The sequence below is a fragment of the Phenylobacterium sp. genome (genome assembly GCF_036563385.1).
Classification (GTDB): Bacteria; Pseudomonadota; Alphaproteobacteria; order Caulobacterales; family Caulobacteraceae; genus Phenylobacterium.
In genome coordinates, this window is record NZ_DATCML010000008.1 from 165,491 (window position 1) to 222,446 (window position 56,956).

Annotated in this window: 49 protein-coding genes (2 of these 49 cut by a window edge); 24 read left to right on the top strand and 25 right to left on the bottom strand. The window is 71.6% G+C overall.

What is annotated here, in order from left to right; all coding sequences use genetic code 11:
- The 4 genes from VIL67_RS07530 to VIL67_RS07545 all read left to right on the top strand — a co-directional run.
- Positions 1-477, top strand: the 3' portion of a protein-coding gene (locus VIL67_RS07530; RefSeq protein ID WP_332048256.1) for a GntR family transcriptional regulator. 156 nt of this gene lie to the left of the window's left edge; only the last 477 of its 633 coding nucleotides appear in the window; its start codon lies beyond the left edge, outside the window; the stop codon is at positions 475-477.
- A 66-nt stretch (positions 478-543) separates the two neighbouring features.
- Positions 544-669: a hypothetical protein gene (locus VIL67_RS07535; RefSeq protein ID WP_332048257.1), complete on the top strand. Its 126-nt coding sequence runs from the start codon at positions 544-546 to the stop codon at positions 667-669.
- 49 nt (positions 670-718) lie between these two features.
- Positions 719-1,417 carry a lasso peptide biosynthesis B2 protein gene (locus VIL67_RS07540; RefSeq protein WP_332048258.1) on the top strand — a complete coding sequence of 233 codons (699 nt, stop codon included), beginning with the start codon at positions 719-721 and terminating at the stop codon, positions 1,415-1,417.
- The gene (locus VIL67_RS07545; protein ID WP_332048259.1) at positions 1,414-3,192 is read left to right on the top strand and encodes an asparagine synthase C-terminal domain-containing protein; all 1,779 of its coding nucleotides are present in this window, start codon (positions 1,414-1,416) and stop codon (positions 3,190-3,192) included. Before VIL67_RS07540 ends, VIL67_RS07545 begins: the two co-directional genes overlap by 4 nt.
- On the opposite strand, the gene VIL67_RS07550 is transcribed toward VIL67_RS07545, so the two are convergent.
- The 4 genes from VIL67_RS07550 to VIL67_RS07565 form a co-directional block, all read right to left on the bottom strand.
- Positions 3,110-5,596, bottom strand: a complete 2,487-nt coding sequence (locus tag VIL67_RS07550) for an alpha/beta hydrolase family protein (RefSeq protein WP_332048260.1) — start codon at positions 5,594-5,596, stop codon at positions 3,110-3,112. The genes VIL67_RS07545 and VIL67_RS07550 overlap by 83 nt on opposite strands.
- Before the next feature lie 4 nt (positions 5,597-5,600).
- A complete protein-coding gene (locus VIL67_RS07555; RefSeq protein ID WP_332048261.1) occupies positions 5,601-8,681 on the bottom strand; it encodes a TonB-dependent receptor in 3,081 nt (1,026 codons plus the stop codon).
- 128 nt (positions 8,682-8,809) lie between these two features.
- A complete protein-coding gene (locus tag VIL67_RS07560; protein WP_332048262.1) occupies positions 8,810-9,784 on the bottom strand; it encodes a FecR family protein in 975 nt (324 codons plus the stop codon).
- Between the two features lie 15 nt (positions 9,785-9,799).
- Positions 9,800-10,306, bottom strand: coding sequence for an RNA polymerase sigma factor (locus tag VIL67_RS07565; RefSeq protein WP_332048263.1), 507 nt, complete (start codon positions 10,304-10,306; stop codon positions 9,800-9,802).
- A 1,029-nt stretch (positions 10,307-11,335) separates the two neighbouring features.
- Between VIL67_RS07565 and VIL67_RS07570 the strand changes: the two genes are divergently transcribed.
- Complete coding sequence (locus VIL67_RS07570; protein WP_332048264.1) at positions 11,336-11,647, top strand: DUF736 domain-containing protein; 312 nt, start codon at positions 11,336-11,338, stop codon at positions 11,645-11,647.
- A 551-nt stretch (positions 11,648-12,198) separates the two neighbouring features.
- On the top strand, positions 12,199-13,131 hold the full coding sequence (locus VIL67_RS07575) for a HEPN domain-containing protein (RefSeq protein ID WP_332048265.1): 933 nt from the start codon (positions 12,199-12,201) through the stop codon (positions 13,129-13,131).
- Between the two features lie 510 nt (positions 13,132-13,641).
- Here the strand turns inward: VIL67_RS07575 and VIL67_RS07580 are convergent.
- The 4 genes from VIL67_RS07580 to VIL67_RS07595 form a co-directional block, all read right to left on the bottom strand.
- Positions 13,642-13,968 (bottom strand): MarR family winged helix-turn-helix transcriptional regulator, encoded by a 327-nt coding sequence (locus tag VIL67_RS07580; protein ID WP_332048266.1) that lies wholly within the window; start codon positions 13,966-13,968, stop codon positions 13,642-13,644.
- 237 nt (positions 13,969-14,205) lie between these two features.
- Positions 14,206-14,640: a chemotaxis protein CheW gene (locus tag VIL67_RS07585; protein WP_332048267.1), complete on the bottom strand. Its 435-nt coding sequence runs from the start codon at positions 14,638-14,640 to the stop codon at positions 14,206-14,208.
- Entirely contained in the window at positions 14,640-16,541 is a 1,902-nt protein-coding gene (locus tag VIL67_RS07590) for a methyl-accepting chemotaxis protein (RefSeq protein ID WP_414696191.1), read from the bottom strand. The genes VIL67_RS07585 and VIL67_RS07590 overlap by 1 nt, the downstream gene beginning before the upstream one ends.
- 626 nt (positions 16,542-17,167) lie before the next feature.
- On the bottom strand, positions 17,168-17,449 hold the full coding sequence (locus VIL67_RS07595) for a hypothetical protein (protein ID WP_332048269.1): 282 nt from the start codon (positions 17,447-17,449) through the stop codon (positions 17,168-17,170).
- A gap of 338 nt (positions 17,450-17,787) precedes the next feature.
- On the opposite strand from VIL67_RS07595, the gene VIL67_RS07600 reads away from it, so the two are divergent.
- The 3 genes from VIL67_RS07600 (at position 17,788) to VIL67_RS07610 (ending at position 22,605) form a co-directional block, all read left to right on the top strand.
- Entirely contained in the window at positions 17,788-18,147 is a 360-nt protein-coding gene (locus tag VIL67_RS07600; protein ID WP_332048270.1) for a hypothetical protein, read from the top strand.
- 3,139 nt (positions 18,148-21,286) lie between these two features.
- The gene (locus VIL67_RS07605) at positions 21,287-21,604 is read left to right on the top strand and encodes a plasmid mobilization relaxosome protein MobC (protein ID WP_332048271.1); all 318 of its coding nucleotides are present in this window, start codon (positions 21,287-21,289) and stop codon (positions 21,602-21,604) included.
- Positions 21,601-22,605, top strand: coding sequence for a relaxase/mobilization nuclease domain-containing protein (locus tag VIL67_RS07610; RefSeq protein WP_332048272.1), 1,005 nt, complete (start codon positions 21,601-21,603; stop codon positions 22,603-22,605). Before VIL67_RS07605 ends, VIL67_RS07610 begins: the two co-directional genes overlap by 4 nt.
- A 281-nt stretch (positions 22,606-22,886) precedes the next feature.
- Here the strand turns inward: VIL67_RS07610 and VIL67_RS07615 are convergent, their stop codons facing one another.
- The 13 genes from VIL67_RS07615 to VIL67_RS07675 form a co-directional block, all read right to left on the bottom strand.
- A complete protein-coding gene (locus tag VIL67_RS07615) occupies positions 22,887-23,471 on the bottom strand; it encodes an LPD7 domain-containing protein (RefSeq protein WP_332048273.1) in 585 nt (194 codons plus the stop codon).
- On the bottom strand, positions 23,461-25,302 hold the full coding sequence (locus tag VIL67_RS07620) for a type IV secretory system conjugative DNA transfer family protein (protein WP_332048274.1): 1,842 nt from the start codon (positions 25,300-25,302) through the stop codon (positions 23,461-23,463). The genes VIL67_RS07615 and VIL67_RS07620 overlap by 11 nt, the downstream gene beginning before the upstream one ends.
- Entirely contained in the window at positions 25,268-26,269 is a 1,002-nt protein-coding gene (virB11, locus tag VIL67_RS07625) for a P-type DNA transfer ATPase VirB11 (protein ID WP_332048275.1), read from the bottom strand. The genes VIL67_RS07620 and virB11 overlap by 35 nt, the downstream gene beginning before the upstream one ends.
- Positions 26,266-27,363 carry a TrbI/VirB10 family protein gene (locus VIL67_RS07630; RefSeq protein WP_332048276.1) on the bottom strand — a complete coding sequence of 366 codons (1,098 nt, stop codon included), beginning with the start codon at positions 27,361-27,363 and terminating at the stop codon, positions 26,266-26,268. Before VIL67_RS07630 ends, virB11 begins: the two co-directional genes overlap by 4 nt.
- Positions 27,360-28,205, bottom strand: a complete 846-nt coding sequence (locus VIL67_RS07635; RefSeq protein ID WP_332048277.1) for a TrbG/VirB9 family P-type conjugative transfer protein — start codon at positions 28,203-28,205, stop codon at positions 27,360-27,362. Before VIL67_RS07635 ends, VIL67_RS07630 begins: the two co-directional genes overlap by 4 nt.
- Positions 28,202-28,876: a VirB8 family type IV secretion system protein gene (locus tag VIL67_RS07640; protein WP_332048278.1), complete on the bottom strand. Its 675-nt coding sequence runs from the start codon at positions 28,874-28,876 to the stop codon at positions 28,202-28,204. The genes VIL67_RS07635 and VIL67_RS07640 overlap by 4 nt, the downstream gene beginning before the upstream one ends.
- A complete protein-coding gene (locus VIL67_RS07645) occupies positions 28,873-29,067 on the bottom strand; it encodes a hypothetical protein (RefSeq protein WP_332048279.1) in 195 nt (64 codons plus the stop codon). The genes VIL67_RS07640 and VIL67_RS07645 overlap by 4 nt, the downstream gene beginning before the upstream one ends.
- On the bottom strand, positions 29,064-29,999 hold the full coding sequence (locus VIL67_RS07650; RefSeq protein ID WP_332048280.1) for a TrbL/VirB6 family protein: 936 nt from the start codon (positions 29,997-29,999) through the stop codon (positions 29,064-29,066). The genes VIL67_RS07645 and VIL67_RS07650 overlap by 4 nt, the downstream gene beginning before the upstream one ends.
- A gap of 196 nt (positions 30,000-30,195) precedes the next feature.
- A complete protein-coding gene (locus tag VIL67_RS07655) occupies positions 30,196-30,900 on the bottom strand; it encodes a type IV secretion system protein (protein ID WP_332048281.1) in 705 nt (234 codons plus the stop codon).
- Positions 30,897-33,278, bottom strand: coding sequence for a VirB4 family type IV secretion/conjugal transfer ATPase (locus VIL67_RS07660; protein ID WP_332048282.1), 2,382 nt, complete (start codon positions 33,276-33,278; stop codon positions 30,897-30,899). Before VIL67_RS07660 ends, VIL67_RS07655 begins: the two co-directional genes overlap by 4 nt.
- Positions 33,271-33,591 carry a VirB3 family type IV secretion system protein gene (locus VIL67_RS07665; RefSeq protein ID WP_332048283.1) on the bottom strand — a complete coding sequence of 107 codons (321 nt, stop codon included), beginning with the start codon at positions 33,589-33,591 and terminating at the stop codon, positions 33,271-33,273. Before VIL67_RS07665 ends, VIL67_RS07660 begins: the two co-directional genes overlap by 8 nt.
- Positions 33,592-33,593: 2 nt before the next feature.
- Positions 33,594-33,887 (bottom strand): TrbC/VirB2 family protein, encoded by a 294-nt coding sequence (locus tag VIL67_RS07670; protein ID WP_332048284.1) that lies wholly within the window; start codon positions 33,885-33,887, stop codon positions 33,594-33,596.
- A complete protein-coding gene (locus VIL67_RS07675; protein ID WP_332048285.1) occupies positions 33,884-34,492 on the bottom strand; it encodes a lytic transglycosylase domain-containing protein in 609 nt (202 codons plus the stop codon). Before VIL67_RS07675 ends, VIL67_RS07670 begins: the two co-directional genes overlap by 4 nt.
- 291 nt (positions 34,493-34,783) lie before the next feature.
- Between VIL67_RS07675 and VIL67_RS07680 the strand changes: the two genes are divergently transcribed.
- Entirely contained in the window at positions 34,784-35,074 is a 291-nt protein-coding gene (locus tag VIL67_RS07680; RefSeq protein ID WP_332048286.1) for a response regulator transcription factor, read from the top strand.
- Here the strand turns inward: VIL67_RS07680 and VIL67_RS07685 are convergent.
- Positions 35,071-35,718, bottom strand: a complete 648-nt coding sequence (locus tag VIL67_RS07685) for a helix-turn-helix domain-containing protein (protein WP_332048287.1) — start codon at positions 35,716-35,718, stop codon at positions 35,071-35,073. The two genes, VIL67_RS07680 and VIL67_RS07685, sit on opposite strands and share 4 nt — an antisense overlap.
- 499 nt (positions 35,719-36,217) lie before the next feature.
- On the opposite strand from VIL67_RS07685, the gene mobA reads away from it, so the two are divergent.
- The 10 genes from mobA (at position 36,218) to VIL67_RS07735 (ending at position 49,723) form a co-directional block, all read left to right on the top strand.
- On the top strand, positions 36,218-36,766 hold the full coding sequence (mobA, locus tag VIL67_RS07690; RefSeq protein WP_332048288.1) for a molybdenum cofactor guanylyltransferase: 549 nt from the start codon (positions 36,218-36,220) through the stop codon (positions 36,764-36,766).
- 99 nt (positions 36,767-36,865) lie between these two features.
- Complete coding sequence (locus tag VIL67_RS07695) at positions 36,866-37,444, top strand: ANTAR domain-containing response regulator (RefSeq protein WP_332048289.1); 579 nt, start codon at positions 36,866-36,868, stop codon at positions 37,442-37,444.
- Positions 37,441-38,412, top strand: coding sequence for an ABC transporter substrate-binding protein (locus VIL67_RS07700; RefSeq protein WP_332048290.1), 972 nt, complete (start codon positions 37,441-37,443; stop codon positions 38,410-38,412). The genes VIL67_RS07695 and VIL67_RS07700 overlap by 4 nt, the downstream gene beginning before the upstream one ends.
- Before the next feature lie 257 nt (positions 38,413-38,669).
- Complete coding sequence (locus VIL67_RS07705) at positions 38,670-39,893, top strand: nitrate/nitrite transporter (protein ID WP_332048291.1); 1,224 nt, start codon at positions 38,670-38,672, stop codon at positions 39,891-39,893.
- Between the two features lie 23 nt (positions 39,894-39,916).
- Positions 39,917-42,364 (top strand): nitrite reductase large subunit NirB, encoded by a 2,448-nt coding sequence (gene nirB, locus VIL67_RS07710; protein ID WP_332048292.1) that lies wholly within the window; start codon positions 39,917-39,919, stop codon positions 42,362-42,364.
- The gene (gene nirD / locus VIL67_RS07715; protein WP_332048293.1) at positions 42,361-42,702 is read left to right on the top strand and encodes a nitrite reductase small subunit NirD; all 342 of its coding nucleotides are present in this window, start codon (positions 42,361-42,363) and stop codon (positions 42,700-42,702) included. The genes nirB and nirD overlap by 4 nt, the downstream gene beginning before the upstream one ends.
- Complete coding sequence (locus VIL67_RS07720; RefSeq protein ID WP_332048294.1) at positions 42,699-45,359, top strand: nitrate reductase; 2,661 nt, start codon at positions 42,699-42,701, stop codon at positions 45,357-45,359. Before nirD ends, VIL67_RS07720 begins: the two co-directional genes overlap by 4 nt.
- On the top strand, positions 45,349-46,119 hold the full coding sequence (gene cobA, locus VIL67_RS07725) for a uroporphyrinogen-III C-methyltransferase (protein WP_332048295.1): 771 nt from the start codon (positions 45,349-45,351) through the stop codon (positions 46,117-46,119). Before VIL67_RS07720 ends, cobA begins: the two co-directional genes overlap by 11 nt.
- Entirely contained in the window at positions 46,116-46,574 is a 459-nt protein-coding gene (locus VIL67_RS07730) for a nitrate reductase associated protein (protein WP_332048296.1), read from the top strand. The genes cobA and VIL67_RS07730 overlap by 4 nt, the downstream gene beginning before the upstream one ends.
- 536 nt (positions 46,575-47,110) lie before the next feature.
- The gene (locus VIL67_RS07735) at positions 47,111-49,723 is read left to right on the top strand and encodes a glycosyltransferase (RefSeq protein WP_332048362.1); all 2,613 of its coding nucleotides are present in this window, start codon (positions 47,111-47,113) and stop codon (positions 49,721-49,723) included.
- Here the strand turns inward: VIL67_RS07735 and VIL67_RS07740 are convergent.
- Positions 49,720-51,033 (bottom strand): glycosyltransferase family 4 protein, encoded by a 1,314-nt coding sequence (locus tag VIL67_RS07740; protein ID WP_332048297.1) that lies wholly within the window; start codon positions 51,031-51,033, stop codon positions 49,720-49,722. The genes VIL67_RS07735 and VIL67_RS07740 overlap by 4 nt on opposite strands.
- 168 nt (positions 51,034-51,201) lie before the next feature.
- On the opposite strand from VIL67_RS07740, the gene VIL67_RS07745 reads away from it, so the two are divergent.
- From VIL67_RS07745 to VIL67_RS07755, 3 genes are all read left to right on the top strand, one after another.
- Positions 51,202-52,929 carry a type I secretion system permease/ATPase gene (locus VIL67_RS07745; RefSeq protein WP_332048298.1) on the top strand — a complete coding sequence of 576 codons (1,728 nt, stop codon included), beginning with the start codon at positions 51,202-51,204 and terminating at the stop codon, positions 52,927-52,929.
- Complete coding sequence (locus tag VIL67_RS07750) at positions 52,926-54,302, top strand: HlyD family type I secretion periplasmic adaptor subunit (RefSeq protein ID WP_332048299.1); 1,377 nt, start codon at positions 52,926-52,928, stop codon at positions 54,300-54,302. The genes VIL67_RS07745 and VIL67_RS07750 overlap by 4 nt, the downstream gene beginning before the upstream one ends.
- Positions 54,303-54,376: 74 nt before the next feature.
- Complete coding sequence (locus VIL67_RS07755; RefSeq protein ID WP_332048300.1) at positions 54,377-54,781, top strand: helix-turn-helix domain-containing protein; 405 nt, start codon at positions 54,377-54,379, stop codon at positions 54,779-54,781.
- A gap of 21 nt (positions 54,782-54,802) precedes the next feature.
- Here the strand turns inward: VIL67_RS07755 and VIL67_RS07760 are convergent, their stop codons facing one another.
- The gene (locus tag VIL67_RS07760) at positions 54,803-55,000 is read right to left on the bottom strand and encodes a hypothetical protein (RefSeq protein WP_332048301.1); all 198 of its coding nucleotides are present in this window, start codon (positions 54,998-55,000) and stop codon (positions 54,803-54,805) included.
- A 63-nt stretch (positions 55,001-55,063) separates the two neighbouring features.
- Positions 55,064-55,291: a hypothetical protein gene (locus VIL67_RS07765; RefSeq protein WP_332048302.1), complete on the bottom strand. Its 228-nt coding sequence runs from the start codon at positions 55,289-55,291 to the stop codon at positions 55,064-55,066.
- A gap of 166 nt (positions 55,292-55,457) precedes the next feature.
- Here VIL67_RS07765 and VIL67_RS07770 point away from each other — a divergent pair, with 166 nt between their 5' ends.
- A protein-coding gene (locus VIL67_RS07770) for a hypothetical protein (protein ID WP_332048303.1) crosses the window boundary here: on the top strand, positions 55,458-56,956 show its 5' portion. The gene runs 673 nt beyond the window's last position; only the first 1,499 of its 2,172 coding nucleotides appear in the window; its start codon is at positions 55,458-55,460; the stop codon falls past the right edge of the window.

The window sequence follows — 56,956 nt, forward strand, 5'->3', positions numbered from 1 at the left end:
CGGCTCTCGGGCGAAGGGCTGCTGGAGGAGCGCCGCGGACAGGGCTTCTTCGTGCCGGTGGTCGCCGCCGAGGACGTCGCCGACCTCTACCGCCTGAGCCTTGTCCACCTGCTCATCGCGCTCGGACCGGGCCCGGACGGGCGCACCCGCGCCGCCGACGAGCCCGACGTGGGGGGCGCGACGCCCGTGACCCTCGTGGAAGCCCTGTTCATGGGCTGGGTCCGCGACGCCGGCAGCCGCAGCCTCGTGCGCGCCCATGGCCTGGTGCAGGTCCAGCTGGGGCCGCTGCGGCGGGCCGAGGCCGGGCTGCTGGACGGGCTCGAGGAGGAGGCGCTCGATCTGGCCCGGGCCCGCGCCGGCCCGGAGCGGCTGCGGGCGGTGCGGCGCTTCCATGCCCGCCGCATCGCGCTTGCCTCGGGTCTCGCCGAGGCCCGTCTGGCGCGGGCGCGAGAGGGCGCTGGAATATGGTTTGAATAGAGACGGCGCGGGTCGCCTCATCGACGGGTCGCGATTGGCGACGTCCCTCGCAGAGGAGTGCCCAAGATGACCACCCAGTACAACCTGCGGAGCTTCCGGCTCCTGAGCGTCGGCGGGGCCAAGGCCCTGACCAACGAGCACAGCAACGGCGTGGAGATCGAAGAGGACGGCTCGCGCTTCCCGCCGCTCTGACACCGACCGGAGGGGCGGCGCCGGCCCTGGCCGGCGCCGCCTTTGCGCCGTGCGCCTGCTGCTCCCATCCCATGTCCATCTCGCCGTCCTCGGGGACGACGTCGTGTTCCTCGACGTGGCGGCCGACGCCTATGCCTGTGTCCCCGGCGGCGCAGACCTGCTGCGCCCGGCCCCCGACCGCCGCTGGCTCGCGCCGGTCCACCCGTCTGTGGGCGAAGCGCTCATCGCCGCGGGCCTGGCCGCGGACGCGTCCGGGGACGGCCCGGCCGCCGGGGCGACGCGGGCCCTCGGCCCGCGCGGCCTGCCAGCCCCGCGCCGCGACATCCCGCCGAAGCCCAGCCGCGACCTGGCGAGCGGCGAAGATCGGCCCACCCTGCGGGAACGGGTCCGGCTGCTGCTGGCCTTCGGCGACTACCTCCGCTTCTACCGGGGCCGGACCTTCGCCGAGGTGCTTTCCTGGGCCGCGCCGCGCCCGTCGGCAGGCGGCGTTCCCGACCCGCGGGAGGCGCAGCGGCTCGCGCGCCTGTTCGAGCGCTGCGCCATCTGGCTGCCGTTGCCGGGGAAGTGCCTGGCGCGCAGCTTCGTGCTGCTGCGCTTCCTCCAGAGGTCGGGGAGCGGCGCCGTCTGGGTGTTCGGCGTGCGGACCTGGCCGTTCAGCGCCCACTGCTGGCTCCAGTCCGGGGAGGTGGCGCTCGACGATTTCGCCGAGCGGCTGGTTCCATATGAACCCATCCTGGCGCTCGCATGACCTCGCGGCCCTACCTGGTGCTCACATGGCGGGCGGGCGCGGCGAACGACACCGCCGCCGTAGCGGCGGGCTGGCTGCGCGAGGCCGGCTGGACCCTGGCCGTGGCGCGCCGGGGGCTCTCGGCCTGGGTCCGTCCCGAGCGGCCGGCGCCCGTCACCGAGAGGTCGGATCACGCCCTGGTCATCGGGCGGTGGATCCCGCGCGCGGCCTCGTCGACCCACGACGCTGCTCCGGCGACGGCGGAAGCCCGGGCGCGGCGGCTCTGCCGCGACGGCTTCGGCGGCTACGTGGCCCTGCTGGAGGATCCGGCCGGAGGCCCCTGGTGCGCCTTCCGGGACCCCTCGGGCGCCGTCGAGGCCCTTGCCTGGACCTGGGCCGACCTGGCGGTCCTGGCCTCCGGGCTGGAGCTCGCGCCGGCCGCCCTGCGTCCGGCGCGCCTGGCCTTGGACTGGAGGGTGATCGCCGACTTCGTCCGCCGCCCGGTCGCCATGGGCTCGGCGGTGGCTCTGGACGGCCTGCAGGGCCTCGCGCCCGGCGAACTCCGCCGGGTCGGGGCGGCCGCCGAGGCTGGCGTTCAGCTCTGGACGCCGCTCCATTGGGTCGCTCATCCGGACGAGGACCCCGATCCCGAGCTGCGCCTGCGCGAGACGGTGCAGTCCGCCGTGGCGGGCCTGCTCGCCCCCTATGGCCGGGTGGTCGTCGAGCTCTCCGGCGGCTTCGACTCATCGGTGGTGGCGGCCGCCCTCGTGCGGGCCGGCCTGGCCGACCGGGTCGCGGCGGCCCTGCACTATGTGGGCGACCGGCGGGAAGCCGACGAGCGGCCGTGGGCCCAGGCGATCGCCGCGCACCTCGGCCTGCCGCTGCAGCCGGTGACGCGTCCTGCGGACGCGGCGATCGATCCGGCGGAGTTCGCGCCGGTGGTGCGCGAGGCCCGGCCCCCCTATGCGGCCCTGGACACGGCGCGCGACGTGGACAGCGCGGAGCGGCTGCAGGCGCTTGGGGCTGAGGCCATCGTCACCGGCAAGGGCGGCGACTCCAACTTCTTCCAGATGCCCACGCCGGCGGTGCTGGCCGACCGGCTGCGGGCCAAAGGCCTGGCCGCCTTCGCCGACCCCGCCGGGCCCGCCATGGCGCGCTGGCTCCGCCGCTCCCTGTGGTCCGTCTCGCGCGAGGCCCTCAGGCCCGGGCCGGTCTGGTCCGGCGAGGGACCGGGGCGGTTCGGCGGAGCCGCGCTCGGTGAGATCCCCGCGGCGCCGGCCCACCCGTGGCTCGCGGGCCTGGAGGCGGCGCCTCCGGGCAAGCGGGTGCAGGTGGCCGCCCTCGTCGGCACGCAACTGTCCGTGGGGGCGAGCCGACGCAGCCGTGTGGCGGATGTCGTCCAGCCGCTGCTTGCCCAGCCGGTGATGGAGCTCTGCCTGTCGCTCCCGAGCTGGCGGCTGCTGGACGGCGGTCGGGACCGGGCGCTGGCGCGCCGCGCCTTCGCCGGCTGGCTGCCCGAGGCGGTGGCCTGGCGACGCTCCAAGGGGATGCTCACCTCCATCTACGCGCGGCGGCTGGCCGCCGGCCTGGGCCCGGTACGCGCCTACCTGCTTGATGGCGTGCTCGTGGGGGCGGGCCTGCTCGACCGGGCCGCCATCGAGGCGGCGCTCTGCGAGGAGGCGCTGATGCGCTCCACCGAGGCGTTTGACCTCGTCACCGCCTGCGCCCTGGAGGCGTGGGTCCGGCGCTGGCAGACCCTGGTCCCCGATCGCCCGCCGCGTCCGCGGCCGGCGTGACGGCGGCCCGCAGGTGCAGGTCGAGGAAGGCCAGGCCGCGTCCGTAGAGGTCGCGCAGGTTCCCGGGGCTCGCCAAGGCATGGCCCTCGCCCCAGTAGGTGACGAGGATGGCGTCCTTCCCCTGCCGGTAGAGGGCCGAGAACATCTCCTCGGCCTGGGCGAGGTGCGAACCATCGAGTTCGCCGGCCACCAGCATGACGGGAGTGCGGATCCGGCCGACCTGGAAGAGCGGGCTGTTCGCCTGGTAGCGCTCCGCCGCCGCCCACGGCGGGGCGCGCATGTCGGCCTGCAGGGACTCCGTCCAGCCCGCGCTCCAGGGCGTGGAGAGGCCTTCGTCCGGACGCAGGCGCCGCCAGGGCGTGAACTGGCCATAGGCGCTCGCCAGGTGTGTGCGTGCGGCGGTGGCGACGACCGCCGAGAAGCGTTCGCTCTGACTGGCCGCCATCAGGCTTCCCCAGGCGCCGAAGCTGTGGCCCCAGAGCGCCGGCCGGGCGGGATCGAAGCGGCCGGCGAGCTCCGGCCTGGCGGCCGCGGCGTCGACGATGTCGAGGAGGCGGGCGCCCAGGCGCTCGGCCGGACCCGCCGGACCCTGCACGGCGGGCAGGCTCGGAACCAGGACCGCGTAGCCGCGCCCGAGAAGGACGGCGGTGGGGGTCATAGCGTCGCCGTCCCACGTGGCCGGCGCGGCGGGGTGCGACTGGCCGGGATAGGGGACGACCACCAGGGGTGGGGGCGCCCGGAGCGGGATCCGGGGCAGGAACAGCCAGCTGGTCAGCGGCTCGCCGTGCGGCCCTGCGTGGGGCACGGGGTGCGCGACCGGCCGGTCCACCTCCGCCAGGTGGTCGTTGAGGCGGCTGATCACCTGGTCCGCGCAGCCCGAAGTCTTGCGCCAGACGAGGTGCTGTCGGCCGCCGCCCGCCTCCAGCAGGAGGAGGGCGCCTGTCCGGCCGGCCGCCAGCGTCTCATCCGACGCCGGCGGGCCCGGCTCGGGCCCCGCGGTCGAGACCCGGGCGAGCCGGGCGCCGGCCTTGTCGCTTAGCCGCCCGAGCAGCCACCCGCCCTGGCGAACCGCCGTCGCCAGGCGGTTCGGGACGCCGTCTGCGCGCGAGGGCTCGGGGCGGAAGGGCCCGGCGATGCGGCGCGGGCGGCCGTCTCTGGCGAGCCGCCAGGCCGCGCCATCGGCAGCGATCAAGGGACCGGCCGGCGTGACCACGACCCCCGTGCGCGGCACGCTGCGGAGCGCTGCGGTGAGCGGCGTCGCCGGCCCGTCCGCCAGTCGGAACCACTCGTCGCGCGCGTCGCCCGGCCGGCGGCCCAGGACCAGGGGCTCGCGCCCCCACCAGCCCGCGAACACGCGCTCGGGACGCCCATCGACGAGGGGGCGCACGTCAGTCGCGAGGGCCTTGAGCGCCCCGGCGGCCGGGGCGACCACCGCCAGCCGGCCCAGGCTCCAGGCCTCGCCCGGGCCGCGCACATAGACCAGCAGGCGGTCGTCCGCGGACCAACTCAGCAGGGTCCCGATCAGGTCGCACCGGGAGCAGGGGGCGACCAGCCGGCCGGAGGCGAGGTGGAGAAGGCGAAGCCGCTTCTCCCGCGTGGCGATCCCATAGGGCCCCTGCGGCGGCCGAGCCGCGGAGAGCGGGATCTCGGGGCCAGCCTCGAGCACCGCCAGCCAACGCCCGGAGGGCGAGAGCTCCAGGTCCGTGAACTCGCCGCGGGCGAGTTCGCGGACCTCGCCGGTCCGCGCCGAGATGCGGACCAGGGACTTCGGGGGCGCGGCGGGCCGCAGCCCCTGGAAGCGTCCGCTGCCGAGCGCCGTCACCGCCGCCTCGCCGCGGGCGGTGGCGGCCCAGAGGGACGGCAGGCGCCTCTGCGACGCCTGCGGCGCGAACAGCTCGTAAGGGGTCTCCGCGGTGGCGATGGCGATCAGCTCGTCTTCGCTGAGCCAAGCGACCGTCGTCCCGAGCGTGGGCGCTTCGGCGGAGACCCCCAGCCAGCGGACCTCGCCCGAACCCACCACGGTGACGCCCAGCTCCAGCCCTGCGCCTGAGATCCGCCAGACCGCGAGCCGGCGGCCTTGCGGCGAGAGGGGGCCGACCCGGTATCCGAACTCGGGCTCGTGCCGGAACAGCGGCCGCGGGGCGCCCGGTGCGGTGAGGTCGACCGCCAGCAGCGTCGTGCGCAGGTCGGGGTTGAAGGGACCGAGGTCGAAGCGCTGGCCTCCCGCCGCCGCGCCGCGGCGGGCGAAGACCAGCCAGTGCTCATCGGGGGTGAGCACAGCCTCTCCCAGCGCCTCCTGCCGAACCAGGTCCTCGATGTCGAAGCTGCGGGCCTGGGCGCCGCTGGCGAGGACGAGCGCCAGCATCGCCGCAAGCCAGGGCGGCCGCCGATGGCGTGTGCGCATCGGATCACCAGCGGCGGGAGAGGCGAAGCGTGACGAAACGCCGGAGCACGTCGGCGTTGGCCGGGTCGAAGGCGAAGCCCGACGGGTTGTCGTAGAAGGGCGGGGCGGCGTCGAAGAGGTTGCGCACGGACAGGCTTACGGTCACGCCCTCGAAAGGACCGCGGTCCGGCGACAGCCGGAGGCTGGCGTCCACCATGGTCTCAGGGTCGAGCCGGTCGCCGGACGGGGCGCGCAGGGCGCCGGCATGGTTGACCGCCAGCCCTGCGGCGAAGGGGCCGCGGGTCCAGTCGGCCGACAGGCGGCCGCGCAGCTTGGTCGGGTAGCCGACCTGGCCAACCACGTCGAACACGGCGGCGGTGGGGGTGAGCTGCTGCCGGTAGCGGAAGAGCCGGCTCGCCGCCGCCCGCAGGACCAGGTCGCCGCCGAGCACGTCCAGGCCTTGGCTGGCGTCCAGGTCGAGGCCGCGCACCCGCAGCCGCCCGGTGTTGACCGCCCGCAGGTCGACGATCGCCCGGTAGCTGGTGGGGGGGTTCAGTGCGGCGCTGGGCGTCGCGCCGGGCAGGCCGAGCAGGGCGTTCACCGCCGCCAGGTCGGCGGGGTTGTTGAGAGGGTCGATGCGCCGGACGAAGTTGACGAAGCGCGGGTCGGTGAGGGCGCCCGCGAAGTTCTCGTTGATCGGCCGGTTGATGCGGTCCCGGACATCGGCGTCGAACGCTGTGAGGGAGATCCGGGTCCGGGGCGACCAGCCCGGGCGGTAGTCGACGCCGGCGGTCCAGCTCTGCGCGGTCTCCGGGGTTAGGCTGGCGCTGCCGCCCTGCAGGCCCAGCGACAGCACCGTACCCCCCGGGACCGCGAAGTTGAACGGCGTCACCGAAGTCGCGGAGAGCAGCTCGCTGAGGCTCGGCGCCCGGAAGGATTGGCCGAAGGTGGCTCGCACGTTGAGGTCCGCCATGGGCGACCAGAGCACGCCCACCTTCGGATCCAGGGTGTGGCCGAAGTCGCTGTACCACTCGGCCCGGACGGCGCCGGAAAGCTCCAGCCGGGCGAGGCCCGGCCGGGGGTTCGCCTCGCCCACCAGCGGGGCGCGGGCCTCCGCGAAGGCGGCGGTGACGGTCCGGTCGCCCTCCACCGGGACGCCGTGCACGAAGGCCGTCGTCGACGTGTAGCGGCTGCCCTTGCGGGAATAGGTCTCTCGGCGCGCGTTGGCGCCCAGCGCCAGCTGAAGCGCGCCGGCGGGAAGGGCGAACAGCGAGCCGTCGGCCTGGGCGTTGGCCGAGAGCACCTGGGTCTTCACCCGCGCCACGCTGAACGCGGAGGCGAGCATGGACATCAGCCCCGGCGGGTTGGCGGCCACGCCCGTATAGGGGTTGAAATAGCCGTCGCGCGCCGGGCCGTAGGCCGTCTCCGGCCGGTCCGGGACATTGCCGAGGGCCTCGGCGAGGATCGCGGTGTTGACGTTGCCGCGGGTGCGGGTCTCCTCGAGCGACTGCGCGAAGGCCAGGTGGCTGTCGGCGGCCCAGTGGGCGGGCAGCCGGAGCCGGCCGCCGAACGAGCTGGCGAGGCTCTCGGCGCTGGAGAGGATCGTGGGGTTCGGCAGCTCGCCCCGGAAGGAATACTGGACCTGGTGGGAGGTCCGCCCGTCGGGTGAGACGAACCAGGGGTTGGCCCGACTGACCGTGAGGGTGGCGGTCTGCGGCGACATGGCGGCGCGCGCGATGCGGAATCCGTAGCGGACGTCGCCGGTGAGCTCGAGATCTGGGCCGACTTCCTGGTCGACCGCGGCGAACAGGTTCTGCCGCCGCTGTTCCGGCAGCACCTCCTGCCCCAGCTGCCGGCTCAAGCGGTTGACCGCGCCCGGCTGGAAATCCGCGGGCCTCAGCGCCGTACCCGCCTGGCCAGCCGGGATCCCGTACCAGGGGCCGGAGAGGCCCGTGGCCGGGTTCACCGCCACGATGTTGCCGGGGAATGCGGTAGTCGCGCGCCAGTCGGAGCCGCCCAGCGGACGAAGGTCAGCCGAGGCGGTGAAATCCTGGTGCTGGGCGGAGAGCGCGTCCCGCCGGTAGGCCTCGTAGGCGCCGATCACGCCCCCGCTCGCCCACCGGCGCCCGCCGACCATGCCGAACGCGTATTCGGCCGGGGCGCCGCCGTCCCCGACCCCGGCGCTGGCGCGGATCTCCCCGCCCTCCAGGTCGCGGCGCAGAAGCACGTTCACCACCCCGCCTATGGCGTCCGAGCCATAGACGGCCGAGGCCCCGTCGAGCAGCACCTCCACCCGCGAGACCGCGATGGCGGGCAGGACGGACAGGTCGGCGAAGTCGCCGCTGACGCCGGAGCCGCTGACACGGCGGCCGTTCACCAGCACGAGGGTGGCGTTGGAGCCGAGTCCGCGCAGGTTGAGGCTCGTGCCGTAGCTGATGTTGGCGCTCTGCGGATCCGCGCCGAGGGCGGCGGTGGCCTCTGTGTTGAGGCCGCCGAACGCCTGCGGCAGGTCGTTGAGCGCCTCGGCCAGGGTGACCTGGCCCGTGCGCTCCAGGGCCTCGCGGTCCAGCACCACCAGGGGTGAGGCCGGCGTGGCGCCGCCGCGCAGGTGCGTGCCGGTCACCCGGAGCTCCGAGACCTCGGCCGCCGCAGGCGGAACGGCCCCTGGCGGCGCGTTCGCCGCGGCGGCCGGCCGGGGGGGTTCAGCGCCGAAAGGGCGCGGCTCCCGGGGCTCCCGCGGCGGGGCGGGGGCGGATACGCCGACGGCGGCCGCGGCCGCGGGCCTGCGGAGCCTCAGCACCACCACCTTCGGCCCGATCCGTTCGGCCATAAGGCCGGTCTCCGCGAGGAGCGTGGCGAGCGCGGCGTCGGGCGTGTAGCGGCCGTGCAGGCCGGCCGTCGTCCGGCCGGCGACAAGTTCGGGCGGGTAGAGCAGCTGGTCGCCGGTCTGCCCGGCAAGCTGGGTGAGCGCCGTCTCCAGGGAGCCCGGCGGCAGGTCGAGGGGCCTCGGGCTCCCGGCGCTGGCAGGCTGCGCCGCCAGCAGGGCGGCGGCGGCGATCGAGGCGAAGAGCGCGGCCCGGCGGCCCGCGGCGTGTCCCGGCGTCATGAGCGTGGTCTTTCCCCCAGCGGCCCCGGCGGGCGCCGGCCGCCATGGCCGGCGGCCTTGCGCCGAGGTCCGTCTGGGAGGGAGAGACGCGGGCAAGGCGGGGACACCCTATGCAGACGGAGAATTCCTCAGCCGGCGCGCCCCGCGCCGACCGCCAGGCGGATCGGACCGCCCTCGGCGTCCTCCACGCGCAGGTCGAAGAGGGCCGACACCGCATGGACGAAGGCGTCGGTGTCGCCCACGTCGAACACCCCGCTCACCGGGCGTGCGGCCAGGCCGTCCGCGCGGAGCTCCACCTTGCGATCGGCGTAGCGGTTCACCTCCGCGACGGCCTCGGCCAGCGGGGTGCTGCGGAAGTGCAGACGGCCGGTGGTCCAGCTCGTGTCGAGCGCCGCATCGGTGACGCGCACCTGGCCGCCCCCGTTCGCGGTGACAGTGACCTCCTGGTTGGGCGCCAGCGCCCAGGTATGACCTTCGTCCACCGCCACCTTCACCGCGCCTTCCAGGAGGGTCACCTGGACGGCGTGCTCCACGCGGCGGACCCCGAAACGTGTGCCGAGCGCCCGGACCCGGGCGTCGCCTGCCTCGACGACGAAGGGGCGGGCGGCGTCGTGGGCCACGTCGAAGAAGGCCTCGCCCCGAAGCAGCACCAGCCGGCGTGTCCCGCGATCGAACGCCACGCGCGCCTGGCTGTCGGTGTTCAGGTGCAGGCGGCTCCCGTCCGCCAGGCGGACGAGCCGCTGCTCGCCGACGCCGGTGCGGTAGAGCGGGTCGCCGAGCCGGACCGAGAGCAAGGCGAGCAGCGGGATGGCCACGGCCGCCACCGCCAGGGCCCAAAGCGCCGGACGCGGCGGCGGCCAGAATCGCCTCCGTGGCCGCGTCAGCATGGCCTCCGTCGTGCGCAGGATCTCCGGGTCGCTGGCCAGCCGCTGCGACCTGGCCCAGGCCTGCTCGACGGCCTGGTAGGCGGCGTCGTTGGCCGGAACGCTGCGCCAGTCCCGGAAGTCGCGCAGGGCCTGGGTGGAGATGGAACGGTTGCCGAGCCGGGCATGCCAGGCGGCGGCCTCCCGCAGCTCCGGGGCTTCAGGTCTCGGGTCGCTCATGCCGCCGCCTCGCCTTCAGGCCCGTAGCCGCATCGCACAGATCCTCAGCGCCTTGCTCATGCGGGCTTCGACCGTCTTGACGGAGATCCCGCAATGCTGCGCGATCTCTTCATACGTCATGCCGGCGAAGCGGCTCAAGCAGAACACAACCTTGACGTGATGTGGAAGCGACAGCACCACCTGCTTCAGCAGGACCAGCTCCGTCTGCGACGCCGCCGAGGCGGCCGCCGCGAACGCGTCGTCGGCCACTAGCCGCGGCCGAACGGCGCGCCGCCGCGCGAGGTCGCGCGCGGCGTTCAGGGCGGCGACGGCCAGGAGCGCCTTGGGGTTGCGGATCTCCACGTCCGAGCGCGCCAGCCGCACGTACGTCTCCTGGGCCAGCTCCTCGGCCGCCTCGCGACCGAATCGCCGGCGCAGGAAGTCGAGCAGCCAGCCGCCGTGGCTGCGGACCAGGGCCTCGAGCTCGGGCCGCGCCGAGACGGGCGCGGGGGTTCGGGAGTCCGACGAGTCAGGTTTCGCCACTTGCCACCTCGCTTGCACGGGGGCGGGCACTCGGCCGGTCGGCCGGGTGCCGGAAACGCCGTGGTGCAAGGCGGAGCCCTCCGCCAGCGCAAGACCCGCGGCTATTGAGGCCGCGCGGGTCCGCGCGCCGCCTGACGGCGGGCGACTGAAGGCTTGCGAACGCACAGGGGTTTCCACGCCCCACCGGCGGCGACCGCCGGCGCGGCGAGCGTGGCGCCTTTGCGATTCGTAGACAAGTCAGGGTGGTGGAGGGCTGGAGCTGGCCCGCCATCCGCGCGAGGGGAGGGGTCGGGCGTTGGAACCTCTGGCGAGAGGCCCGGTGCTTGCCCGGCGGCTGCAGCCGACGCGGTCGCCCGCGTCCCCTGGCTCAAGGCCGTCGGCCTATGTCCCGGCGCCCGACGTGAGCGTTCTACCCCGCTCCCCTTCAATTGGGGAGCGGGGTCAGCTGAGCGATCGTACGTCACGTGCAGGGACCGGCGCCGGCGTTGCCCTGGGCCGGCTGCGCGTAAAGTCCCAACCTTCGAGCTGCGAGTTGAGTGGGGGGGCGCGGCTCAAGGGAGAGCAGACGGAGCTGTAGCGCGGCGGCCGGTAAAGCCGACCAGGTAAGCGGGCGGCTCGCCTTGCCCCGCGGTAGGGCTGCCTTGCCGGGTGTCCGGTCGCGCAGGGTTAGCCGGCCGGAGCTTCCCCACGGCCGCGCCGCCGCAGCGGGCGAATCTCGGTGCTGGGCGCGTCGGACCTATCTAACGGGCGCGTGCACGGGCTCGGGCTTCGGCTGTGCGGCTGCTGTCGCCTTAGCCGGCCTCACGTCGTGGGCGGAGTCACCTCGCGCGCCTGTGGTCTCCTGGTCACGAACGCGCGCCTGCGGCCTCTCGTGGCTCGATCTGGTCGGGTCCGACCGGACTGCAACGGCTTTCGCCGTGCTCCGCTCCGCTGCGCGCCTGGCGGCTGCAGTCCGGCCTCGAGGACTCCGACTCGGGGATCGCCATCGAGGCCGCAGTGGCGCGGCCCGATCTGAACAGGAGACTAGAAATGGCGACCATCGGCACCTTCACCAAGAACGTGGACGGCTCCTACGCGGGCACGATCAAGACGCTCAGCCTGAACGTGAAGCAGGCGCAGTTCCGCCCCAATGAGAAGACTGACGAGAAGGCGCCCGACTTCCGGCTCTTCGCCGGCGGCGCCGAGTTCGGGGCGGCCTGGAAGAAGACCAGCCGCGAAAACCGGGACTACCTCTCGGTGAAGCTCGACGATCCCAGCTTCCCGACGGCTATCTACGCCTCCCTGGTGGACGCCGAGGACGGCTACGCCCTGGTGTGGTCCCGCAGCCGCGCGGCGCACTGACATCTGCCGGCGGCGGCTCCTCGGAGCCGCCGCCTCACACTAACGTTCGCGATGGGCGCGGCCGCCGGTGCGGCCGCGCCCTTTGTCATGCTTGCGCGGCCGTGGAGGATGGTGGGGTCGCAACTTCGTTGAAGCGGCGTACCGCGCGTGAGCCCTGGCTCCGGCCCGCACGGTAACGCGGGGGGGGGGGGCGAGCAGCTCACGACCGTGACGCGCAAGTAGAGGGCAAACCGGTTTGAGTGTCTGCGGCAGCTTGAAGTGCTTAGGGCAGCTGCAAGTGTCTAGGGCAGGTGTTTAGGGCAGGATAGCCTTGGCGGCAGCAATGTATGACAGCGGGCGTGTCGGAGAAGCGCTGAGCGTCGGCTGTGGGGGTGGCGGACGGCGCTTGCCGGTCAAGGGTGCGCGCAGAGCGCGCCTCGCTGCGCGACGGCTTCGCCGCCCTCGACCCGCGGCGCTGTCCGCCCGCCTTTCGGCTGCCGTGACGCTCAGGGAGCGGGCTGCGCCAGGCGCGCCGGCTTGCAACGCCTGCGCGAACAGGGGAGTCTTGGGTTGTGAGGACGAGTCTGGATCATCTGCCCGAGGGCAAGCGCCGAGAGCTTCAGCGGATCGTGGAGATCCTGTTCGCCGAGTTCGAGGATGCGCTGAAGGGCCGGAACGCGCCGCATCGCAAGGCCGGGCGCATCCTCAAGATCATCCTGTTCGGCAGCTATGCGCGCGGGGACTGGGTGGACGATCCCGTCGGCGGCTACAAGTCGGACTACGACCTGCTGGTGGTGGTGAACCACGACGAGTTGGCGGACACGCTGGACTACTGGCGGGAGGCCGACGACCACCTGCTGCGGGAGTACCAGATCTCCAAGCGCCTGAGCGCGCCCGCGAACTTCATCGTGCACTCGCTGACCGACTTGAACGGGCAGCTGAAGCGCGGGCGGCCGTTCTTCGTCGACATCGTGCGGGACGGGGTGGCGCTCTATGAAGCGCCGGACCAGCCGTTCGAGCAGGCGAGGGCGCTCTCACGGGAAGAGGCGGCTGCGGAAGCTCGCGGGTACTTCCAGGAGTGGTTCGTAAGCGCAGGGCAGTTCCTAGAAACGGCCTTGGACCACATCGCAAGGGGAGAAGGGTGGTCCAAAAAGGCAGCATTCGAGCTGCACCAGGCCACCGAGCGCTACTACCATTGTCTGCTGCTCGTGCTGACACTCTACAGCCCCAAGTCCCACAAACTGAACTTCCTCCGCTCACAAGCGGAGCGTCTCGCGCCGGAGTTCATCGATGCTTGGCCTCGTGAGAGCCGGTTCCAGCAGCGTTGCTGGGAGTTGCTGCGGCGGGCGTACGTCGATGCTCGCTACTCGCTGCACTACAAGATCAGCGATGAGGAGCTGACCTGGCTGTCCGAGCGCGTTGGCGTTCTTGCTGGCCTCGTGGAGCGGGTCTGCACTCAGCAGCTCAGGCGGCTCGAAGCGCCGCCTGAGGGAGTCCGTTCCTGACTCTATAGCTGAACTTGGGAAGGTCCGCTTTCGGGCGCCGAACTCAGCTTAGCCGCACCGGGTCCGCTTCTGACCCTTAGCTGAAGTTTGGAAGATCCGTTCTCAGGCCAGATCCGCATCTTCCGGGGAGCGGAACTCCTCGCCGTCCGCGATGGGTGGGTAGCGGATGTTCAGTCCAACCTTGTCGGCCAAGGTTGTGCGCTTCGTCGTAGGTGACGTGCGCCCGGATCCAGGCTCCTCGAGGCTAAGCACCTCGGAGCGATTATCACGGCCGAAAGGACAAGTGTCGGATCCTCCGGTCAACGGGATCGACGACCTCGTAGGCCGTCGGCAACACCGATTGGCAGCGCCTCAGAGGAGGAAGTCAGCAAGGCGCTCCAAAGGCCTCTCCGGGCACAGCCCCCGGTTAGGCCTGGTGACCACTGCTTTCGCCGCTGGATTGTCCTGTGAGGACGTCGTGCGGCAGACGCGACACCGAAACAGGCAGACGCTGCCTGGCTACGGCTTGGATTAAGCGCGGGTCCGCAGGCGGCGGATCATCTCCGAGAGCAAGAGCAGGCTCGTTTGCAGGTCCTGCAGATCGAAGCCCGAGAGAAGGTCCGCCTCCAAGGCTCGAAGTATCCCTTCGCCTTCGCTCAGGAACTCCCGCGCTCCCGGTGAGGGGTAGAGAAGGTTTGGGCGCCGATCGTGCAGAGACTGGCGCCGCTCGATCAGCCCTCTTTCGGCAAGGAGGTCCAATACGCCTACCAGTGACGAACCCAGGTCCAGCTCGGCTGCGAGTTCTCGCTGGTTGATCCCGGGCCGCAGGAGGACTTCGCGAACGACCTTCAGGTCCAAAGTGCTGCAGCCGCTGCGTCTCAGCTCGGCCTCTGAGTGCTTCCGCCACTCAGCTCCGGCCGCAAGAAGCGCCTGGAGCAGCGTAGCCCGCACTGAGGCCTCGTCGAGCGGCTTCGGTGACCGTGAAGTCAACGCTGTGCTCGCTCGCTTTCGCGCCACCTTGGAGATCCACAAGACCTTCTGAGCACCGGCTTCGACCGGCTTACGGATGTCACCCGTGCTGCACGCCGCCTCAGGTTAGGCGGCGAGCGCCCCCTCCGGCAGCGCACCAGTCAAGTCTAGCAACGTAATTATACCGGCCTCAAGCGTGATCACCCCGTGCACGAAGCCTCCGCTTGTGCTGCCAAGATCCGGCGGTGGTTGGATCTGCTCAGGCTGTACCGTGATGATGTCGCACACTGCGTCTACGAGCAGGCCTACTGCCCTGCCGGATAGCTCCGCCACTACCACGACGGAAGAGCTATCGGGTTCGCGAGAAGCCAAGCCGAGCCGCCCAGAGAGGTCCAAAACCGGAAGGATCGCTCCGCGCAGGTTGATCATGCCCAGCAAATACCCCGGGGCATGTGGCAACGGTGTCGATCGCGACCAGCCCCGGATCTCACGCACGGTCATGATGTCGAGCGCGAACAGCTGCTCACCGACACGGATCGAGATGAGCTCCCGACCGTCCATCAGAACTCTTCCCAGCTTCCTGCCTCTGCTTGGGCGTCGATGTCGGGCTTTCGCAGCGCACCTCCGCCGCTGGCGCGTGTCGAGACGTTCTTGAGCGCTGTATGGGTCGTACCTCGCGCCGTGACGGCAGCTGAACGGTGTGCGGGCACCGTGGCTGCCGCGCCGTGGCCAACGTTGAACCTGCCGACGAGGCGGGACAGTTCTTCTGCTTCCTCCGAAAGGTTCCGGCTCGCGGCGGTAGACTGCTCAACCATCGCGGCGTTTTGCTGTGTCACCTGATCCATCTGGTTCACGGCAGTGTTCACTTGGTGCAGCCCCGTAGCTTGCTCCTGCGCCGAAGCGGCGATTTCGCCGACGACGCTCGTGATGTCGCCGACCTGAGCCACGATCCGGCTCAGCGCCTCGCCAGTCTGGCCCACCAGGCTCACGCCCTGGCCGACCTGCTCGGTAGAGGCCGAGATCAGGGTCTTGATCTCCTTGGCGGCGTCGGCCGAGCGCTGGGCCAGCGCGCGCACCTCCGAGGCCACTACGGCGAAGCCCTTGCCCGCGTCGCCGGCCCGGGCCGCTTCGACCCCGGCGTTCAGGGCCAGCAGGTTGGTCTGGAAGGCGATCTCGTCGATCACCCCGATGATCTGGCTGATTTGAGCTGCCGATTTCTCGATCTCACTCATTGCGCCAACAGCCTGCCTCACAATCTGGCCGGAGCGCTCCGCGTCCGATCGGGCTGTGTTGACCACATCGCGGGCGTGGTTTGCGCCCTCGGCCGTCTTGCGGACAGTGGCCGTGATCTCGTCTAGAGCCGCAGCGGTCTCCTCCAAGCTCGCGGCCTGCTGCTCCGTGCGCTTTGAGAGGTCGTCAGCAGCTCGGCTGATCTCTCCTGCCCCAGAGCGCATCGTGCGGGTATTGCTGGAGATCACCTTGATGGTTTCCTGCAATTCGCCCATCGCCCGGTTGAAGTCCGCCCGGAGCTTCTCGTAATCGGCTGCAAAGGGCTGCTCGAGCCGGAACATCAGATCGCCAGACGCAAGCTTCTCGAGGCCGGTGGCGATGCCTTCAACCACTTGATGCTGTTGCCGCGCAGCTTCCGCCTTCGCGGCCTCTTGGCGCTTGCGCTCCTCCTCGGCCGCTCTGGCCTGCTCGGCCGTCGTTCCTTCCAAGCGCAGCTTCTCAATCGCTGCGTCCTTGAACGCCTGCACTGCGCCCGCCATTTCGCCAATCTCGTCGCGCCGCTCCGCGCCGGGGATGGCAACCGTATTGTCGCCGGCTGCCAGTTTCCGCATTACATCCGTCATGTGAGCGACAGGGCGGGCGACCAGGCGCGACAGGAGCCAGGCCATGGCGGCAGCGATTCCGATAGCGAGCACCGCGCTGCCGAGCAGGAAGAGATTCGCTAGGCTGACGGCAGACTTCTGAAGCTCCATCCGCTCGTTCTGGATCTTGTTCTGCTCGGCCTCGATCTCAGCCAGGGTGGCGCGGAGCTCCCCAAGCGTCTTCTTGCCGAGCATAGCCAAAGCCTCGGCTTGGGTAGCGGGGTTACGGGCGAGCTCCAGCGGGCGCTCGGCGTTCTCGACCCGCCATTCAGCGAATTGCTTCTGGAGCTTTTCGACTCGGGCCCTCTGCTCGGGGCTGGCGGTTTTCTCCACGAAGCGCTGCATGGCGCCGTCCACGCTGGCGCGGTGCTCATTGTAGGTTTTCTCGAACGAAGGATCCCCGCCAGAGATCACGAAACCCCGCACCGCATTTTGCTGCTCAACCAAGCCTCGCAGCATTGTTTGCACGTCCATCGAGAGGTCATAGGTGCGGTCGTTCTTCTCCGCGGCCAACTCGATCGTGTGCAGCTTGGCGAAGACCATAGCATTACCGGCTGTCGAGACGATGATAACGGCCGCAAAAGCAGCCATGAGTTTTCGGGTGATCTTGGTATCTCTAAGCAAGGCTCTCTCCCGGAGTGGTCACGCGATACCAGATCCGAGATGGTTACAGAAATGCTTATGGTCCTGAGCTTGTGTCGCGCGGAGGCCTGTCTGAGGAAGGCTACTTATCCTGCTAAGACAACCTCAGCGCGCCTGCCGAGTTTATTTGCTGTCGAGCGTCGGTCTTGGTGGTCAACAGGGCTGTCGCGGCAGTTGCAACTAGTGCAATGGAGATGCGCGTGTTTGACGCACCATGTATCTGCAGCTGCTTACGAGCCCGGAGTGTCCAACCTCTGGAAGCAGGCGCTTCGCCTCAGCGTCCGCTCAGAACCGACGGAAGCCTCAAAACGGACTGCCCCCGAGCCGCCATGAGACCAGCGTTGCGTAGGGGGCTGCCAAAGACACTGGGCAGTCTGGCAGCTGACGCCTGAGAACTAGGCCTTATCAGGCGCTGGATGTCTGCTTCTGCGCTCGACCTGAATGTCTGCTCCTGGCGCACGCCAGACGCTGTTCGGACGCTCCGCTCTTACACCATCGGTCCGAGGCCTGCCGTCCTTCTTAAAGTAGTGGCGCTTGCCCACCTTGCGCCACGCGCCCCCACTTTCACCCCACGCTTAGGCTTCGCTCGCTGCCGTCTCCGCATGCTCCACGATGCGCTCGGCCATTGTCCGGGGCCGCACGCCGTCGAAGAACATTTCCACGAAGTTCGGATCCATAACCATGGCCTGGGCACGTCCGACGTGGACGAGCGGCAGCTGCCCGCGCACCAAAGGAGGGCGAAGCCGGGGGTGCATGGCGCGAGCTCGGCCGAGCTCCCGCTTGTCCCCCCAACGAAGCTCGCCCCCCGCCGCCTTGATGAGCGCCCCGAAGCCATCCCAGTCGAGGTAGAGCAGCACATTGTCGCGGAAGGCGCCGTAGGTGATCGAAGCGCATTGGGTGGCGCTTAGCCCGCGGAAGAAGATCGGCTTCGCGAGCGGAAAGTTTACGCCCGTGCTGAGGCTCGCGATAGCGTCACGATCCCCGGGCGGCGATCGTCGCGTGGCGCCTGCGAACCAGCTGGATTGCCGACCTGTTCGTCGATCCGGACACCCAGCAGCCGCGCCAGTCTGCGGCGCTGTTCGTCTCGGGTCACACCCACACGAACCGCAACAAGCTCCGCACCATCCCCTTCAAGATCAGCTGCGAGGGCTGGCTTTGCGAAGGGGGCGGGCGCTGGTCGCTGCAGGAGTTCAACGTGGGCTCGACCACCGACTTCGGCAACCTGGCCGGGGCGCTTCGCGTCAAGGGCCTCGGCACCGCCAAGCCGGAATTCGTCACGACCGATGTCCCTGCCGACGCGACGGGCTGCCAGGCCGTTTGGCAGGGGGTGGCGGACCACATGTTCCCGACGCCGGTGAAGGGCGACGCGCGCGGGTGGGCGGCGCTCGGGGTGCGGCTCAAGTCACCGCCGCCCTATCAGAAGTTCGGGCGTGTGGAGCGTGACGCCGTCGCCGCCAACCTCGATAGCTTCGCCCGTGAGCCCCGGCAGGCCGAGTGCATCGGCCTCAAGGCAGCGGCCGTCGAGAAGGGCAAGGCGGTTTCCCTTTCGCACTAGGACGCAGCCGGAGGACGGACGGATGGATCCACGCAATTTGCTGGGAGCGCTTGCGGCGGCACCATGGCTTGGCGGCAGGGCGCCAAGACCGGCCGCGCATGCTCGTCCTCGGGCACTCCGTCACCTGGGGACAGGGCCTGCTCGAACCGCAGAAGATGCACGCCCTCCTGGGGGAATGGTCTACCGCCAGGAGGGGGTGGAGCCGCATGTGCTGCACTACGCGGCGTCCGGCGCCCTCATCGGCTATCGGGACGGCGGATGGCCGCGGGGCCGCGAGGTGGCGGGGTGGAAGTCACGCGAAACGCCGAGGGACGACCCGACGGTCTATGAGCAGTGCCGGCAGGTGCTGGCCGAGCACCCGGGAGGCTGCCCCTCGCACCAGTCCCAGGCCCCCAGGAACTCCACGACGTCGTCAGCGCCTCGCCCGATGGCCACGGAGGTATGTTCCGCCGTCAGTACGTGGCGCATCGTCGGCGATGGCCATTGCTTCATGGCCGAACGTGGTCAGCGTCGTGTGCTGGTGGCCGTTCGCCCCGGTGATGCCGAGTGTGTAGGTCCGCATGGTCGCTCTTGAACCGCGCAAACCCGCCGCCGACAAGCAGACATCCGTCGTGGCATAGGCAAGCGGACTGGTCCTTGTAAGCGCTGCTGAGAACCTTCAAGCCGAGATACGATTGTGGCTGCAGAAGTTGTCTCACGCTCTCGAGATTGTGGGCTCGTTCGTTTCGTGTCACGCTTGATATAAGGTAGCTGGCCGGCACAGAACCGATCTGTAGGTGTGGAGCAGTCCGCTCGCTTGTTGGCGATCCGGCTGAACGGAGGCTCGTCCCGATGAAGCCCCAGCCATCTATCGAAGACCTCAAAGCAGTTTGGCCGGTAATCGCTAAGGACGTTTTAGGCTCGACGCTTGAGTGCCTCTCGGCTGCTCGAAGTGAGGGTGGCGGGGACGTAGACCTCTATCTCATCATGCTCGCAGTCGCGCTTAGGACTGTTGAGCATCAGGATTTTCAGAGCCTCAGTTATGAGGACCTCGCAGCGGGCCTTGGGGCTGAACTTCCCAGCCTGACGACTAACGTTAGGTCCATCGCGGACTCACTCGGGATGCCGCGTGAGACAGCCAGGCGAAAAGTGGCGACGCTGATCGAAATGGGTTGGATCGACAACGTCGGCCACTCGCTACGTGTCGCGCAGCAGCATGGTCCTCGCGCTACCGCCATGCGGGAGCTTCTGCTGAAGGCAGTTCTCAGGCAGTACCTCGCAGTTGGCAGCGCACTCGAGAAGCAAGCACATAGCTCAGGCGAGCGCTGAACGATGCGCGTGTTCACCGTCAGATCCCTCCGACTTCGGACGCGACCAACGAGAGAGATCTGATGAATGGCTTGTCCATATGCAGTGGCGACCGTGACACGCCAAGGCGCCGTCTTCAGAAAGGCCGCCGGATCAGCAAAGAGTAGCTCAGCCGGTCCGCGTCGGCTCCACACCTGCCCTCGGGTCGTGCGCGACCTGCACGCCAACCTGCCCAAGATGTCTGAGGAGCTGTGCGTGTGGAGGAAGTACTGCGGCATGAGCACGACCCCCTAAACGGCTGGAGATCGTTGCGCGCCTCACAACTCGCTAGCGGCATCCATGTTGGCAGGTTCAGCGCTCCGGCACTAGCTCACGGCCTGGGCCTGCGTCCATCACGAGAGCCCGCCTGCGCTTTGAAGCGGTCGGGGCGCGTGCGTCAAGCTGCCGCGCGTAAGGGCTGGCCGGCACTATTCGTAACGGGTAAGTCGGCTGAGAGTAGGGCCTGCGCCACGCAAAACAGCGACGAGCAGTTGTCTTAGCTCGCACGAGCCTGACGAACTGCCGCCTGAGACGTGGCTAGGCGGGGTGGACGGGGCGGCGGCTGTAGCGGCCGCTTCCAGCGCGGAAGCGAACGACCGCTATCGACCCACAGCTGACCTTCAGCAGGGCAGGTGAGCGGCGCCACGATATGCAGGCGGAACCTCAGCTTCTGAGCCGGGGCCCCAATGTCTGCTTCTGGCGCAGAGTAGACCCTCAGAAAGCAGGGCAGAGACGGGGCCTGCTAAGGCCTGGTCATCGAGCCTGTGGGCTGGCGGTCCTGGGGGCTAGGCGTTCGAAGCAGGGTGCTCAGTCAGCCACATCCAGCGCGCGAGTTTGCTCGACGCCTGGTGTGTAGCGGGTTCGACGAACGAAGATATGATCGCGCTATGCATCAGGAGATTGCGCAATTGCTTGCCATCCGAGCGAGAGCGATCGGGAGCCCAGCTGCCCTAGCCCTGGTGCATGCTTGTTTGGAGTTCTGCTTCCGGTCGGAGATCGCGAACGACGATCCGCGAAAGTCACTCACCCGGCGCGAGGTGGACCAGTTCCTCACCTTGATGGGCCGTCTAAAGTCGAACATCTAGTGCCTAGCGCACGGGGGCGGGGCGCCGCGCCGATGCCTGACTGTTGCGCCCCTGCTCAGTACTTGTGAGACAGGGAAGGTTGCCGAGATAGCGCTCCCGGCCGGCGGCCGCCCCCTGCCAAGCAACAGTGGCGAGCTGCAGCCGAGGTTTGGGGGGCGTCCGGCCCGCCTTCGCAGGCCCGGCTTCCGTCGAGATGCCGTTGGCGACGAAGCCGGCCTGTGATCAAGGCCGCCGCTACTTGGGTGAGCTCGGCGGTGATCTGGGCCAGGCTTCGGCGAGCGCTTCGAAGGCTGCTTTGTGCTCGCGCACGGCCCGCCCGCGTTGGGACGCCTGCAGCTCCGCCAGGTGACCTGCGCCCGTTCTTGAGGCGCCACCATCCCGACTGGCTAGGCGGCGCGTGTCCAGCAAGAGCCCGCCCCTGCGAAACGGGCTGGCTGTCGGCTACGCCTTCCCAGCGGCCCGGAAGATCCCCAGCGTACCGGGTGCGGCGCGGCTCGCCGCACTGGCTAGTTGGGAAGTCTGCGTTGCCGACGTTCAGCGTCCGCGTGTCGGAGAGACAGGCCGCGCATTTCGACGCGGCGGCGGCGGCGAAGGGCGGGCGCTCCGCCCGCCTTCGCCAGCTGATCGAGGCGGAGGGGTGTGGTGCTCCCGCCGCCGGGTCCTCGTCGGCCGACCCGCGGAATGGGGGGCGCTTTCTCGTGCGCCTCCGGGCGGGGGACGCCGAGGCCGTGCGCCGTGAAGCTCAGGAGATGTGCCTCAGCCCCTCCGGCTGGATCGCGGCGCTCGTCGCCCGACGGGTCGCCGGGCGGCCGCGACTTCCACCCCGCCAGGCCGCGGCGCTCCTGGGAGTGGCGGCCGAGGTCCACCGGATCGGCGTGAACGCGAACCAGATCGCACGGGCGCTGAACACCGCCGTGGCGGGGGGCCGCGGGCTCGAGCTGGAGGTGGCCGCCATCGAGGCCTTCCGGCGGGAGTTGCGGGCCGGTCTGGTCGGGCTGCACGCGGCGTTCGAGGGGAACCTGGCCTACTGGGACGCGGAGCGGTGAAGGAGTTCCGGACGGTCCGCGGCTTCGAGGAAGTCTGGCGTCCGCCCAGTGGCGCGCGACGGGTTCGTCTGGAGGCGCCAGGTCCGTCCTGGTGGGCGGGCTACGACCTGCGTGAGCGCCTGGCGCGCCTGGCGCGCGGCGCGCCGGAGGTGGTGGTGAAGGTGACCGGTCGCACCCGTGACCCGGTCCACTTGCGGTCACATCTCGAGTATCTGACCCGGAACGGGCAACTGGTGGTCCTGACACGAAACGGTGTGGAGGTGTGCGGCCGGCAGGAGGTGCGTGAGCTGGCGGAGGGCTGGTCGGCGGTGGACCTGTTGGACCCGCGGCGGCGGGCGAACTCGCCCATGAGCGTCGGCGTGGTGCTCTCCATGCCCAGGCGCACCGACCCGCTGCGCCTGACCGCGGCGGCGGCGGCCTTCGCTGAGCAGGCGTTCGAGGGCCATGACTACGTGCTCGTCCTGCACACGGACGCCGACCATCCGCACGTGCATGTAGCGGTGCGGGCGCGCGGCGACGATGGACGGCGCCTGAACCCACGCAAGGCCGACCTGGAAGCGTGGCGGCAGATGTTCGCGCAGGCGCTGCGGGATCGAGGGGTCGATGCGGAGGCGACGCCACGGCGCGCCCGCGGCGTCACCCGTAAGGCCGAACGGACGCCGCTGCGGAAGATACGCGAGCGCTTCGAGGCCGGAGCCGGGCCGCTCCCGGCGCGGCTGCGCTCGGCGCTGGTGGACGCTGCGGGAGCGATGGGCGGCGGCGCAGGCCTCGAGGCCTGGGACCGGGCGATCCAGGCGCGGCAGCAGGTGGTGCGGCGGCTCTATCTGGCGCAAGCGAGGCTGCTGCAGGCGTCCGAGGATCCCGGCGACCGACGCCTGGGGCGGGACGTGGAGCGCTTCGTCCGCGAGATGCCGGCGCCGGATAGCCGCCGCCTTGTCCTGGCCCGCGCCCTTCGGGCGGCGCAGGAACGTGCCGCCGCCCGTCAGGGGATGGAGCGCTGAACGCGCAACGCAGGAGCGTCCTGCGTCGTCTGCTCTTGCGCCGCCTCGCGGTGGTGCGGCGACAAGGGTGGGGGACGGGCCCTTGGAGCAGGCCCACGAGGCGGAACCAGGTCTCTCCGGGAGCGGAAGGATAATGGACGAGGCGGACCCGACCCCCGCTGCGGCTGCGGCCGGCGTCGCCTGGGCCGGGCCTGTGCAAGGTGCGGCGCTGCAGCGCGGGTGATCGGGAGCAGGGACTTCTCATGACGTGCGAGGACCCGTCACCGCGCATCAGCATCGCGTCACCTTGACCTTTCGTGGGGCGGACGGCGCGGCGGGCCCGGCTCGAAGGTGGCGCCGCGTTCCAGCCACCGCAGGATCCGCTCGCGGGCGGCGGACATCAGTCGGGCCGCGACGGCGGGCTCGGCGATACGCCCCCGGATGACCGTCGCGGCGGCGTCGAGGGTCGCCTGCGCTGCGGCGGGAAGCGGCGGCTCTGCGGCCGGGCGGCGGGTCCGCTCCAGCGCCTGGAGGTCACGCTCGGTGGGGCGGTAGCCCCGGACCTCGATATCCCGAGCGCGAGCGGCGAGCCAGACCTCCCGTCGGAACGGTGGCGCGCCCGTCACGCGAACGGCCGTCCAGCCGCGGTGCGCGGCGATCGCCACCACGTCCCGGACCACGTGCGGGTCGTTACGTTCGGTGGTCAGGCGACGGCCCTTGTCGCGGAAGGCGGGCGTCGGCGCGACGGCGTCGACGAAGTAGCCGAGGCTCCGGCCGGGCCCGCGCTCCACGAGGTAGCGCCGGCGGACGGCCTCCGGCGCGTCGCCGAGGCTGTGCGGCCGGGGGTAGGCCTCCGCCTCCAGCCGGTTGGTGCGTTCAGCGGGCATCTCGGGTCTCCGCGGGGGCGCGGGCGGCCGCATCGATGAACCGCGCCACCCAGGCCTCGACCTCCGCCACAGGCGCCTCGTCAGGGGGCGGGGCGAGGTCCGCGGCGCCCGCAGGCGCCAGGGCGGCGAGGGCGAGCGGGTCGATGGCCAGGTCTTCCGGCTCGTCGCTTGGCCGCGGGTCAGGGGCGGCGATGGGGGCCACGATCGGCGGCGGGACCACACGGCGGGCGAAGGTCGGGTCGCGGTAGTAGGCGATCTTCCGGCCAAGCACGGGCGGGGCGCCGGCTTTGAGCACGATGAGCCGGTCCGACGGAAGACGCATCAGCTCCTGGGGGAGCATCAGGGCGCGGCGCTGGTCGGTCTCGCTGAGGGTGCGCCGCCCGGCGGCGAGCCCCGCCGGGCGCGTGCGGGCGGCGCTGCGGACGGTGGCGTAGCCGAGCCGTTCGGAAAGTTCGGCCGCCAGCCGGAGCCCCTTGGGCGCGAAGACCACCTCGACCGCGCAGTTGGCGAGGATCTCCTCGGCCAGGTCCGCGCCGTATTCGCCCCGCAGCTGCGCCGGGCTCTGCAGCACCGGAAGCATCCGCAGCCCATAGCCGGCCACGTAAGCGAAGCCTTTGGCCAGCACGCTGGCGTGGCCGAGACGGGCGAACTCGTCGAGCAGGACGAGCACCTCCAGCTGGGGGCGGTCCCTGGAGGGGCGTTCGCGGCAGAGGCCGTCCACCAGTTGCTGCAGCAGCAGGTTATAGAGCGGCGCCACCCGCGAAAGGTTTTCCGGCGAGGTGGCGAGATAAATCGAGGTCGGCCGGTCGCGCAGGGTGCGCAGGTCGAAGTCGCTCGCCGCCGTGGCTGCGCAGACCCTGGGGTTGAGCCACAGGTTCAGGCGTGACGTGAGCGTCTGGCGGATGGACGCGAAGGTGTTCTCGGACGCACTGCAGAAGTCGGTGAGGGCCCGGACCGCGCCGGCGGAGAGCGGCCGGCCCTCCGCCTTGCGGGCGGCGGCCAGGCGCGGGAACCGCGTCCGGGGATCGCCGCGCACGAGCTCGGCGTAGAGCGTGCCGAGGTCGAACGGGAGCTCCGGGGTCTCGGCGAGGTAGGCGCCGACGCCGACAAAGCCGGTGCGGGCGGACTCCGCCCAGAAGGGATCGGCGGCCGCCGGGGCGGGGAACAGCATGGCGGCGATCCGCTGCAGTTCGTCGACGACAGCGACGGGGTCCGAGCGCTCGATGTGGCCGAGCGGGTTGAAGCGCGCGGTGCGGCCCTCGGGGTCGAGCGGGTCGAAGAGGAAGACGGCCTGGCCCCGCGCCGCGCGGAAGCCGGCGGTGGCGTCCCAGTTCTCCCGCTTGATGTCCAGCACCACCACCGAGTCCGGCCAGGTGAGCAGGTTGGGGATCACCACCCCCACGCCCTTGCCGGTGCGGGTGGGGGCGTAGAGCGCCACGTGCTCCGGCCCGCCGAACACCAGGAGGCGGCCGCCCTGGCGCCCGAGCACGATGCCGCGCCGGGCGCGCAGTCTGGCCTTGCGAATGTCGGCCTCGCCGGCCCAGCGTGCGGCGCCGTGCAGCGGCCGGCGCGCCGCCTCTGCGGCTAGCGCCGTGGCGGCGACCAGGACGAGGCTCGAGGCAGCGGCGCCCCGAGCCAGCCACAGCCGGACCTCGGGATGGTCCCGCCAGGTCCAGAGCCAGGCCGCCGCCGCGGCCGGGGCCTGGCTGGCGGGCGCGAGGCGCTCGAGACCGGCAAGGGCGACGGCGAGTCCCAGCGCGGCCCAGACGGCGAGCGCTGCGGCGGCAAGCGCCGCCCTAGCCTGCGGCGTGGCGGGCGGGGAGGGGCTCATGCCAGATCTCGCTGACCTGGAACCGGCCGTCGGCGCGGCGCATCTGCACGACGATGTCCACCAGGGCGTGGAGCAGGCCGCGGATGTCGTCGCGGGCGAGATCGCGGCCGGCTTCACTCTCCTTGACCATCAGGGTGAGCTGCTCGAAGGCCAGCCGGGCGCTGTCGGCATGGACGGTGGTGATCGAGCCTGGGTGGCCGGTATTGACGGTGCGCAGGTAGTGGAAGGCCGTTGCGTCGCGCAGCTCCTGCAGCAGGATCCGGTCGGGCCGCATGCGCAGCGCGCTCTCCAGCAGGTCCCGCGGCGCGACCCGCGCCTGGCCCTGGCCGTCCTTGGCGTAGAGCAGGCGAACGGCGTTGCGGTGGGGCAGGGCGAGCTCGCGGGTGTCTTCGATGGTGATCACGCGCTCCGTCTCGGGGATGTGGCGGACCAGGGCCTTGGCGAGCGTGGTCTTGCCCGAGCCGGTCGCTCCGGAGACCAGGATGTTGCGGCGCGCCCGAACCGCGGCCGCGAGGAAGCCTGGCCAGTCGCCCGCATCGCGCAGCGCCACGAGCTCAGCCTCATGCGGCCGCAGGTGCGGGGCGCCCCGGGCGACCTGGCGGAACAGCCCCTGCGCTGCGAGTTCGTCGAGGCTGAGGGTCGCCGCGGAAGGCCTGCGGAAGGTGAGCGAGACGGTTTCGGCCGCCGGCGGCAGCACCACCTGACACCGCTCTCCGCCGGGCAGTGTCGTCGAGCAGATCGGCCGTTCGGCGGAGACGTCCTGGCGGGTGGCGGCGGCCGCCGCCACGGCCAGGGGGCGGAGCCAGTCCTCGGTGAGCTGTGGCGCCTCGCGCCAGTCCCAGACGCCGTAGCGCTCCACCCCCACCTCGCCGGGACGGTTCACCACCACCTCGGTGACGCCTTCGGCCGCCAGGTGCGGCCGCAGCGGGGCGAGGTAGTGCTCTAGGACGGCCGTGCCCGCGTTCACGGTTCGCGCGCCTCGAGGCCGTACACGCCAGAGAAGTCCAGGTCCTGGGCCGCCAGGATGGTGATCTCGGCCCCCTGCGCCTTGCGCAGGGTCGGACGCAGTCCCGCCGAGCCTTCCACCGCCATGGCCGCCGCCTGCGACGGGAGCCGGATGCTGGCGGCCTCGTCCGATCGGGGGATGGCTGCAGCCGCGGCCTCGTCCACCACCGAGAGCAGCAGGGCCGCGCCGAACCGCTCCCGGAAGCGGGTGTCCACCTCGCCCCCGAGACCGGCCCGGCCCAACGCGTCCGCGCCCGGGGAGGCCAGGTCGACGGCCACCCCGTCAGGCGTCACCGCCCTCGTCCAGAGCACGAAGACGCGGCGGTCGCCCTGGCGCATTCCCGCCCGGTATTCGCCCAGCACCCGCGTGCCCCGGTCCAGAAGCACGACGGCGCCATTGTCGGACCAGATGTCCGCGGCGACCTGGCAGGTGACGTGCCCCGCCGTGGACGTGTCGATGGCGGTCTGAAGGATGCACGGAATGGCCGAGCCGGCGAGGATCAGGAAGCTGCGGTCGCTTAGGCGGCGGGCCGCCGCCCCGCCGATGCGGGAGCCCTGGCGCAGCGCCTCCAGCTCGCTCGGCGCGGTCGGCCGCTCTGGCGCAACCATCGGGCGCGGGGCGAGCGGCCCGTCGGGACGCCTTTGCGCCACGTAGGCCAGAAGGGGCGGGGGCGGGGGCGGGGGCGGTGGGGTGGGCGTGATCGCCATCGCGGGTAGAGGCGCGAAGGCGGGGGCGGGGGCGGGGATGGGGGCGGGGATGCGGGTCCGAGGCGTGGCGGGGTTCCCGTCCTGCTCCGGGGCAGGCTCGGGCGCCGGTGCAGGCAGGGGCGCGGCGGACTCGAACGCCACCACCTGCCGGGCCGGGGTGTCCGGCGCGGGGAGGTCCGCCGGCCGGTCGGCGCGCCAGGCCGTGGCGGCCAGCGCCACGCAGCCGAAGCCGAGCCCGGCCACCGCCATCAGCCGCCCACGACGGCCGGAGAGCCGGCCAGCGACCGGCGAAAGGGCCCGGTCCAGCGGCAGGTCGGCGTCATCGTCGCCGGAGGGCGGGCCGCTCACGGCGTCCGGTCCTTGGCGGTGCGCGCCACGTCCGGCGAGGCTGTGCGGGTGGGGCGCGTCGCAGCCTCGTCCTGCGGTGGGGCGGCGTTGACGATGCAGACCACCTCGCGGCCTAGGCGCAGCCGCAGGCGACGCGCGGTCTCGTGCACCACCAGGAACTCGCCGCGCACGTCGGAGCGGGCGAGGCGCTCCGAACCGTCCGGGGAGACCACATAGGCGGCGGGCATCGGGCGGGCGCCCGGGAAGCGCAGGACGGTAAAGCGACCGTTGTCGGTCACCTCGGAGGGGGCGATCCCCTCGGAACCCTGCAGGACGTAGGCCAGGTTGCGGGGCCCCTCCAGGGCGGCCTGTTCCACGCGGAACTGCAGCACACGGGCTTGCAGCGCCTCGGCCTCCGCGTCGAGGGCGCGGGCCAGGGCGCGACCGGCCTCGGCCGGGTAGCGGAACTGCAGGACGTAGACTCCCGCCGTTGTCGTCCCCGGCCGAGGCCGCGCGACCAGCTCGAAGGCGTAATGACGTGCGCCGGAAGGCCCTTCGGTGGTGACCAGGAGGTTGGTGGCGGCCGCCATGTGGGTGGGGCGCAGGAAGAGGACATCCCCCTCCGGGGCCGCTTCCCAGGCGGCGGCGTCACCGAGCGCCACGTGGCGGACCGTTTCCCCGGGCGCGAACCGCACCTGGGTGGCGGTGCGCGGGGCGCCGGCGATCCGCACCACCTGGCCTGGGGCGTAGTCCACGGTGCGGATGCGGGGATCGTCCTTAGGCGGCTTGGCCTGCGCCAGGGCCTGCGGGGCGGCGAGCGCGAGCATGAGGGCTGCGACGGCGCATGGGGGGAGCCGGTTCATTTCACCACCTCGGGGTCGGCGCGATAGCTGGAGACCTGGAAGCCCAGAGGGTTGCGCAGCCGATCGGCCTCGGACATCGGCGCGCGGGCGTAGGTGAAGGCGACCGTGGCGATCCAGTCGCTCTCCTCGGCCTCGGCGCCACGGCGGACCAGGCGGCGGAAGCGGACGTTGGCCACCTTCGGGGCGACGAAGCTGATCGCGCGGATCTCCGCGTGGGCCTCGCCAGCCACGCCCAGCCGCACCTGCGGGCTCAGCGGGTTGGAGGGCCGGAAGGCCGCGGCCCAGCGCTGCTGCTCTTCGGGCGTCGACATGATCGAGACCTGGCGGAAATTCGCCTCCGCCGCGGCGAGCAGCCAGCCTTCCCGGGCCCGGACGTAGGTCGCCAGGAAGCTGCGGGTGACCGCTTCCTCCGGGTCGACGGGCGCGCCCTCGAGGCCGCGGATGACCTCCACCGCCCCCGTGGCGCGGTCCACGCGGACCACATAGGGCTCGACCGTCTTCAGCGGGGTGAGCGCCGCCACGGCCAGGACGGCGCAGCTCGCCAGGAGCGCCGCCGCGCCGGCCACGCACCAGGCCAGGCGGCGAGAGCGCTCGGCGCGGCGCAGCCGATCATGGTCCCACGTCGCCGCCTCCCGGAAGTAGGCGCCGAGCCCGCCCCGTTCCACCGTCATGGGCGCCACGCCAGGCAGGCGGCGGCGGGGCTGGCGGAGAGCGCCGGCGCGGGCGCGCCGGGCGACAGCACCGAGCCATTCGGATTGGCCGGCCGCAGGCGACCGCGGCAGCCGGGCGCGGTGTCCCGGGGGCTCGCGCAGGCGGTGAGCGTCGCCAGGGCGAGCCCGAGGACGAACAGGGATCTTGTCATGCAGGGGCTCCGATGGGACGGACGGTCCCGCCTTCGCGGCGGGTCTGCGGCCGTCCGCCCGCGCCGGCGGGGCGCGTGTGGACGGCGGTGTGGCCGCGCAGGCCCGCGGCCGCGCCGAAATCGGCCAGGCCGAGGCTGGCGCCGCCCGCAACCCCGGCGGCTATGGCGGGCGTCTGAAGGAAGAAGATCGCGGCGAGCAGGCTGAGGGCGGTGAACAGCAGGCCCGCCAGCACCGGGTCCTGGCCGTCGAGGTCCGCCCAGCGGTCCGCCACCAGCGCCAGCACCAGCTGGAAGACCGCCAGGATCAGGGCGAAGAGGACCAGGTAGTTCACGGCCTGGGCGAGCCAGCCGAAGAAGAACCGGCGCGTCGCCTCGAACAGCGCGCACGCCACGAAGATCGGGCCGAGCGCCACCAGCAGGGCGAGGGCGGTCTTGGCGAGCAGAACGACGCCGAAGCCGAGGGCGGCGGCGAGCGCTCCCACCGCCAGGACGATGGCGGACACCACCAGCGGTAGCCAGTCGAAGGCGGTGGCGGCCGCCGCCGCCTTCTGGCCGAGGTAGCCGGCGCGCGCGAGGAAGTCGTCGAAGGCCGCGCCCGCGTCCGAGCCGCGCGTTCCGCTGACCGCCTGCGCCAGGGCATCGGGCAGCAGATGGAACAGTGGGACCGTCACCCAGTCGCCGTACGCCGACGTGGTGGCGAGCTGGTGGACGATGGCGAGCTTCACCGAGCGGACGGCGAAATCGAGGATCGGCTCCGCGATAGCCCCGCGGAGGATCGCGACGCCGTAGAGCAGGACGTAGAGCACCAGCGCGGCGCGTGTGGGCCCCGCGGCCTCGGCCGCGACGCGCGGGAGGCTCTCGCCGAGAAACAGGTCCAGCCGCGCGTCCACGAAAGCGTAGGCGGGGCCGAAGACGCCGAACTGGGCGATCATCGGGCGAACCCCTCGCGCAGGACCGCCAGGCGCCGCCCGGCGGCGAGCTTGGGCGCCCCCCTCTGCGCGGCCGTCGGCCATGCCGGTGCGAGCCTCTGGGGCGGGGCGGCCCTGCAGAGGGCCGCCGGGAGGCGAGGCGCGCCGTGGCAGGCGGCGAGCGCGAGCGGCGCGAGCAGCAGCAGGCGATGTCCGCCGGTCATCGGAAGCCGCTCCGGAGCGCCACCAGGCGGGCTTCCGCGGCCGCCTTCGCGCGCTCACGATCGCGCTGCGCCCGCAGGCGTTCCTCCGCGGCCTGGGCCATGGCGAGGCCCTGCAGCCGCATCTGGTCGTTGACGGCCATGGCCTGTTCGGCGGCGAGGCGGGCCTGCAGGTCCATGACCGCGCGTGCGCTGCCGGCCTGGTCCAGCCGCGCGCCGAGCTCCGCAAGGCCCTGCAGGCGCTGCGCGCCGGCCTGGGCGGCGGCTTCGCCGAGCGCGGCGTCGCGGGCGGCACGGTCGCCGGCGCGCTCGAGGTCCTGGCCGGCCGGGTCGCCGGCAGGCGCCTGGTGGAGCCGACCGGCTTCGCGGATCTCGCGGGCCCGCCGGCCGATGTCGCCCAGGGCCTCCAGGTCGCCGTCGGCCGCCGACCGCCAGTCCGCCAGGCGCGGCAGGAAGGCGCGCAGGCCTGTCGCATGAAGGGATGGGGCGTAGGCCCCCGCGCCGGAGGCGTTGGCGAAGCCCTCGTAGAGCCGGCGCGCCTCCTCCACCTGGGCCTTCAGCTGCTGGAGCTGCTCGAGCGCGGTCTGCGCCTGGCGGATGAGGCTCGCGTAGCTCGTCGGGTCATGGACGATCCACTGCGCGCGGGCGGGCTGGGCCGCCGCGAGGAAGGCCGCGGCCAGCATGAGGGCGCGACGGAAACTCACGGCAGGCTCCTGCGGGCGCGGTGGAAGGCGGGCAGCCAGTGGCAGGGGACGTCCCCGTGCCGGGCGCGGACGGCGTCCAGCAGGTCCACGGTCTCCGTGCGCCCGGAGAGGACGGCGAGCTCGTCGTCGAGTCCGCTGAGGTCGAGCTCGGCGACCACGGAATTCAGGCCCTGCTTGACCAGGAAGCGGTGCTGCGCCGGATCGAGTTCATCCCGGACGAGGGCGAACTCGCGTGCGGTGAGGCCGAAGCCCTCCCGATAGTCGCGGGGGTTGGCCTGCGGGTTCGGGAGGAAGATCTTGGTGGCGCACTGCTCGACGATGGTGTGGGCGATCGGCGATCGCAGGACGTCGGCCGGGGACTGGGTGCCCAGCACCAGAAAGGCGTTCTGCTTGCGGTAGGTCTTCAGCCCGTCCTCGGCCAGAGCGCGGAAGGCGTCGTCGCTTAGCGCCTTCCAGAACTCGTCGATGTCGAGCACCAGCCGCCGCCCGTCCACCAGCCCCTGGATACGATGGAGCAGGTACATCATCAGCGGCGTGCGGACCTCGGGGGCGTCCAGCACATGGGTCATGTCGAACCCCACGAACCGGGCGTCGAAGGCGAGGGCATCCGCGGGCCCGTCGAGCGCCCAGCCGAGCGCCTCGCCGGCGCACCAGCGCTCCAGCCGCGCCCCAAGGCCTGCGGCGTCGCTCTGGCCGAGGAGGGCGCGCAGGGCGCCGAGCGAGCGCGCCTGCGCCGGGAGCCGCATCACGGCCTCGACCGCCCGGTCGATGGCCAGGGCTTCGGCGGCGCTGGCCGGCCGATCCGGCGCGCGGGTGAGCTGGGCCACGAGGGCGGTCAGGAAGGCCCGGTCGGGCGGCGTGTCGGCCAGGGCCTTGAGGGGCGCGAAGCCGGTCGGCGCGCCTGGGCGGAGCGCGGCGTAGCGGCCGCCGCAGGCGCGGACGAAGATCTCCGAGCCTCGATCCTTGTCGATGAACACCTGGCGGGCGTCGAACTTCTCGAGGGCGGCCAGCATGAAGTTCTGGACCACCGTCTTGCCGGAGCCGGACGGGCCGCAGACGAAGGTGTGGCCGACGTCGCCCACGTGGAAGCTGAAGTGGTACGGCGAGGCGGCGGTGGTGCGAAGCACCGCGGCGGCCTCGCCCCAGTGGTTCCCCTCGGGGCGGCCGCACGGGTGGGTGTGGAAGGGGGCGAGCGCGGCGAAGTTGCGGCTGGTGATCGTCGCAGGCCGCAGGCGCAGGGCGAAATTGCCCGGGAACTGCGCCCAGAACCCGGCCTCGAGGCCCAGGTCCTCGCGCGCCGCCACCAGCCCGGAGTCCGCGAGGATCGCCCGCGCTCGCGACGTATGGGCGGCGAGCTCGCGGGCGGTGTCGCCGTAGACGAGCACCGAGGCCTGGTGGTCGCCCAGAACGAAGCGGTTGCAGAGCAGGTCGTCGAGCGCGGTGTCGAGGCCCTCCACCTGGGAGGCCGCGCGGTCCTGGGCCGACAGCAGCTGGTTCTGCTTGCGGGTGAGCACCGCCCGAGACGCCGCCTTCGACAGGAAGGTGAAGGACTGGGCGGCGACCAGCGGAAACGGGGCCGACAACAGCCCGTCCCAGAGACCCGGGCGGGTGGCGGCCGGGTACTCCTTCACGCCCAGCATGGCGGCGAAGCGGGTGCTGCCCACGTTGCGGATTTCCACCGCCTCGCGCCCGAAGATCAGCCGCGCGGCGTAGGCGGCGCCCCCCAGATGTCCGCGCACGAGCGGCACCCGTTCGCAGCGGCCGGTGAGCAGCAGGCGCAGCATCTCCAGCGGCTCGGAGAAGGCGAGACCCTGCCGTTCGTACACGCCGAGCGGCCGCGGACCGTAGCGGGCGAGGTGCTGCACCAGGTCCCGGCCGGCCTCCTGGAGGAGCCGCAGGCCGTCCGCCTCGGCCAGGTGGAAATTGGACGCCCCGATCAGCCGCTCGACCCACGCCTGGGTTCGCTCGGCCGCCTCGCGGCCGGGATGGCGCACGAGGGTCAGGTAGAGCTCGTTGACGAAGAGCTGGCGCCGCCCCAGCCGCGCGCGATGGGCCGCGTCGAGGTTGCGTGCGAATTCGGATCGGAAGGCGCCAGCTGGGGGCGGGTCGGCCGGACGGCGCACAAGGTGGTGCCACACGGCGAGACGCTCCGACGCGAGGTTTCGCCAGGCGCCGTTCAGGCGCTCGTGCCAGCCGTTGATCTCGTCCGGGTCCGCCGTCTCGAAGCTCGCCCCGTCCAGCCGGAAGCTGATCATCAGGGCGCCGCTGTCGAGCGCCAGGACCTGCGGGGTCACGTGACGCGCGTAGGGCAGCCGCGGCTCGGGCGCGGTCTCGCGAAGGAGGGCGGCGGCGGGCAGGCCGCGGGCGAGGCTACCCATGGCGGGGTCTCCGGAGCACGAGGGGCGTGGGCGAACCGCCGCCCCACAGGGCGGCGTTGCGGGCGCGGCCGCGGGTCTCCAGCCAGAGCCAGAGGACGCGGAAGGCGTTGGGGTCGGCCCTGCAGACGGCGCGAAAGACCAGGTGCAGGGCCGGCGCACAGAGCAGGTAGAGGAGCGAGCCGCCGGCCAGGAAGGCGACGGAGGAGGCCATGAGGTTCAGTCCCATGGCCTCCATGGGCACGCCGAGCACCAGGGCGGGGCGCGTGCAGGCGAGGAACAGGATGTCCTCCGTGAGGGGCTTGGCGTCGAACATGGTCAGCCAGCCCCGCCGGTGATCATGTCGACGATGGTGGAGGCGCCGAAGATGACGATGATCCCGACGACCACGGTGCCGGCGCGCCTGAGGTCCAGGTGCCCGAACATCCACGCTATGCCGGTGAGGATCACCGCAATCACAGCCAGTCCGCGGACCACGCCGCTATTGAGCAGCTCGATGATGTTCTCGATGAAGCCGGCCAGGTCGCCGCCGACGGCGCCGGACTGGGCGAGCGCGGGCGTGGCGGTCAGGGCCGCCGCGACGGCGAACGCCAGGGTGCGGAGGAGGCTCAAGACTGGTCTCCGGGAGAGGGAGCGGGGGAGGGGCGTTGCAAAGATGCGGCCTCACGCCGACGGGCTTGGCCGAACACGTCCCAGGGCGGGGGGTCGGGCGCGCTGGAGACCGTGATCTGAAGGCGCGCTGGGGGAAGGTCCGTCTCTGCGGCCGCCGCCAGGACCTTCGCCACATAGCCGTTCGCGAGCCCGCGGCGAGGATGGCCCGTGTTGTAGTAGGAGAGCGCAGCAGACATCCGCAGCGGCTCATGTGTGTGGCGGCGAGCCGCCCGCCGGTAGCCGTCCGCCAGCACCCGGGCCGCGGCGGAGAGGTTGCGGCAGGGGTCGAAGGCTTCGGCAAGGGTGAGGCCGAGCCAGCCCAGGTTGCGGACATTGATCTGACCGAGGCCAAGGTCGATGTCGCGCCGGGCGGCGATCAGCCGGCGAGCGGCCGCGACCGCCTCTTCGGGGGTCCTTGGAGCAGGGCGCCGTCCGCCGCCGTTGACGCCGATCGCCAGCGGATCGAGGCCGCTCTCCACACGCGCCACCGCCATGAGCGTGGCAGGTGCGACGCCGGGGGCGCAGCTTGCAGCGAGTTCGAGGAAGGCGGCGGGGTCGAGTGGCATGGGGTCTCCTGTCCATGGGGAGACTGCCCGTGCCTTCGATCCCGGGCGAGGCGTAGGGCCGCGTCAGGTGCTAGTGTGTTGCTGCGTTAGCGCCTTTAGAGCAAGTCATCGATGAGTTTATGTGGATTGCGAGTGGCGCAATATGGTTGCGCGCATGCCGCAGTGATTTGGCGTGGTGGCGTATGAATACACAGGGTGAGCCGTGGAGATGTTAGTCGGAACGTAATAAGCGGACAAATATTCATAATGGCGTCGTCAGGCGGTTCGCTTGACCTGAATTGGAGGAGCAGAATGTTGTCCGGCAATCCGTCGCCCTCTTACCTGCCGATGCTCGCCGCAGCGCCCGCAGACCGGCGGTCGCTCCTGACCTCGCGCCAGGTGGAAATCCTCACCTGGGTGACCGAGGGCAAGAGTGCGTGGGAGATCGGCATGATCCTCGGGATCTCAGGTCGCTCGGTGGACGGTCATCTGCGCAGGATCTACGCGCGGCTCGACGTGCGCACCCGCCTGCAGGCGGTTCTCAAGGCCCAGGACCTCGGGTACCTGGTGCGACGTGCGCCGCCGCAGCCGGCTCCAGCCTAATCCGGTGGCGCGTAGGCGCGGGTGAAGGACGTGTCCGTCATCCAACTCTCGAGCACCACCTCGTGCTCGCGCGCCTTGGCTGTGAGATCGTCGAACGCCCGATCGAAGATGGCGATGATGCTTCTCGGGTCCAGCTTCGCGATGTTGGCCCCGGCGCCGCGGTCGAAGCGCTGCAGCGCCACGAGCATCACCGTGGCGGCCTTGTTGTCGAGGCAGTGGATCGCAAAGTCCGGTGAGCCGATATCGAGCGCCAGCATGATCGCATAGCCGTCTGCGTCGGTCACCTCGGCGAACCGGTGAATGCGGTCTATGTCGATCCCGCCTCGGCCAGACTCGAAGTGCTGGAAGGTTCGCAGGGGCAAGCCCATGGCCTTGGCGACTTCGGCGGAGCGGAGACCGCGGCGCCGTCGGATCGCGCGCAGCACCAGCGGAAGGGTCGCTGTCCGGCCCGTCGCGTCCTGGAGCGGGGAACCATCCATGAATCGAGCAGCAACCTGAACTGGTTGGATCGTCAGTACACCATCCACAGGTTTAGTAAAGCAAGGTGCAGATGCGCCGCTGAAGATCGGGTTGCCGATCCGCGACCGTGGCTGCAGCTCTATCGGGATCTTGCCAGTGGCTACGATGCGGGGGGGATGGCGCATGTCCGCGCTGGGCCTTGCCCACCGCGGAGGCGCCGCGATCCTTGTCCGATTCCGCGGGCCGGGTCAGGCTTCGGCCGCTCGGCTGATGTCGGTTCGGGGCCACTTGCGGCCCTAATGGAGCCCTGCTCCGTATCGGCGCACTGCTCCCAGACCGCCCGGGCGTCCTTCGGCTTTGGCCAACCCGCCCACGCCGGTGGTCCACCGGGTGTCGGACTTCATTGTCCAACGGCGACCCGGTGATCCTGCTTTCCGGTATCGTCCGTCAGAGCGTCCCCCTTGTCGGCGGCGACACGGGTGGTCGAGGTGCAGGGCGGGGCTCGCCTGGTCCTTGCGGGCGTCCAGCTCTCGACCCTTCCGGATGGCTGGATCTTCGGCGCCTGACGAGGCCCACAGCCCGGTAAACCAGCAGCCTCGGAGGCGACCGCCTCCGGGGCTGTTCTCGTCTAATGGCTCCACCCGCCGAAAGGGTATCTCCGCTCCACCACAGGAGGGCCGGGACGTGTTGGGCGCGCTGATCCTGACGGGAGGGGCCTCGTCGCGGATGGGGGAGGACAAGGCGCGCCTCGCCTGGGGCGGCCTGCGCTCCGTCGACCTGGTCGCCCTGCGGGCGCGTGAAGTCGGCGCGCGGCCGGTGCTGAGCGTCGGCGCCTCGGACCTCGGTCTGCCGGCGGTGGATGAAGCTGGCGGAGGTCCCGTCGCCGGCGTAATGGCCGGCTCTGCGGCCCTGCGGGCGGCGGGCTGCGGCCGCGCCCTGGTGCTGGCGGTGGACGCGCCCACCTTGCTGGCCTCCGACCTCGCGCCGCTGCTGGAGACGCCGCCGCCGGGCGCGGCCTACGCCGGCCTGCACCTGCCGCTGGTGCTGGACCTCGCGCATCTGCCGCCATTGGCCGGCCGCGGCTGGTCCATGGCGCGCCTGCTCACGGAGGCGGGCGTGCGGCTGCTCGAAGCCGCCGCCGACGCCATCCCCAGGCTCCGCGGCGCCAACACGCCGGCCGAGCGCGAGGCCCTGCTGGCGGCCTTCCTGGCCCGCGGACCTGCCGAGGAATAGGGCGCCGGGCGCCGCTTCCGAAGGCGATCGGGCGGGGCGGGGACCTGCGGGGCTGCGCCGGCTGCGGCGCAACCCGAGGCGCGGCTTAAGTCGCCTGACATGCGTGTCCTGATCGTCGATCCCGATGCCGCGCGCGCCGCCCTCGTGGCCGAGGGCCTGGCCGGCGTGGAGCCGCTGGAGGTCCGGCGCGCCAGCGTCTTCCACGGCGACGAGGCCGCCGCCTTCGAGCCCGACGTCATCGTCGTCGCCCTGGACAGCCCCGACCGCGATGTCATTGACAGCCTGCGCGACGTGACCGAGGCGAACCCGCGGCCGGTGGTGATGTTCGTCGATCGCTCCGAGCCCGGCTTCGGCGAGGCCGCGCTGAGGGCCGGGGTGTCAGCCTATGTGGTGGACGGCCTCTCCAAGGCCCGCGTCCGCGACGTGCTCGAGGTCGCCATGACCCGCTTCCAGCTGATGTCCCAGCTGCGCGACGAGCTGGCCAAGGCCAAGGCCGACCTCGCCTCGCGCAAGACCATCGAACGGGCCAAGGCGCTGATCATGCAGCAGCGCGGCCTCGACGAGCCCGCCGCCTACGCGCTCCTGCGCCGGCTCTCCATGGAAACCCACCGCGCCATGGCCGTGGTCGCGGCCGACCTGCTGGCCCTGGCTGGCGCGCTGAAGGAGGACGGCAGATGACCGCCGCGCCGATCCGCCTGGGCTTCGTGCCGCTGAACGACGCCGCGCCTCTGATCGTCGCCCAGGCGCGCGGCTGCTTCGCCGCCGAGGGGCTGGCCGTAGAGCTGGAGCGGCAGGTCTCCTGGGCCACCTTGCGCGACAAGCTCGCCCTCGGCGTCATCGACGGCGCCCAGATGCTCGGCCCCGCCGCCCTGGCCGCGGCCCTCGGCCTCGGCGGCGGCCACACCGCCCCGCTCGTGGCGCCGCTCGCCCTGAACCGCGGCGGGCCCGGCGTCACCCTGTCCGCCCGGCTCGTCGACGCCCTTGGCCCGCAGCCCGACGCCGCCGCCCTGGGCCGCCTGGTCGCGCGGCGCCGCGCGGCAGGCGCGAGCCCCCTGACCCTGGCGGTGGTCTTTCCCTATTCGACCCACAACTACCTGCTGCGCGACTGGCTGGCGGCCGCTGGCCTCGAGCCGGATCGCGACCTGCGCCTTACCGTCGCTGCGCCGTCCCGAATGAACGAGCTGCTCGCCCGAGCCGTGGTCGAGGGGTTCGCCGCCGGCGAGCCGTGGAACTCGGCCGCCGAGGCGGCCGGCGCGGGCCGGGTGGTGCTGCGGTCCGCCGAGGCCCCCGACAAGGTGCTGGCGGTGCGGGAGGCCTGGGCCGAGGCCCACCCCGGGCGGCTGCAGGCCCTGCTGCGCGCGCTGGCCCGCGCCGCGGCCTGGGCCGATCAGGCGGAGAACCGCCACGCGCTCGCCGCCCTGCTGGCGCGCGAGGAGCATGTGGGCGCGCCCGCCCCAGTGATCGCCGCCGGCCTGGCGGGCATGCGGTTTTCCGGTCGCGCAGCGCGGCCCGACCCTGCGGACGCCGAATGGCTGCTCCGCCAGATGCAGCGCTGGGGTCACGCCCCCGCCGACCTGGACGTCGCCCAGGCCGCCCGCCGGGTCTACCGCGCCGACCTCCACGCCGCCGCGGCGGCGCACGGCTGAGCCGAGGTCCCGCCGCCCGGCCTGCGCGCGGCCGCCTAGCTCATTTTCCAGGCGCCCGGGCCGCCCGCGGCGCCCACTTTCCGCGCTGCAGCAGGAAGATGCTGCGGCGCAGCTTGCCGGCCGCGTGACTCCCCGGCGGTCCGGGGCATCCTGACCTCGCTCCCGGCAACGGCGTCCGGAGCATCTTGAAGGCTCAATGGCGAGCCGCCCGAACCCGGCGACGACGCCAGCACCCAACCCCTCCCGAGGGCCTTCCCATGGTCAGCCGCGCCTTCCTGCGGGCTGGGCACATGCCCACCCTGCTGTCCGCCTTCCTCTATTTCGACCTCAGCTTCATGGTCTGGGTGATCCTGGGCCCGCTCGGCGTCGCCATCGCCAAGGACCTCGGCCTGACGCCGGCCGAGAAAGGCCTGATGGTCGCCATCCCGGTGCTCTCCGGCGCCCTGCTGCGCTTGGTGGCGGGCGTTCTGGTGGACCACATCGGGCCCAAGCGGACCGGCATCCTCGGGCAGCTCACCGTGATGGCCGGCCTCGCCGCCGCCTGGTTCCTGGGCGTCCACGGCTACAGCCAGGTGCTGCTGCTGGGCGTCGTGCTGGGCGTCGCCGGCGCCTCCTTCGCCGTCGCCCTGCCGCTGGCGTCGCGCTGGTATCCGCCGCAGCACCAGGGCCTGGCCCTGGGCATCGCCGGGGCCGGCAACTCGGGCACCGCGCTCGCCGCCCTGTTCGCGCCCGGCCTCGCCCAGGCGTACGGCTGGCAGAACGTCATCGGCCTCGCCGTCCTGCCGCTGGCCTGCGCCTTCGCGATCTATCTGATCTTCGCCAAGGACGCGCCGAACCGGCCCCCGCCCAAGAAGCTCGCCGAATACCTCGACGTCCTGAAGGTGCGCGACGCCTGGTGGCTGATGGGCCTCTACAGCGTCACCTTCGGCGGCTTCGTCGGCCTCTCGTCCTCCCTGACCATCTACTTCAACGCCGAGTATGGCCTGCCGGCGGTGACCGCTGGCTTCTTCACGGCCGCCTGCGTCTTCGCGGGCTCCTTCCTGCGGCCGGTCGGCGGGGCGCTGGCCGACCGCTTCGGCGGCGTGCGCACCCTGTCCGTCGTCTACGTCCTGGCCGCCCTGGGCCTGGCGCTCGCCAGCTTCCAGCAGCCCAGCCCCTGGCTGGCCCTGGCGCTGCTGATGTTCGCCATGATGGCCCTGGGCGCCGGCAACGGCGCGGTCTTCCAGCTGGCCCCCCAGCGGTTCGGTCGCGAGATCGGCGTGGTCACCGGCCTGGTCGGCATGACCGGCGGGGTCGGCGGCTTCTATCTCGCCTCAAGCCTCGGCTGGGCCAAGCAGGCCACCGGCGCCTACCAGGCCGGCCTGCTCGCCTTCGCCGCCCTGGCCCTGGTCGCCCTGCTCGGCCTGAACGGGGTGAAGGCCCGCTGGCGCCGGACCTGGCCCGAGCTCGCCGGCGCCGGCGCCGCCGCCCTGCGCCTCTGACCCGCCCTCCAGGAGCAAGTCCCATGGCCAAGGAACGACTGGTCGTCATCGGCAACGGCATGGCCGGCTGCCGGGCGGTGCAGGAGGTGCTTCGGCGCGATCCCGACCGGTACGAGATCACCATCTTCGGGGCCGAGCCCCGGGTGAACTACGACCGCATCATGCTGTCGCCGGTGCTGGCGGGGGAGAAGGCCTTCGCCGACATCGTGATCAACGACGAGGCCTGGTACCGCGACAACGGCATCGTCCTGCACGCCGGCCGCGCGGTGACCGGCATCGACCGCGAGCGCCGCACCGTCAGCGCCGAGGGCGGGCTGGAGGTCGGCTACGACCGGCTGATCCTGGCCACCGGCTCCGACCCCGTGCGCCTGCCCCTGCCGGGGGCGGACCTCGCCGGCGTCGTCACCTTCCGCGACCTGGACGACGTGGAGGCGATGATCGCCGCCGCCAAGCCCGGGGCCAGGGCGGTGGTGATCGGCGGCGGTCTCCTCGGCATCGAGGCCGCCTACGGCCTCGCCCGCCGCGGCATGGCGGCCACCGTCGTCCACCTGATGGACGTGCTCATGGAGCGCCAGCTCGACGCCTCGGCCGGCTTCCTGCTGACCGAGGCCCTGGCGGCGCGCGGCGTCGAGACGGTGCTGGAGGCCCAGTCCGAGGAGATCGTCGGCCAGGAGGGGCGCGTGGCCGGCCTGCGCCTCAAGGGCGGCCGGGTGCTCCCCTGCGACCTGCTGGTGATGGCCGTCGGCATCCGCCCGAACGCCGCGCTCGCCCGCGCGGCCGGCCTGGGGGTCGGGCGCGGCGTCCTTGTCGACGACACGCTCACTACCTCCGACCCGGCGGTGCTCGCCGTCGGGGAGTGCGTCGAGCACCGCGGCCAGTGCTACGGCCTGGTGGCCCCGATCTGGGACATGTGCCGCGCGCTCGCCGACACCCTCACCGACGGGCTGACCACCTTCCAGGGCGTTGCGCTCTCCACCCGGCTGAAAGTCTCCGGCGTGGACGTCTTCTCGGCCGGCAAGCACGCCGGCGGCCCCGGCTGCGAGGACATCGTGTTCCGCGACGCCGGCCGCGGCGTCTACAAGCGGATCGTGCTGGAGGAGGGGCGCCTCGCCGGCGCCGTCCTGTTCGGCGACGCCGGCGATGGCGGCTGGTACTTCGACCTCATGCGCTCGGGCGCCGACGTCAGCGAGCTGCGCGACACCCTGGTGTTCGGCCAGGCGGTGACGGAGGGCCTTCGGGGGCTCGACCCTAGCGCCGCCGTTGCGGCCATGGCCGACGAGGCCGAGGTGTGCGGCTGCAACGGCGTCTGCAAGGGGACCATCACAACGGCCATCGCTGACCAGGGGCTGAACACCCTGGAGAGCGTCCGCGCCGTGACCAAGGCGTCGGCTTCCTGCGGCTCGTGCACGCCGCTCGTCGAGAAGATCCTGAAGTTCACCCTGGGCGACGCCTTCGAGGTCCAGACCGGCCCCAAGCCGGTCTGCGGCTGTACGCCCCACGGGCACGACGAGGTGCGCCGCCGGATCGTCGCCGAAAGCCTGAAGTCCATGCCCGCGGTCATGCAGGCGCTGGAGTGGACCACGCCCGACGGCTGCGCCGCCTGCCGGCCGGCGCTGAACTACTACCTGCTCTGCGCCTGGCCCGGCGACTACCGCGACGACCGGCAGTCGCGGTTCATCAACGAGCGGGTCCACGCGAACATCCAGAAGGACGGCACCTATTCGGTCGTGCCGCGGATGTGGGGCGGCCTGACCAGCGCCGACGAGCTTCGGGCCATCGCCGAGGTGGTCGACAAGTTCGACATCCCCACGGTCAAGGTCACCGGCGGCCAGCGCATCGACCTGCTGGGCGTGAAGAAGGACGACCTGCCGGCCGTCTGGGCCGACCTGAACCGCGCCGGGATGGTTTCGGGCCACGCCTACGCCAAGGGCCTGCGCACCGTGAAGACCTGCGTCGGCTCCGAGTGGTGCCGGTTCGGCACCCAGGACTCCACCGGTCTCGGCGTGCGGCTGGAGAAGTTCATGTGGGGTTCCTGGACGCCGGCCAAGCTGAAGCTCGCCGTCTCCGGCTGCCCGCGAAACTGCGCCGAGGCCACCTGCAAGGACATCGGCGTCGTCTGCGTCGACAGCGGCTACGAGATCCACATCGGCGGCGCGGCCGGCCTGCACATCCAGGGAACCCAACTGCTCACCAAGGTCGCCACCGAGCAGGAGGCGCTGTGGACCATCTGCGCCGCCACCCAGCTCTACCGCGAGCAGGGCTGGTACCTCGAGCGCATCTACAAGTGGGTGGCCCGCGTCGGCCTCGACAGCATCAAGGCCGCCGTCGAGGCCCCCGACCAGCGTCGCGCCCTCTTCGACCGCTTCGCCTACTCGCAGCGCTTCTCGCGCATCGATCCCTGGGCCGAACGGGTGGCCGGCCGCGACGCCGCCGAATTCAACCCGCTCTCCCGCCGCATGGAGTTCGCATGAACGCCCTCGTCAAAGACCCCATGGCCTGGATCGACGTCGGCGCCGTCACGGACATCCCGGTGCGCGGCGCCCGCCGGGTGCCCACGCCCGCCGGCGACATCGCCATCTTCCGCACCGGCGACGGCGAGGTCTTCGCCCTGCGCGACGCCTGCCCGCACAAGGGCGGGCCGCTCAGCCAGGGGATCGTCCACGGCCGCGCCGTGGCCTGCCCGCTGCACAACTGGTCCATCGACCTGGCCACCGGCGAGCCGCTCGGCGCCGACCGCGGCAAGGGCTGCGCCCCGGTGATCCCGCTGCGCGTCGAGGACGGGCGTCTGCTGCTGGGCCGCACCGGATGACGGCGGCCGTCCGCACCACCTGCGCCTACTGCGGCGTCGGCTGCGGGATATCCGCCGAGGCCGGGGAGGGGCGGGCGCTGCAGGTCGCCGGCGACCCGGCCCATCCCGCGAACCACGGCCGGCTCTGCTCCAAGGGCGCGGCGCTCGGCGCCACGGTCGGGCTCGACGGCCGGTTGCTGCACCCGATGATCGGCCAGCGCCGGGCCGCCTGGAGCGAAGCCACGGCCCTGGTGGCCCGCCGCTTCCGCGAGACCATCGCCCGCCACGGCCCAGACAGCGTCGCCTTCTACGTCTCGGGCCAGCTGCTCACCGAGGACTACTACGCCGCCAACAAGCTGATGAAGGGCTTCATCGGCTCGGCGAACATCGACACCAACTCCCGGCTCTGCATGGCCTCCGCTGTGGTGGCCCACAAGCTCGCCTTCGGCGCCGACCTCGTGCCCGGCTGCTACGAGGACCTCGATCTCGCCGACCTGGTGGTGTTCTCCGGCCACAACGCCGCCTGGACCCACCCGGTCCTCTTCCGCCGCATGGAGGCCGCCCGCGCTCGCGGCCAGCGGCATGTGGTCATCGACCCCCGCCGCACGGACACCGCTGAGGGCGCGGACGTGCACCTCGCCCTGGCGCCGCAAAGCGACGTGCGGCTGTGGAACGGGCTGCTCGCCGACCTCCTCCGGCGCGGCGCGGTCGACCGCGCCTACGTGGCCGCCCATGTCTCCGGCTTCGCCGAAGTGGAGGCCGAGCTTGCCCGCGCCGACCAGTCGGTGTTCGCCGTGGCGGCCGACTGCGGGGTCCCCGCCCAGGACCTGGAGCGCTTCTACGGCTGGTTCGCCGAGACGCCGCGCACCGTCAGCCTGTTCTCCATGGGCGCCAACCAGTCCGCGCAAGGGGTGGGGAAGGGGCTCGCCATACTCAACGCTCACCTCGCCACCGGACGGATCGGCAAGCCGGGCGCCTGCCCGTTCTCGATCACCGGCCAGCCCAACGCCATGGGCGGCCGCGAGACGGGCGGCATGGCCACGACGCTCGCCGCCCACATGGATTTCGATCCGAAAAGCCTGGCGCGGGTCCAGCGGTTCTGGGGCGCGCCCGCCATCGCGCCGCGGCCCGGTCTCAAGGCCGTGGAGATGTTCGAGGCCGTGCGCGACGGCCGCATCAAGGCGCTCTGGGTGATGGCCACCAATCCCGCCGTCAGCCTGCCCGACGCCGGCCGGGTCCGCGAGGCCCTGGCCGCCTGTCCCTTTGTGGTCGTCTCCGACGTCATGGCGGAGACGGACACGGCCGCCTTCGCCCACGTGAAGCTGCCGGCGCTTGCCTGGGGCGAGAAGGACGGCACGGTCACCAACTCCGAGCGCCGGATCTCCCGCCAGCGCGCTGTCCTGGCCGCGCCTGGCGAAGCCCGCGCCGACTGGCGCATCGTCGCTGACGTGGCCGCCGCCATGGGCTTTGGCGAGGCCTTCGCCTGGCGTTCGAACGCCCAGGTGTTTCGCGAGTGGGCTCGCCTGACCGCCTACGAGAACCGCGACCGTTTGCTGAACCTGGGTCCCTTGGTGGGTCTGGCGCCCGAGGGCTATGACGCCCTGGAGCCGGTGCAGTGGCCGGTGACCGCCGCCGGCGGCACGCCGCGCCTGTTCGCCGACGGCCGCTTCCCAACGCCCGATGGCCGCGCCCGCATGGTCCCCGTGTCAGCGCAGGCCCCTGCCGAAGCCGTGGACCCCGCGTTCCCCTTAGCGCTCAACACCGGCCGGGTTCGCGATCACTGGCATACGCTGACACGCACCGGGCTCGCCGCCGATCTTTGCCGCCACGCCCCCGAACCGTTCGTGGAGATCCACCCCAGCGATGCTGAGCCGCTCGGGATCACGGAGGGGCGGCTCACCCGGGTGCAGACGCGCCACGGCGAGTCCGTCGCCATCGCACGCCTCACGGATCGCCAGCGCCCCGGCTCGGTCTTCCTGCCCATGCACTGGAGCGCGGCCTATGCGCCGTCCGGCCGGGCCAATCCGCTGGTTGCGCCCAGGGTCGACCCGCGCTCGGGCCAGCCGGAGTTCAAGCATACCCCCGCCCGCGTGCGCCCCTATCGGGAGACCTGGCGGGGCTTCTTCCTCGCCCGCCACCCGGCTGCCCTGCCGCCCGGGCTCGACCTCGTCTGGCGCCGCATCCCTCAGAGCCATGCCCAGTTGCACGAGATCGCGGGCCGCGGCGACTCCCTCGAACGCGACGCTCTGCGCCGCCACCTGCTGCGCGAGGCGCCCGGCGACGTCCTGCGGCTCGAAGACCCCGCCACCGGCGCTTTGCGGGAGGCCTACATCCGCGCCGGCCGGCTGACCCACGTCCTGTTCACCGCCGGCGCCGGCGCGCTGCCGCCCCGCGACTGGCTGGCCGAGCTGTTTGCCGCAGATCAACTGAGCGCCGCCGACCGTGCGGCCCTGCTGGTCGGCCGGCCGCTGGACCGGGCCGTCGACCAGAGCCCGGTGGTCTGCGCCTGCCGCGGCATCCGCCGCGCCCGCATCCAGGCCGCCGTCGCCGGCGGCTGCGGCGACGTGGACGCCATCGGCGAGGCGACGGGGGCCGGCGCCGCCTGCGGGTCCTGCCGCCCCGAGATCGCCCGCCTCCTCTCCGACGCGCCTGCCCGTGAGGTTCGCCATGCCGCCTGAAATGAAGCCCGGCCGTGTCCGACTGGTGGGCGCCGGCCCCGGCGCCGCCGACCTGCTCACCCTCCGCGCCCTGCGCGCCGTCGAGGCCGCCGAGGCCCTGCTCTACGATGCCCTGGTCCCGGAGGAGATCCTGGCGCTCGCGCCCGCGGCCTGCCTGAAGATCCAGACGGGCAAGCGGGCCGGGCGGACCAGCATGGCCCAGCCCACTATCAACCGCCTGATGCTGCGCCTGGCCCGCCGCGGGTTGCAGGTCATCCGGCTGAAGGGCGGCGATCCCTCCATCTTCGGCCGGGTCGGCGAGGAGGCCGCCTTCCTCCAGGCGCATGGGATCGAGATCGAGGTCATCCCCGGCGTGACCGCCGCCTGCGCCGCCGCCGCCCAGTTCGGCTTTCCGCTCACCCACCGCGGGGAGGCCCGCCGGGTGGTCTTCACCACCGCCCGGCTCGAAGCCGGAACCCTCAGCGCCGACTGGGCGACCGCCGCCGATCCCGAGGCCACGCTCTGCGTCTACATGGGCGGCGCCGCAGCCGGCGAACTCGCGCGCCGCCTGATCGCCGCCGGCCGCCCCGCCGTCACGCCGGCGGCCGTGGTGGAATCGGCCGGGCGGCCTGAGGCGCGGCGGCTCTTTGCGGGCTCCCTCGCCGGGCTAGCCGAGGCCCGCTTGGCGGGCGAGGGCGGTCCGGTGCTCATCGTGGTGGGCGAGGTCGCCGGCCTGCCCGCCGTGCAGCGCCTCAGCGGGCCCCGGGCCGTCTGCGCATGAGCCACGCCGAGCTCTTCGCCTTCGAGCAGGATTTCGTCGCCAGCCTGCGCTGCATCCCCATGGCCGTCCGCTTCAAGCTGGATCGGGTGGGGATCAAGCTCACCCTCCGCCAGTGGAGCCGCTTCACCCGGGCCGACCGCCAGGCCCTGCTTCAGGCGCCCTGCGCCACCGACGCCGAAGCCGCTGCCTGGCGCGACCATCTGGAAGACCTCGTCACCGCCCGCGCCGCCCAGCAGGCCGGCGCCCTGGCGGAGCCGCCCTGCGGGTCCTGGCGCGCGCCCGCGCCCCCGGAGCAGGTGCTCCGCCACGCCGCCAGCCTCGGCCTGCGGCCGCCCACCCCGGCGGCCTGGGCCGGCCTGCCGGAGCTCCGCCGCTTCGCCCTGGTCAAGCTCTCCCGCGACAACCACGACAACGTCAACTTCGCGCCGGCGCTACGCGAATTCGGCCTGCTGTAGCGCCCCCCCCCCCGTCAGTCTCCCGCAGCAGCCGAGTAAGTTAGGCGCGCCCAGCCGCTGTCGCTGATCCAGGGCGGCGTCTCGAGTCCGGTGGGGCCGAAGTGCGCGGACGCCGTGGCAGGCATTCGTGCCGCCGCCGATCTCACGCGCGTGTGGCCGGGAGGCCGAACTCGTGGGGCGCCGGCGCCAGCACGCCCGGTCTACGTCTTGCTCGCCGCGGTGCGGCGGCGGCCCTTCGTCCTTCGTCAGTAGCTGCCATGTCTCTGGGCGACGGTCACGAGGCGCGGCGTTCCCACTGGCGAAGCACAGTGCTAATGAGCGCCCGCTGCGCACGCCGCGCGCCGTCCTCCACCTCTTCGCTTGAGCCCGTCTCCAGACCTCCCTTGCCCGACTGCGTCCCCCCACGCCCGCGCCGGCCCTTCTATAGGCGGGATTTCGTCGCCGCCGCCCGAAACCTCAGCCGACACTATGCGCGTCTGGCCCCGTACATCACCGCCCATTTGTGGCGGCGAGTGCGTCGTGAGGGCGTCTTGCTCGTGGCCGGCCGCATGCTGCGCGCGCAGTCGGGAGGGGCGGAGCTGCAGCAGTGTCAGCGCGTCCTCCTCGCGCTAAAGCGCCTCGAGACGTCGAGGCCAGCCGCGGCGGCCGGGGAGAAATTGCGCCTTGCCCTCGTGACCCCCTTTCCTCCGGATCGAACCGGCATCGCGCGATATGGCGCAGAGCTGGCTAAGGCGCTTTCGGAGCACTACGAAATCACCTTGATCACCAGCGCGCCAGCTCGCGCCCGGGCGCAGGGGTGGACCGCGGAAGGCGAGGCCTGGTTCACGCGCCGCGCGGCTGAGTTCGACCGCGTCCTGTACCAGTTCGGCAATGCGCCGTTCCATCTGGGGATGGTCGACCTGCTCGAGCGACACCCGGGGGTCGTCTTGCTGCACGACTTTGGCCTCGGGGACCTTTGCCTCGCCCTTGACTCTGCGGAAGGGCGCAGCGGCCGCTGGGCGCGAACCCTCTACGAGAGTCACGGCTATAGCGCCGTGAAGTCGCTGGCGAATGCGACCTCCCCGTCGGGCCTGCTCGCTCGCCACCCCAGCTCCGGCTTCGTGTTCGAGCAGAGTCAGCGCGTGCTCGTCCACAGCGCCCATGCTCGTGATTTGGCCGCCCTGCATTACGGACCAGACGCGGCGATGCGCACGGCGGTCACGCCGTTCCTTCAGTCGGCGCGGGAGACCTCACGGGTCGAAGCCCGCCGCCGGCTCGGCGTCGGTCGAGACGAGCTCCTCGTCTGCAGCTTCGGCTTTGGCGGGGAGACCAAGCTTACTCATCGAGTCGTCGAAGCTTGGCTGAGCTCGGGTCTGCAGGGTCGCGGTCGCCTGGTCTTTGTAGGTGAGCTAGCGGCGGACGCGTATGGAGCCGCGGTCCGTGCGCGTCTCCATGCGGCGGCGGGCGGTACCGTCCGGATCACCGGCTACGTCGACGACGCGATCTACGACGATTATCTGGCCGCTGCGGATTTTGCTGTGCAGCTGCGCCTGCACAGCCGTGGAGAGAGTTCCGCAGCTCTGTTCGACTGCATGGCCGCAGGCCTCCCGGTGGTGGTGAATGCGCACGGCAGCCTGGCAGAGACGCCCTCCAGCGCGGCGCTGCTGCTGTCCGAGGTGTTCGAGGACGCCGAGTTGGTGTCGGCCCTGCGGCGCTTGGCTGACAATCCCCAGCTGCGGGCGAGGATGTCCGCGGCCGGCCGACGGGTGATCGCCAATGGGCATGATCCAGCGCTCGTGGCGGTGAGAGTCCGCGCCGAGCTTGAGCGCGCCGCGCGTGAAGCCGAGCCGCTGCACGACCCGCGGGCGCTGGCCGCAGCGCGGGTCCGCGCAGGCGGGCGCCGCGCGAGGCTGCCTGCGCTGCTGCGGGAAGCGCAGCTTTTGGCGGCGGCATCCGGACCGCGGCCCGGGCTCCGGCAGATGTTCGTGGACGTGACCGCGATCGCCGAGCTCGACCTGCAGACCGGAATCCAGAGGGTGGTCCGGGCGCAACTTCAGGCCTTGTTGGATGACCCGCCGCCGGGCTGCCGCGTCGAGCCCGTTCGGCTCGCCCCTCAAGCCGACGGCGGTGTTCACCTGGTCTACGCCCGCCGCTACGCCTCGCGTCTACTCGAACTCCCGGAGCATTGGCTCCAGGACCAGCCGGTGGAAGTCCGCCAGGGTGACATCTACTATGTCCCCGACCTCGCGCCTGCCGCTGTGGCGGCGGCGGAGGCGGCGGGACTTCTGCAGGCACTCCGAGACAAGGGAGTGGGCATTCACGTCCTGGTGCACGACATTCTTCCGTTGACGGTCCCGCAACACTTTCCGCCGGGCGCTGACGAGGTTCATGAGCGGTGGCTGCGGACCGCGGCCCGCGCGGCTGATCAGCTGATCGCCATCTCCGGCGCTGTCCGCTCTGACCTGCTGGACTGGCTGGAGCGGCATGAGCCCGGCGAACTGCAACGACTGCGGATCAGCCGGCTTCCGCATGGGGCCGACTTCGAGAAGGCGCCTCATGGCCGGGTTGCGGGCGACGCCCTGCCTGTGGACGTCCTGGAACCTGCTATGCCGACCTTCCTGATGGTGGGGACGGTGGAGCCCCGGAAGGGCTACGACCAGGCGCTGTCCGCCTTCGAGCGCCTCTGGGCGCAGGGGTTGCCAGTCCGCCTGGTGATTGTGGGCGCAGAAGGGTGGCGCGGTTTGCCCGAGAGGCTGCGCCGTGAACTCCCGCACACCGTCCAGCGCCTGCAGCGCCATCCGGAGCTCGGCCATCGGCTGCACTGGCTCCAGGACGCGGATGACGTGGCCCTGCAGCAGCTGCTTCAGCGCAGCAGCTGCCTGCTGGCCGCCTCCTGGGGGGAGGGTTTTGGACTCCCGCTCATCGAGGCGGCGAGGCACCGGTTGCCGATCCTCGCCCGAGACATCCCAGTGTTCCGAGAAGTGGCTGGGCGGCACGCAGCCTTCTTTTCGGCCTCCGATCCGGCCGAGCTGGCCTGCGCTTTAGCGGACTGGCTGGCGCTGCGACAGCGCGGTGAGCATCAACGGTCCGAAGCGATGCCCTATATCGATTGGGCTGAAAACGCCCGCCGCCTCGCGTTGATGGTGCAGCCAGCATCGAGCCCGAACTAGCTCGGTGTCTGCGGCGGCTGCCGGAGCCAGCGGCGGAACGGCTCTACCGGATAGCTGCGGGGGAGGATCGTACGGATGTGGGCGCGACCGGTCCGCCCCAACGAGGCCGCCCAGGCGTGGTCATCAGCGAGCCGCCGCATAGCGTCGGCCGCAGCAGTCAGGTCCGGCTCGGCCCAAAGGTCCTGCGGCGCCACATAGACACCCGTCGGGTCGACAACCGGAACCAAGCTAAAAGGGATCGGGATGACACCTTGCTGACAGAAGTCCCTGTTCCCCGACCAGTCCGTCGCAATGACCGGGCGTCCGAGGGCCATGGCCTCAGCGATCGCCATGCCGAACCCTTCAGATCGGTGTAGCGAGACGAACGCGTCCGCGCTGGCGAGCAGGCGGAGCGCGCCTTCGTCGGAGAGAACCCGATCGATCAGCTGTATATTGCGCCAGCCCGCCGCGGCGGCTTCAAGTTCACGCACGGGGGCTCGCCCGTCTTCCTGGGCGTTGACCTTCAGCGCCAGCCGAACGCTCCCGTCATCGGGGTCGAACGCTGTCTGGAAGGCCTCAATCGCCGCCCGAGGGTTCTTGCGGGTCGCCGATGAGCGCACGTCGAACATGCTCAGGAAGACGAAGGTCCCGTCCGGAAAACCGAGCGCGGTTCGCTCAGGCGTCACCCGGTCAACTCCGGGAAGCGGATGCGGCACGATGTGGACGGGAACCTCCGGCGCAGCGCTGCGCACCGCGCCGGCCACGAAGGCGCTTGGCGTCCAGATTTCATGGAATAGCTTGGCGATCTCGGCCCATGCTTGCGGTAGGCGTGGCAGCTCCCAGGCCCAGTAGCCGACGCGATAGCAGCCGCGCGGGTCTTCGCTCCGGAGCAGGAAGTGTGCGGCCTCGGGGGCGTTGCAGTGGGCGAACCATACGCCGCCGGGCTCCCTCCGGCCCCACCCGTCCGGATTCTGGCGCAGGTCGTGCAGCCTGGGCGCGAGCCCGGCCCGGCGGAACGCCTCGGCGGAGAGCCGGGCGCCACGGCCGACCCCGCTGTGATCCGTCAGGAAGCCGGAGAGGATGAAGTCGCCGGCCGGAATATCTCGGGGGGCACGAGGAGAGACGTCGGCCGCCGCCGCCGAAAGGCCGGTCAGCTCGACCGCCGAGCGGGTCTGCGGCGCGACGGCGTAGAGCGCCAGGTGGGCGCGCCGGCGGACCGCCGTCGGCAAGGGCGCAACCTTCCAGAGTCTACGGAGCAGTCTGACGGTTGCAGAACGCAGGCGAACGCCCCGCGTCGACCCGTTCGGCGGCGGCCTGTTCTTCAGGATCAAGGCGTCACACCACCCATGCTCGTTCCAGCAGCCTGCGGCCGTCGAGGCCGTGGAGTCCCCGCATTGACAACATCGCTGGCGCCGCGCAACTAGCCCGAGCCCGGAGCGTGCGACAAGTCGGGGGCGCGTCGGTGCGGGGCGTGCGGTCCCGGAGGAGCCGGTCGCGGGATGAAGTTTCTGACCTTCCTTGCGAATCAACCCGACACCGCCCTTACCCGGGCGCTGCGGGAGGGCCGGAGGCCGGCTCTGGTCGCCTTCGCCTTCAGCCTGGTCTCCAACCTCCTCTACCTCGCCCTGCCGCTCTACACCTACCAGATCTACGGGCGGGTGCTCCTCAGCCAGAGCCAGGGGACGCTGCTCGCCCTCACCGCCGCCACCCTGTTCGTGTTTGCGGTCTCCAGCGTGATCGACGACATGCGAGCAAGGATCTTGATCGCCTATGGTATGTCGCTCGACCAGCGCGTCTCGGGGCCCCTGTTCACCGCCTTGTTCGACGCCGCGGTGCGCGGCGAGGCCGGGGTCCGGGCCCAGGCGCTCCGCGACCTCGACACCTTCCGCCAGACGCTCACCGGGGTGGCGGCCGCGGCCATCTTCGACCTGCCGTGGATCCCCGTCTTCCTGCTGATCCTGTTCGTCGTGGACCCGCTGGTCGGTATCGTCACCCTGGCCGGCGCTTTAGTCCTGCTGGCCCTCGCGGTGGCCCAGATGCGCGGAACTCAAGGCGCGCTCAAGGACGCCAACGAAGCGGCGCTTCGGAGCTACGGGTTCACCGATGCTGCGCTGCGAAACGGGGAGGTGGTGCGGGCCATGGGCATGCTGCCGGCCCTCGGCTCGGCGTGGGCACGTCACCGAAGCGTCAGCCTGGAGCGAGGCGCCGCCGCCTCGGAGGTCTCCAACGCCTATGCCGACACCATCAAGGCGGTGCGCATGGGCATGCAGGTTCTGATCGTTGCGCTCGGCGCTTACCTCATCATCACCGGCCGAGTGCATGCGGGCATGCTATTCGCGAACATGATCCTGGCCAGTCGCGCGCTGCAGCCGATTGAGCGCATCGTCGGGTCCTGGGAGGCGTTGGGCAACATGGTGCGGGCCCACGATCGGGTGCAGGCGCTGCTCGCGCACACGCAGAGGACCGCGCTCGGCACGAGCCTGCCACGGCCCCTGGGGAAGCTTTCGGTGGAGGGGGTGAGCTTCGCACCGCCAGCGGCGTCGCGCCTGGTGCTCGTGAATCTGAACTTCGCGTTGGAACCCGGCGAATTCCTCGGGGTGATTGGTCCTTCCGGCGCCGGCAAATCGACGCTGGCGCGACTGCTCGTGGGCATCTGGCGCCCGCAGCAGGGGGTGGTGCGCCTCGACGGGGCCGACGTGTTCGGCTGGGAGCGCGCGGACTTCGGGCGGCACATCGGATACCTTCCGCAGGACACCGAACTCTTCGCCGGCACCATCCGCGACAATATCGCGCGGTTTCGGCCGAACGCCACGGATGACGCCGTGGTGGCGGCGGCGCGCGCGGCGGGCGTGCACGAGATGATCCTCCGGCTTCCGCGCGGCTACGACACCGACGTCGGCGAGGGCGGGGTGGTGCTTTCGGCGGGCCAGCGGCAGCGTGTCGGCCTCGCCCGCGCCTTGTTCGGCGAACCCGCGTTCTTGGTGCTCGACGAGCCGAACGCCAGCCTGGACGCGGAGGGAGAGGAGGCGCTGCTTGCCGGGATCGATGGCATGAAGGCCGCCGGATCCACAATTGTGGTGATCTCACATCGCGCAGGCGCCTTCCGGTCAGCCGACAAGATCCTGATGTTGCGCGACGGGCGACTGGAGCTCTTCGGACCGAGGGATCAGGTCCTCGCGCGCCTCGCAAAGCCACAGGCCGTTCCGGCGGTGGAGGCCGGAAGATGAGCCCGAGGACGGGCGCCAAGGTGCGTCACGAACTCGAAGCGGTTTACGACCCTTTGGACGGGATGGCGGGCGACAGCCGGATGCGTGCGCGTCTGACCCAGCCGATGCGCCTGGGCGCCGCGGTGATCGCCGCCTTGGTGCTCGGGCTCGGCGTCTGGGCCGGGATTACGCGGCTCGAGACCGGAGTGACCGGCGCCGGCGAGGTGCGCTCGCAGGTCCAGCGGCAGACCCTCCGCGCGCCACGTGAGGGAGGGCAGGTCAAGCAGATCCTCGTGCGCGAGGGCGTGCCTGTGCGAGCTGGCCAGCCGTTGCTCACCTTCTCGGACGTAGAAGCTCGGGCGGCGGTGGATGTATATCAGAACCAGTACGACACCCTGCTGGCCCAGACGGCTCGGATAAGCCTAGAGGCCGGCGTCGGCGGCCGTTACCGTGCTCCGCCGGAACTGGCGGCACGCGCCGGGGACGCGCGGGTGGCCGGGCTCCTGCGCGACCAGGAGTTTCTCTACCTGCAACGCCTCCAGGTTTTTGAGAGCCAAGTTTCCGTGCTCCGGCAGCGGATCGCGCAGCTCGAGACGCAGGTCGCCGGGCTGCAGGCGCAGGTGGCCTCCGTCGATGAGCAGCGGAGGCTGACTCAGGAGGAGCTTGGTGGCTACCGTGAGCTGAACGCGCGCGGCTACGCGCCCACCAATCTGGTCCGCCGTTACGAGCGCACTCTCGCCGAACTTGCCGGTCGGCGGGCCCAGCTGACGACCGATGTCGCCAGGACCCGCCAGCAGATCGGAGAAACCCGACTCCAGATGGAGGCCTTGAGGGAAGAGCGCCAGAGTCAGGCGGCCGAGGCGCTCGAGCAGAGCCAGGCCCGGCTGGCCGATGTGGCGCCGCGGCTCGCCACCGCCCGCCAGGCGTTCGCGCAGACGGTCGTGCGGGCGCCGGTGAACGGCTACATCTTCAACCTCGCCCAATTCACCCCCGGCGGGGTGGTGGGCGCGGGGGAGCTGCTGATGGAGATCGTGCCCGGGACCTCGGCGCTCACCGTCACGGCCATGATCCGGCCCGAGGAAGTGGATCAAGTCCGCCTGGGGCAGGCCGCGCGCGTGCGGCTCACCGGGCTGAATCCTCGACTTTCGGATGAGCTGGCGGCGCGCGTGACCTTGGTGTCCCGGGACCGGATCACCAATGAGCAGACGGGGCAGTCCTTCTTCCGTGTCGATGTGGCCATGGATCCGAAGGAACTCTCGAAGCTGCCCGCAGGCGCGGCGCTGACGCCCGGGATGCCGGCCCAGGTGGTCATCGTTCAGGGCCAACGTTCGGTGCTCGACTTCCTGATCTCGCCCATCACAGACACGCTGCGAGACGCGTTCCGCGAGGAGTGAACCCGCGTGGCGGGGCGCCATGGTCAGGTTCGCGCGAATCGGCGGCTATACGGCGTCGAAGGCGGGGGGAGCAGATGCGCCAGGAGACGCGCGCCGGGCGTGAGAAGCGGAAGCAGGACTTCATCCTGCGCGTGCGCGACCTGCTCGCCGCGAAGGGGTGGTCGCAGTCGGACCTGGCCCGGGCCGCCGGCGTCGGCCCGGATCGCATCTCCAAATACCTAAGCGGCATCTCGCTGCCACGTATCGAGCACGCGCGTCGCATAGCCGAAGCGCTGCAGGTGCCCGTGCGCGAGCTCGCGCTCCGCTACGACGCGCCGGAAGCCAATCAGGTCTCACTGCAACTTGATGGCGAGACCGCGCTGCTCGACGTGCGCGCCCTGCGTCTGCGGGTGGAGGACGCCATGCGGATTGCGGCGGACCTGAACGAGGCGCGCGCATCCCTGGAGCGGAACCTGCCGCCGGAGGGGGAGGAGCCTTGAGAGCCTCTACGCACCGCGCGCTTAACCAGCCTCAGAAACTCCGGAGGCGTCGCTCAGGCGGGCGATCATCCGTCCTTCCCGGAAGATTTCGGCGCGGGTGTAGCCGCGCGCCTCCAGGAGCGCGCGCGCCGTGTCCTGCGCGACGCAAAGCCCTCCGTCGCGGACCAGGTCTTCCCTGACGGCGACGCCCAGTTGATCAAAGAAGCGGAAACGCAGCATGGGACCTCCCAAGCTGGTGTGATGCCCTTTCTGGACTTTGCGAAGGGGACCGAATGCCGCGCGTCAGACCGGCGCGAGGGTGGCGGTCTGCTCCACGTGCAGCACCCGCCACCGCAGGTCCCGCGCTTGCGACGCGGCTTCGGGCAGCTTCGATTCCGCCTGCTCGCGGGTGATGAATCGCATGGCGGCGCCGAGGTTGGGGATGACCGCCACGGCGCTGGCGTAGAACCGCAGGTCTCCGGCCTTGGAGCCGCCGAGCACGAAGTAGGATTCTGAAACCGTCTGAGTCATCCAACCAACCGCGCTGGGCGTGCGGCCGCTCCGATTCGACCTATCGCCATCATAGCACGTCTCGAGCGCGGCAGGATGCCGCGCTCGCCCCCTCCCGCGTCAGGGCGGCTCCGGCTCCGCTTGTTCCCCGCTCCTTGATGGCCGACATTCGGGCGAAAGGACCACGATGCCCGCCGCCCACACGCTCCGCACCGTCTATGCGCACGTGTTGCGCGTCGATCCCGCGCTCGCTTCGGCCGGGGACCGGACTCTGCTGTCCAGCCTCGTTGCGCAGGTGGACGCCGGCGGGCTATCGCTGTCGGGCGCGGTCGCCCGCGTCATCGAACTCGCCCTGCGGACGACCAGCGTCGCGAACCTGAGCTACCAGTTCTTCACCGGGCTGACCCCGCGGCTGGAGGGGCTCGACTATCTCGTCTCGCCGCTCGGCGAGAACCCGAACAACCTGGACTCGGCGTACTACCAGAGCTTCAACCTCGAAAACCGCTACATCAACTTCGCCGTGAATCTCGGCAAGCACGGGGAAGGTCGGGCGCGTTTCGAGGCCGCGTACGGTCCGCTCAGCCTCGCCGATACCGTGCGCAAGGCCTATCTGGAGATTTTCGGCCAGACGCCCTCAGGCGAGAAGGCTTCGCTGCTGCTGTCCGACGCCGTGCCGGATGGCCGGGGCGGGACCTACAGCCGGGCGGCGTACTTCGCGGAGTTGGCGCAGGATACGCCGGAGGGCCTCGGAACCAAGGCCGCCCTGGTGGGCTGGCTGCTGGCTCAAGCGGCGAAGGAGACGCTCGGCCCCTACGTCTCCGCCAATGCGGCCTTCCTCCAGGATCTGGCGTTGGATGGCCACGCGAGCTTCAACGTCGACCTCCTGGCGGCTTACGGACCGCGCCCGCAGCACGCGGTCGGGCCCGTGATCGGCCTCGACGACGACGTCTCCGCAAGGCCGGATCATGGCGATCCTGCCCTGCGCACCACCGGCGACAGTGACACGGTGCTCGCGACCCTGGGCCTTGGACCGACCCAGTCCATCATTACCGGTGATGGGCATGACCTCGTCGACGTCAGCGGCGTGGGGGCAGGGTACGTCGAAGGGGGCGGCGGAGACGACACGTTGATCGCTGGCAGCCTCGTTCGGGTGGAGGTGCTCGGGGCGCCGAACAGCGGCCGTCTGCTCGCCGGAGCCGGCAACGACACCCTGCGGATCTCAACCGGGGTGGGCGCGGGCGCAAGGGTCGACGGGGGCGCCGGCGACGACACGCTGACGACCCAGGGGCTGGCGCAGGGCGCCGAGCTGGCGGCGGTGGAGCACCTGTGGATCACAGGGACGCCCGCCTTCGGTCCGCCGCCCAGCGACCCGAGGTTCATCAAGGCGGTCTTCACCGTCGACCTTGCGCACGTCAGCGGGGTGCAGGACGTCTGGAACATCACCCAAGGCTATTCCACCCTGCAGGTGACGGGCGCCTCCTCGCGCGTGTTGCTCGGCCTGAAGGACACCGCCGGCTCGCTGCGGGGCGAGTTCGCCGGCGGGACGCGCGAGGCGCATCTGTTCCTGGACAACGTCCTCGATCCGAGGCTTGCGGGGGGCGCGCTCTCGAATGGAGCGCTGTTCTACGGCGTCACGGGCGAGCTGAGGGTCCATGTGACAAGCTCCAGTTCCATCGGAGAGATCTT

Excerpts from the sequence above, each read along its gene's own strand:
- VIL67_RS07535 (WP_332048257.1), top strand. The coding sequence starts at position 544 with ATGACCACCCAGTACAACCTGCGGAGCTTCCGGCTCCTGAGCGTCGGC.
- VIL67_RS07545 (WP_332048259.1), top strand. The coding sequence starts at position 1,414 with ATGACCTCGCGGCCCTACCTGGTGCTCACATGGCGGGCGGGCGCGGCG.
- VIL67_RS07550 (WP_332048260.1), bottom strand. The coding sequence starts at position 5,596 with ATGCGCACACGCCATCGGCGGCCGCCCTGGCTTGCGGCGATGCTGGCG.
- VIL67_RS07555 (WP_332048261.1), bottom strand. The coding sequence starts at position 8,681 with ATGACGCCGGGACACGCCGCGGGCCGCCGGGCCGCGCTCTTCGCCTCG.
- VIL67_RS07560 (WP_332048262.1), bottom strand. The coding sequence starts at position 9,784 with ATGAGCGACCCGAGACCTGAAGCCCCGGAGCTGCGGGAGGCCGCCGCC.
- VIL67_RS07570 (WP_332048264.1), top strand. The coding sequence starts at position 11,336 with ATGGCGACCATCGGCACCTTCACCAAGAACGTGGACGGCTCCTACGCG.
- VIL67_RS07585 (WP_332048267.1), bottom strand. The coding sequence starts at position 14,640 with ATGGACGGTCGGGAGCTCATCTCGATCCGTGTCGGTGAGCAGCTGTTC.
- VIL67_RS07590 (WP_414696191.1), bottom strand. The coding sequence starts at position 16,541 with ATGGCTGCTTTTGCGGCCGTTATCATCGTCTCGACAGCCGGTAATGCT.
- VIL67_RS07615 (WP_332048273.1), bottom strand. The coding sequence starts at position 23,471 with ATGCCCGCTGAACGCACCAACCGGCTGGAGGCGGAGGCCTACCCCCGG.
- VIL67_RS07620 (WP_332048274.1), bottom strand. The coding sequence starts at position 25,302 with ATGAGCCCCTCCCCGCCCGCCACGCCGCAGGCTAGGGCGGCGCTTGCC.
- VIL67_RS07635 (WP_332048277.1), bottom strand. The coding sequence starts at position 28,205 with ATGAACCGGCTCCCCCCATGCGCCGTCGCAGCCCTCATGCTCGCGCTC.
- VIL67_RS07640 (WP_332048278.1), bottom strand. The coding sequence starts at position 28,876 with ATGACGGTGGAACGGGGCGGGCTCGGCGCCTACTTCCGGGAGGCGGCG.
- VIL67_RS07645 (WP_332048279.1), bottom strand. The coding sequence starts at position 29,067 with ATGACAAGATCCCTGTTCGTCCTCGGGCTCGCCCTGGCGACGCTCACC.
- VIL67_RS07650 (WP_332048280.1), bottom strand. The coding sequence starts at position 29,999 with ATGATCGCCCAGTTCGGCGTCTTCGGCCCCGCCTACGCTTTCGTGGAC.
- VIL67_RS07660 (WP_332048282.1), bottom strand. The coding sequence starts at position 33,278 with ATGGGTAGCCTCGCCCGCGGCCTGCCCGCCGCCGCCCTCCTTCGCGAG.
- VIL67_RS07665 (WP_332048283.1), bottom strand. The coding sequence starts at position 33,591 with ATGTTCGACGCCAAGCCCCTCACGGAGGACATCCTGTTCCTCGCCTGC.
- VIL67_RS07675 (WP_332048285.1), bottom strand. The coding sequence starts at position 34,492 with ATGCCACTCGACCCCGCCGCCTTCCTCGAACTCGCTGCAAGCTGCGCC.
- VIL67_RS07680 (WP_332048286.1), top strand. The coding sequence starts at position 34,784 with ATGTTGTCCGGCAATCCGTCGCCCTCTTACCTGCCGATGCTCGCCGCA.
- VIL67_RS07685 (WP_332048287.1), bottom strand. The coding sequence starts at position 35,718 with ATGCGCCATCCCCCCCGCATCGTAGCCACTGGCAAGATCCCGATAGAG.
- VIL67_RS07695 (WP_332048289.1), top strand. The coding sequence starts at position 36,866 with ATGCGTGTCCTGATCGTCGATCCCGATGCCGCGCGCGCCGCCCTCGTG.
- VIL67_RS07700 (WP_332048290.1), top strand. The coding sequence starts at position 37,441 with ATGACCGCCGCGCCGATCCGCCTGGGCTTCGTGCCGCTGAACGACGCC.
- VIL67_RS07705 (WP_332048291.1), top strand. The coding sequence starts at position 38,670 with ATGGTCAGCCGCGCCTTCCTGCGGGCTGGGCACATGCCCACCCTGCTG.
- nirB (WP_332048292.1), top strand. The coding sequence starts at position 39,917 with ATGGCCAAGGAACGACTGGTCGTCATCGGCAACGGCATGGCCGGCTGC.
- nirD (WP_332048293.1), top strand. The coding sequence starts at position 42,361 with ATGAACGCCCTCGTCAAAGACCCCATGGCCTGGATCGACGTCGGCGCC.
- VIL67_RS07720 (WP_332048294.1), top strand. The coding sequence starts at position 42,699 with ATGACGGCGGCCGTCCGCACCACCTGCGCCTACTGCGGCGTCGGCTGC.
- cobA (WP_332048295.1), top strand. The coding sequence starts at position 45,349 with ATGCCGCCTGAAATGAAGCCCGGCCGTGTCCGACTGGTGGGCGCCGGC.
- VIL67_RS07730 (WP_332048296.1), top strand. The coding sequence starts at position 46,116 with ATGAGCCACGCCGAGCTCTTCGCCTTCGAGCAGGATTTCGTCGCCAGC.
- VIL67_RS07745 (WP_332048298.1), top strand. The coding sequence starts at position 51,202 with ATGAAGTTTCTGACCTTCCTTGCGAATCAACCCGACACCGCCCTTACC.
- VIL67_RS07750 (WP_332048299.1), top strand. The coding sequence starts at position 52,926 with ATGAGCCCGAGGACGGGCGCCAAGGTGCGTCACGAACTCGAAGCGGTT.
- VIL67_RS07755 (WP_332048300.1), top strand. The coding sequence starts at position 54,377 with ATGCGCCAGGAGACGCGCGCCGGGCGTGAGAAGCGGAAGCAGGACTTC.
- VIL67_RS07760 (WP_332048301.1), bottom strand. The coding sequence starts at position 55,000 with ATGCTGCGTTTCCGCTTCTTTGATCAACTGGGCGTCGCCGTCAGGGAA.
- VIL67_RS07765 (WP_332048302.1), bottom strand. The coding sequence starts at position 55,291 with ATGACTCAGACGGTTTCAGAATCCTACTTCGTGCTCGGCGGCTCCAAG.